This is a genomic window from Streptomyces sp. NPDC127129, assembly GCF_042671585.1.
Classification (GTDB): Bacteria; Actinomycetota; Actinomycetes; order Streptomycetales; family Streptomycetaceae; genus Streptomyces.
In genome coordinates, this window is the sequence record NZ_JBHXTV010000021.1 from 1 (window position 1) to 54,927 (window position 54,927).

Genomic DNA, 54,927 nt, shown 5'->3' on the forward strand with positions numbered 1-54,927 from the left:
CCGCGGGCCCGCGGCGGGGGGGGGGGGGGGGGGGGGGTTGGGGGGGGGCGGGGGTGGGGGGGGGGGCGGGGGGCGCGGGGGGGGGGGGCGGGGCGCGCGCCCCCCCACTCCCGTACGGCAGCCCGGCCCACCGCCCTTACGGGCTTCTAGCCCACCGCCTGGGCCGCCGCCCGGCCCGCCGCCCGGCCCGAGAAGATGCAGCCGCCGAGGAAGGTGCCCTCCAGGGAGCGGTAGCCGTGGACGCCTCCGCCGCCGAACCCGGCCGCCTCACCCGCCGCGTAGACCCCTTCCAGTGCCTCTCCGCTCTCGGTGAGCACCCTCGACGAGAGGTCGGTCTCCAGACCGCCGAGCGACTTGCGGGTCAGGATGTTCAGGCGTACGGCGATCAGCGGGCCGGCCTTGGGGTCCAGGATCCGGTGCGGGGGCGCCGTACGGATCAGCTTGTCGCCGAGGTATCTGCGGGCCCCCCTGATCGCCGTGACCTGGAGGTCCTTGGTGAAGGGGTTGGCGATCTCGCGGTCCCGCGCCGTGATCTCGCGGCGCAGCTCCGCCTCGTCGATCAGCGGCTCGTCCGTGAGGGCGTTCATCCCCCGGACCAGCGCGGACAGGTCCTTCTCGACGACGAAGTCGACGCCGTTGTCCATGAACGCCTTCACCGGGCCCGGCACGTCCGCGCGGGCCCGGCCGATGACGTCCCGGACCGACTTGCCGGTGAGGTCGGGGTTCTGCTCGGAGCCGGAGAGGGCGAACTCCTTGCCGATGATGCGCTGGTCGAGGACGAACCAGGTGTGGTCGTACCCGGTCCGCATGATGTGTTCGAGCGTGCCGAGGGTGTCGAAGCCCGGGAAGAGCGGAACGGGCAGCCGGCGGCCCGTCGCGTCGAGCCAGAGCGAGGACGGTCCGGGCAGGATGCGGATGCCGTGCTTGGCCCAGATCGGGTTCCAGTTCTCGATGCCCTCGGTGTAGTGCCACATCCGGTCACGGTTGATGTGGTGGGCGCCGGCCTCCTCGGTGATGCCGAGCATCAGCCCGTCGACATGGGCGGGGACGCCGGAGAGCAGCTTCGCGGGTGGGGTGCCGAGCCGGTCGGGCCACTGCTTGCGTACGAGATCGTGGTTGCCGCCGATGCCGCCCGAGGTGACGATCACCGCCTGCGCGCGGAGTTCGAACGTGCCGGAGACCTCCCGGCTGCTCGCGGCGCCACGCTCGGCGGCGGAGGGCTCCAGGACCTCGCCGCTGACGGTGTCCACGGCTCCGGCGGTGCGGCCGAGGCCGGTCACCCGGTGGCGGAAGCGGAGCTGGACCAGGCCGGCGGCGACGCCCTCGCGGACCCGGCGCTCGAAGGGGGCGACGAGGCCGGGGCCGGTGCCCCAGGTGATGTGGAAGCGGGGCACCGAGTTGCCGTGCCCGTTCGCGTCGTAGCCGCCGCGCTCGGCCCAGCCCACCACGGGGAAGAAGCGCACCCCGCGCGCGTGCAGCCAGGACCGCTTCTCGCCCGCGGCGAAGTCGACGTACGCCTCCGCCCACTTCCGCGGCCAGCGGTCCTCGGCGCGGTCGAAGCCCGCCGTGCCGAGCCAGTCCTGGAAGGCGAGGTCGCGGTTGTCCTTGATCCGCATCCGGCGCTGCTCGGGCGAGTCGACGAGGAACAGCCCGCCGAAGGACCAGTGGGCCTGACCGCCCATGGACTGTTCGGGCTCCTGGTCGAGCAGGATCACGCTCCGCCCGGCGTCCACGAGTTCGGCGGTTGCCACCAGGCCGGCGAGGCCGGCTCCGATCACGATCACATCAGCGTCGTACGACATGGACCGAATATTGGATACACCGATGTATCGAGTCAACAGTCCTGACCCTTTCCCACCCCTCCCGTTTTCTAATGTCGAGCATTAATATGGTCGGCATGGCGAGAACATCGGGGCCCGAGACCCGGGAGAAGCTGATCCGCGCGGCGGAGGAGGTCTTCGCGGCGCAGGGGGTCGACGGCGCCCAGCTGCGCGACGTCGTGGCCCTGGCGGGCCAGAGCAACCCCTCGGCCGTGCAGTACCACTTCGGCTCGCGCGCCGGACTGCTCGACGCGGTGATGGCAGGCCGCCAGAGACGTACGGAGCAGGTCCTGGAACCGCTCCTCGCCGAGACCGCCGACGAACCGCACGCGCTGATCCGGGCCCTGGTCACGGCCGAGGCGAGCGAGCTGGGCACCGAGCGCGGCCGCCGCTGTCTGCGGATCTCCGCCCAGCTCAGCCATGAGAGCGGGGTGCGCACCCGCACCCCTCATCCCACGCTCGACGGCACCGTGTACTGGCGGCTGATCGAGCGCGTCGAGGCCTGTCTGACCGGCCTGCCGGAGCCGCTGCGGCTGGAACGGCTCGACCTGGCGCTCACCGTCGTCGGCGCGGCCATGGCCGACCGGGCCCGGCAGTACCTCGACGGCACCGAGCCGCTCACCGGGCAGCCGCTCTTCCTCGCCGACCTCGTCCAGACCACGACGGCCCTGCTGCAGGCTCCGCCGCCCTCGATCCGAAAGGACCTCTCATGACCGAGAACACCCGCATCCACGACCTCACCGGCCGGACCGTCCTCATCACCGGGGGCGCGCGCGGCCTGGGCGCCGAGGCCGCGCGGCAGGCCGTGGCCGCCGGTGCGAACGTCGTCATTACGGACGTACTCGACGAGGACGGCGAGGCGACCGCGGCCGGACTGGGCGACCGGGCGCGCTTCCTCCACCACGACGTGACGTCCGAGGAGGCGTGGGCATCGGCCGTCGCGTACGCGGTCGCCGAGTTCGGCGGGCTGCACGGTCTGGTGAACAACGCGGGGATCTCCAGCGGCGCGTTCCTGGAGACGGAGTCCGTCGAGAACTTCCGGAAGGTGCTCGACATCAACCTGACCGGTGTCTTCATCGGCATGAAGGCCGCGATACCCGCGATGAAGGAGACGGGCGGCGGCTCGATCGTCAACATCTCGTCGGCCGCGGGGCTGATGGGACTGGCGCTGACCGCCGGCTACGGAGCCTCGAAGTGGGGTGTACGGGGGCTGACGAAGATCGGCGCGGTGGAGCTGGGCACGGCGGGGATCCGCGTCAACTCGGTCCACCCGGGCATGACCTACACCCCGATGACGGCGGTGGTCGGCATCGAGCGCGGCGAGGGCAAGTACCCCAACACCCCGATGGGGCGGGTCGGCGAGGCGCCCGAGATCGCGGGCGCGGTGGTGTTCCTGCTCTCGGACGCGGCCTCGTACGTGACGGGTGCGGAGCTGGCCGTGGACGGCGGCTGGACGACCGGTCCGACGGTGAAGTACGTGATGGGGCAGTGACGTCCTGGGCGGTACGCCGTGAGGCGGTGACGTCCTGACGCCGGACGGCGGTGCCGCCGGGCAGTGGTGACGCGGCCCGGCGTCCGCCGGTGCTTTCATGGCGGGATGACGAACCCCGCCGAAGAGATCCTGGACGTCGTCGACGAGAACGACGAGGTGGTCGGCCGGGCCCCGCGCGCCGAGGTGTACGCGCGGGGCCTCATCCACCGCTGCACCTTCATCCTGGTGCGGGACGCCGAGGACCGGATCTTCGTGCACCGGCGCACGCCGGTGAAGCTGGTCTATCCGTCGATGTACGACATGTTCGTCGGCGGTGTCGTCGGTGCCGGCGAGTCGTACGACGACGCGGCGCTGCGCGAGGCGGAGGAGGAGCTGGGCGTCGCCGGGCTGCCGCGCCCCGAGCCGCTGTTCCGGTTCCTGCACGACTCCGGGGGCGTCGCCGGGAAGTGGTGGTCCGCGGTCTACCAGGTGCGGTGCGAGCTGCCGGTGAACCCTCAGGTGGAGGAGGTCGCCTGGCACGCCTTCCTTCCGGAGGCGGAGGTCGTCTCGCGGCTCGGCGAGTGGGAGTGGGTCCCGGACGGGCTGGCGGCCTACGAACGCCTGCGCGCGCGCCGCGGTTAAGGTGCCCAGGTGAGTGACTTCGTACAGAGTCTGCGGCTGTGGTTCGCGCCGCAGCGGATCCGTGACGAGGGCGAGACCCCGGACTACCGGTTCTCGCTCGCCAACGAGCGCACCTTCCTCGCCTGGATCCGGACCGCGCTCGCGCTCGTCGGCGGTGGGTTCGCCGTCGACCAGTTCCTGCCGGATCTGCGGTGGGGCGTACGGGTCGGGCTCGCGCTCGCGCTGCTCGCCGGGGGCGTGCTGTGCGCGCTGCGGGCGGTGAACCACTGGGTGCGGTGCGAGCGGGCGATGCGGCGGGGGGACGACCTGCCGGTGTCGCGCTTCCCGACGGTGCTGAGTCTCGCGGTGGCCGTGGTCGCGCTGGCGATGGTGGTGGTCATCGTCTTCGGCTGGGCCGGACGGTGACCGGGGCGGCGAAGCCCGGCCGGGATCCGGGGCTGCAGCCGGAGCGGACCCGTCTCGCGTGGCGGCGTACGACGCTGACCTGCACGGTCGTGGCGGTGCTCGCGGCGAAGTCGGCGATCAGTGACGCGATCACGGCGGCGGCGGTGGCGGGGGCCGCGCTCACCGCCCTGGTCTGGATCGGCTTCCTGGCCGTCGCCCACCGCCGGATCCACGCCCTGGACGCGGCGCGCCCGCGGCCGCTCTCCCCCCGGGGCGCGCTGCTCGCGACGGCGTGCACGGTCGCGCTGGCGGCGTTCGCCGTGGCCGTCGTGCTCTAGGCGCCCCGGAGCCCTTCCCGCAGTCGCCCCGGAACCGCCCCGGGAGCCGTTCCCGCCCGCCGCCGTCCGTCGTGCGCCGTCTGCCGCCGGGGCTCGCTCGTCGCCGCCGGGGCTTCGTCGTCCGCCGTCGGGGCCCGCTCGTCGTCAGTCGGGGCCCGCTCGCCGTCAGTCGGGCCACTCCACCGTGACCACGACCTTGCCGTGCAGGCCGCCCTCCTGGTTGGCGCGCTGGGCGTCGGCGGCCTGTTCCAGCGGGAAGGACCGCGCCACCCGTACGGACAGGGCGCCCTCGTCGGCCAGGGCGGCCAGCGCGGCGAGGTCCCGGGCGTCGGGCCGCACCCAGAAGTAGCGGCCGCCCAGTCCGATCACCTCGCCGTCCGCGATCGAGGCGAGGCGGCCCTCGGGGGCGAGGACCCGCGGGGTGAGCTTGAGGAACGGTCCGCCGATGGTGTCGAAGGCCGCGTCCACTCCGTCCGGCGCCAGCTCACGGACCTGCTCGACGAAGGTGGCCTCGTCGTAGACCACCGGCTCGGCACCCAGCTCCCTGATCCGCTCCTGCCCGGCCTCGCGGGCGGCGCCGATGACCCGGCAGCCGAGGTGGCGGGCGATCTGGACGGCCATCGCGCCGACCCCGCCGGCCGCCGCGTGCACCAGGACCGTGTCGCCGGAGCGGACGGTGAGCGCCTGGTGGAGCACCTGGTAGGCCGTGAGTCCGACCAGCGGAAGCGCGGCGGACTCCTCGAAGCCGAGGGTGCGCGGCTTGCGGGCGAGGGTGCGGACCGGGGCGGCGACGTACTCCGCGAAGGTGCCGCGACAGAGGAAGTCCTCGCGGACGTAGCCCATGACCTCGTCACCGACGGTGAACTCGGTGACGGAGACACCGGGCTGGACGACCACCCCCGAGACGTCCCAGCCGGGTACGACCGGGAAGACGGCGTCGATCATCCCGTCGAGGTAGCCCGCCTGGGCCTTCCAGTCGACGGGGTTCACGGCCGCCGCGCGCACCTTCACGAGGACGTCGTCGGGGCCGACCTTGGGGTCGGGCCGCTCCCCGTACTCGAGCACCTCGGGTCCGCCGTACCGGCTGTAGCTGATCGCCTTCATACCCCGAACGATCACGGCGGCCCCAGGGCGCCGCAAGCCGGATACCCCCGGCGGAGTGCGGTGGAGTGCGGCGACGCGCACCCCGGGACCTCAGGAGATACAGGGACGAAAGCACCATTTCGGACTAGCCTGAGGCCATGACCCTTCTCCACCACGAGCACCCCACGCACGCGCACACGCACGGGCCCTCGTGCGGGCACACCGCCGTGACCCACCACGACCACGTGGACTACGCCCACGACGGGCACCTGCACCGTGAGCACTCAGGGCACTGGGACGAGTGCGAGCCCACCTCCCACGTCCCGCACACCCACCCCGACCACACGCACGGGCCGGACTGCGGGCACACGGCCGTCGAACACGGCGACCACGTGGACTACGAGCACGACGGGCACCGGCACGCGGCGCACGGCAACCACTGGGACGACCACTGAGCCTTCTGCGGAACGGGCCCGACTGACAGGCTCCCCCGAGGGGAAGTACTCGCCGGTCGGGCCGTTCTTCACATCCAGGGGGATTCCTTGTCCGTCACCGATCCGTACGTCGTCGCGCTCGCACCGCGCGTGCACGCCTTCGTCCAGCCCGACGGCGGCTGGTGTCTGAACAACGCCGGGTTCCTCGGGGATCGCGGCGAATCGCTGCTCGTGGACACCGCCGCGACCGAGCGGCGGGCGCGCCTGCTCCGCGAGGCGGTCCTCGCGGAGGGGCTGCCGCTCCCCCGCACGATCGTCTCCACACACCACCACGGCGACCACACCTACGGCAACGGGGTGTTCCTGCCGGAGGCGCGGATCGTCGGGCACGCGTCCTGCCGGGCCGAGCAGCTCGCCGCCGGGCGGCAGCTCCATCTGATCTGGCCGCAGACCGACTTCGGCGAGATCGAGGTGGCGCCGCCCTCGCTGACGTACAGCGAGCGGCTGACGTTGTACGTCGGTGAGCTGGAGGTGCGGGTGCTGCACCCCGGCCCCGCACACACGACCGGCGACTCGATCGTCCATCTCCCGGAAGAGGGCGTGGTGTTCACCGGGGACCTGGTCTTCCACGGCGGAACGCCGTTCCTTCCGATGGGGTCGCTCGCGGGCTCGCTGCGCGCGCTCGACCTGCTGCGCTCGCTGGACGCCCCGACGGTGGTGCCGGGGCACGGGCGGGTGACGGACCCGTCGGCGTACGACGCGACGGAGCGGTATCTGCGCTGGGTGGCCGAGCTGGCCCGCGAGGGGTACGCCAAGGGGGCGACACCGCTGGAGACGGCGCGCTCGGCGGACCTCGGAGAGTTCGCACAGTGGCGGGAGAGCGAGCGCCTGGTGGCCAACCTGCACCGCGCGTACGCGGAGTTGAACGGCCTCCCCGAAGGCTCACCGCTGGATCCGGGGACGGTCTTCGGTGACATGGCCGCGATGAACGGGGGCGTTCCGGTGGCCTGCCACGCGTGAGCCGGACGCCCCTCGCGACGGCCGGACGCTCGCCGCGACGGCCGGACGCTCGCCGCGAGGGGCGTTCGGGCCGTGGCGTGGGGCCCCAGGGGCCCGGGAAGTCTGCCCTGCCGTACCTGGCGGGAGGTCGGCCCGCCCGGCTATACCGGGAAGGCAGACGACCGGCGCCCGAAAGGACCTTCATGTACGACCGAGCGAGCAGCCGGGCAGCGAAGAAGCGGGACGCCTCGGCGGACCGCACCTCCGCGGCCCGGGCGGTGGCACCCGCGGAGTCCCTGCTCGACCTCCAGCGCTCGGCCGGGAACGCCGCCGTGGTCCAGATGCTGCGCCGTGCCGGTGCCGCGCAGGACGAGCACCGGCACGGCGCGGGGTGCGGGCACGAACAGGAGCCGGGTCCTTCGGTGCAGCGCTCCTCCGTACACAGCGTCCTGCGCCGTGGCGGCCGGCCGCTCGACGCCGAGAGCCGGTCGGACATGGAGGCCCGGTTCGGGGCCGACTTCTCCGACGTCCGCATCCACACGGACTCCGCCGCCCAGGCGTCCGCCACCGAGCTCGGCGCCTCCGCCTACACCTCCGGCAGCCACATCGTCGCCGGGCCCGGCGGCATGGACCGGCACACCCTCGCGCACGAGCTGACCCATGTCCTCCAGCAGCGCAAGGGGCCGGTGGCCGGCACCGACCGGGGGGACGGGCTGCGCGTCAGCGATCCGTCGGACCGGTTCGAGCGTGAGGCCGAGGCGACGGCCCACCGGGTGCTGCGCTCGTCGGCGACCGAGGCCGCCGGGGAGGCGACGGCCGACGCCGCGCCGGCCGCCGGGGGGACCGGCGACGTCCAGCGCATGCACCACCCGGGCAAGATCGACGGCGAGGTGGCGAGGCTGGTCGCCCAGGCCGAGCCCGGCCTGGACGAGTACCTCGCCGAGTACTCCACCTGGCTGGCCAAGAAGAACAACATGAACTGGGTCATGATGAACGCGGACCTCAACGACAACATCGCCTACCTGGAGAACCTGGTGGGCCCGCCCGCGGGGCGGAGCAGGGCGGAGCTGCTGGCGGCGCTGGAGTCGTCCATCCGCGCCGACCTGACCTCCGCCGCTTCGGACACCGTGTCGACGACGCAGGCGGCCGCCCTCGCCGCGAAGCGCAAGCTGGTCCTCGGCCGCACCGGCGACACGGGCCAGTGGGCCACGTACCAGCAGGGGAAGGCGCCGGGCGGTGACCGGCTCTCCGAGGGCGCCCGGATGGGCCGGCGGCTCAACACCGCGAAGTGGTCCGTCCCCGTCAACTACGCCTTCATGGACGGGGGCATCGCCGAGCGCGCCGTGTTCAAGATCCTCACCAGCCTCGGTGCCCAGATCGAAGGCATGCTGATCGCTGGGCAGTTGCACGCGGGCAACTTCTGGAACGAGGTCGAGGCCCTGGGCGACGGTGCGCTCTGGGACAGCAACAAGGCGGCCGACGAGGGTGGTCCGCAGGCGATGCTGGGCCACGAGATCCTGCAGCTCCTGGAGTCCGGCTACCAGTTCTTCGGCCGCGAGAGCACGTACGCGCAGGGCGCCCGGCTGGTGGCGATCCACCCGGACCGCCCGGCGCCCGCGCCCGGCGACAAGACGCAGCCGATCACACTCCCCTGACGTCGGTCACACTCCCCTGAGCACGTCGCGGAGTCCGTCCTCCCCGGCGGCGCGCAGCCTTCGCAGGGCCGCCGCGTCGTCGCGGTCGCGGTGGGTGCCGTCGTCCTCCAGCCAGCGGCGGTGCAGGGCGGCCAGGGCCTCGCGGTCCAGTTCGACGCCGAGGCCGGGGGCGTCGGAGACCGCGAGGCACCCGTCCCGGAACACGGGGCGGGTGGTGACGACGTCCTCGGTCTGCCAGGGGTAGTGGGTGTCGCAGGCGTGGTCCAGGTCGGGCAGGGTGGCGGCGACCTGAGTCATGGCCGCGAGGCTGATGCCGAGGTGGGTGTTGGAGTGCATGGAGAGCCCGACGCCGTACGTGCGGCAGAGCGCGGCCAGTTCGCGCGTACGGTACAGGCCGCCCCAGTAGTGGTGGTCGCAGAGCACGATCCGCACCGCCTCCCGGGCGAAGGCGTCGGGGATCTCCTCGAAGGTCGTCACGCACATGTTGGTCGCCAGCGGCACGTCCGTACGGGAGGCGACCTCGGCCATGGCCTCCGTGCCGGTCGTCGGGTCCTCCAGGTACTCCAGGACGCCCTTCAGCTCGCGCGCCACCTCCAGCGCGGTCTCCATGGACCACGCGCCGTTCGGGTCGAGGCGGAGCGGCCGGCCGGGGAACTCCTCGGCCAGGGCCCGGATCGCGGCGATCTCCTGCTCGGGCGGGAAGACACCGCCCTTGAGCTTGAAGGAGCGGAAGCCGTACGTCCGGTCGAAGCGGCGGGCCTGTTCGACGACGCCCGCCGGGTCCAGGGCCGGGCCCCAGTCGTCGGCCCCCGCGGCCTTGTAGAAGAGGTACGCGCTGTACTCGACGGAGTCGCGGACCTTGCCGCCGAGGAGGGCGTGGACGGGGAGGCCGAGGCTCTTGCCGAGCGCGTCGAGGCAGGCGACCTCGAAGGCCGAGACGACGGAGAGGCGGAGCTTGGCGGCGGTCTGGACCCCGCGCAGCCCGCCCGCGTCGACGCGCTCGTCGACGGCCCGTGAGTCGCCGCACACCTGCCCGGCCAGCGCGAACAGGCCGTTCACGTCCGTGACCGCATGGCCGGGCAGCGCCTCTGCCAGCGGCCGCGCGAGGTCCAGATACCTCCCGTCGCCGTACGTCTCCCCCAGGCCGGTGACCCCGCCCCGCGTCACCACTTCCACCACGAGGCGGGGCGTGAGGGGCTGATGGATGCCCTGCGTGTTGAGCAGGGGCGGGTCGGCGATCAGGATCGGGGTCAGCCGGACGTCCTCGACGAGCAGGTCTGGATTCATATGTGAACTGTATTCATGGTTCCGATCCTTCACCAGATCGCCCGCACCACTTTCCGGGCCGAACCCTGGACGACATACCGACTGGTCGGTCATCATGAACGCCGACCCGCCCCCCGTCCCCGGAGGTACGCACGATGAGCTCAGCCCCGCCGCCAGGTCTCGATCCCGAGCGGTTGCGCGGATTCCTCGACCGGGAACGGCCTGGACTCGTGCGCGGCCCCCTCGACGCCCGGCTGATCGAGGGCGGCCGGTCCAACCTGACGTACGTGGTCACCGACGGCACCGGCCGGTGGGTGGTGCGCAGGCCGCCGCTCGGCCATGTCCTCGCCACCGCGCACGACATGAAGCGCGAGCACCGGGTGATCAGCGCCCTGCACGCGACGGCCGTGCCCGTCCCGGAGACCGTCCTCCTCTGCGAGGACGACACCGTCCTCGGGGCGCCGTTCTACGTCATGGAGTTCGTCGCGGGCACCCCGTACCGTTCGGCGGAGCAGCTCGCGCCGCTCGGCCCCGAGCGCACCCGCGAGGCCGTCCTCGGCCTGGTCGACACGCTGGTCGACCTGCACGCCGTGGATCCCGCCGCGGTGGGTCTCGGCGACTTCGGGCGCCCCGACGGCTTCCTCGACCGGCAGCTGCGCCGCTGGGGCAAGCAGCTCGACGCCTCACGCAACCGCGACCTCGCGGGCATCGACGAGCTGCACGCCGCGCTCGGCCGCGCCCTCCCGGCCTCCCCCGCCCCGGCCGTCGTCCACGGCGACTACCGCCTGGACAACGTCCTGATCGGCGAGGACGACCGGATCAAGGCGGTCCTCGACTGGGAGATGTCCACGCTCGGCGACCCGCTGACCGACCTCGGCCTGCTCGCCATGTACAGCGCGCCGCTCGACGTCCCGCACTCCCCCGTCAGCACGACCGCCACCGCCGCCGGACACCCCACGCCCGCCGAGCTGATCGAGCGGTACGCCACCCGCTCGGGCCGCGACACCTCCGCCATCTCCTGGTACACGGCCTTCGCCTGGTTCAAGCTCGCCGTGATCCTGGAGGGCATCCACTACCGCTACACCCTCGGCCAGACCGTCGGCGCCGGCTTCGACCGCATCGGCGAGCTCGTCCCCGTCTTCATCGAGCACGGCCTCACCACCCTCCAGGAAGGCTGATCCGTCATGGACTTCGCATTCGACGCGCGCACCGAGGAGCTGCGGGCGAAGCTGCTCGCCTTCATGGACGAGCACGTCCACCCCGCCGAGCCGGTCGCCGAGGAGCAGCGGGCGCTGCTCGCCTCGCCGTGGGACACCCCGCAGGTCGTGGAGGACCTGAAGGCCGAGGCCCGCCGCCAGGGTCTGTGGAACCTCTTCCTGCCCGACGCCGAGCACGGAGCGGGTCTGACCAACCTCCAGTACGCCCCGCTCGCCGAGATCACCGGCCGCAGCCCGCACCTGGCCCCCACCGCCCTCAACTGCGCGGCGCCGGACACCGGGAACATGGAGGTGCTCGCCCAGTTCGGCGACGAGGCGCAGAAGAAGCAGTGGCTGCAGCCGCTGCTCGCCGGGGAGATCCGCTCGGCGTTCGCGATGACGGAGCCGGAGGTGGCCTCCTCGGACGCCACGAACATCGAGACGCGGATCATCCGCGACGGCGACGACTACGTGATCAACGGCCGCAAGTGGTACATCTCCGGGGCGATGAACCCCGACTGCGCGATCTTCATCGTGATGGGCAAGACCGACCCCGAGGGCGCGGACATCCGCCGCCAGCAGTCGATGATCCTCGTGCCCCGCGACACTCCCGGCCTCGAGGTGCGCCGGGCGATGCAGGTGTACGGCTACGAGGACCACTCCCACGGCGGTCACGCCGAGGTCGTCTTCCACGACGTCCGTGTCCCGGCCTCGAACCTCGTCGGCGAGGAGGGCGGTGGCTTCGCGATCGCCCAGGCCCGGCTCGGCCCCGGCCGGATCCACCACTGCATGCGGCTGATCGGCATGGCCGAGCGGGCGATCGAGCTGATGTGCCGGCGCGCCGTCTCCCGGACCGCCTTCGGCAAGCCGATCGCCCAGCAGGGCGTGGTCCAGAACTGGATCGCGGACGCCCGGGTGACCGTCGAGCAGCTGCGGCTGCTCGTCCTCAAGACGGCCTGGCTGATGGACACCGTCGGCAACCGGGGTGCCCACACGGAGATCCAGGCCATCAAGATCGCGACCCCGCGCGCGGTGGTCGACATCCTCGACAAGGCCGTGCAGGTGCACGGCGCGGGCGGGGTCTCGCAGGACTTCCCGCTGGCCGAACTCTGGGCGGCCGCGCGGACGCTGAAGCTGGCGGACGGCCCGGACGAGGTGCACCAGCGGTCGCTGGCGCGGCGGGAGCTGAAGAAGTACCTGTAGCCGTTCTCAGGGGCGGAGCGCGCGCAGCAGCAGGTCGGCGAGCTGATCGGCGACCTGCTGCGGCGTCAGCGGGCCGTCCGGGCGGTACCAGGTGGACAGGTGGTGGACGGAGCCGAAGTGGTAGTCCACCACCAGGTCCGCCGGGGTCGCGGACGAGAAGACCCCGGCCTGCTGGCCCTCCTCGATCAGCGCGCGGAACCGCTCGTGGTAGCGCCGCCGCTCGGCGCGCACCTGCTTGTTCTTCTCCGGGCTGAGGTGGTGCATCGAGCGGAAGAAGATCGAGGCGTCGTCGAGGTTGTCGATCGTGGTCACGACGACGTCGGCCGCGGCGTCGCGCAGGCGCTGCTCGACCGGGGCGTCGGCGTCCGCGAAGGCGTCGAGCCGTTCCTGCTGGAGCCGCAGGACCCGGGAGTAGACCTCCTGGAGGAGGTCCTCCTTGGAGCCGAAGTAGTGGTAGAGCGCGCCCTTGGTGACGCCCGCCGCCTCCACGATCTCCTGGACGGAGGTGCGGTCGTAGCCCTGCTCCGCGAAGAGCCGGGTGGCGGCGGCCAGCAGCCTCTGGGGGACGGGGGTACCGCTCCCGTCCGTCGTCCTGGCCATGCGCCGCCGCCTCTCTCTGGTGATCATCGGTGTGGGTCGTCCCGGGTGAGGGAACGCAGTTCCCTTCTGAGGATCTTCCCACTTGTCGTCTTGGGCAGCTCCGCCAGGATCTCGACCTGGCGCGGATACTCGTACGCGGCGAGCCGCTGCTCGCAGTAGGCGGACAGCTCCGCGGGCTCGACGGCGCCGCCCGGGCGCAGACTCACGTACGCCTTGACCGTCTCGCCCCGGTAGGCGTCGGGGACGCCGACGACGGCGGCCTCGCGGACGGCCGGGTGGGTGTAGAGGACGTCCTCCACCTCCCGTGGCCAGACCTTGAACCCCGAGGCGTTGATCATGTCCTTCTTGCGGTCGACGACGTAGAGCCAGCCGTCCGCGTCCATGAAGCCGATGTCCCCGGTCCGCAGCTCCCCGTCGGGGAAGGTGGCGGCGGTGGCCTCGGGGAGCCGCCAGTAGCCGGGGACGACCTGCGGGCCGCGTACGGCGATCTCGCCCTGCTCGCCGAACGGCACCTCCGCGCCGTTCTCGTCGAGGATCCGGACGACCGTGTCGGGCCCGGGGACGCCGACGGACAGGGTGCCGGAGGCGGGGTCGACCGGGGCCTCCTTCTCCGGCGGTACGGCGGCGCAGGGAGCGGTGCATTCGGTGAGCCCGTAGCCGTTGCGGATGTACGGGCCGAAGCCGGCGCGGAACTTCTCCACGAGGGCGGGCGGGACGGGGGCCCCGCCCGAGGAGATGACCTGGAAGGAGGAGAAGTGGTCCGGCGTGGCCCCGGGGTGCGCGGCGAGGGCCATGAAGGCCGTCGAGGGGCCGACCGTGTAGGCGGGGCGGTGCTCCACGAAGGTGTCGAGCACGACGCCGGCGTCGAAGCGGTAGGCGAGGACGAGGGTGCCGGCGTTGCCGAAGCAGGCGGCGAGTTCGCAGACCAGGCCGGTGATGTGGAACAGCGGGGCGAGCGCGAAGTAGCCGGCGCCCTCGGGGACGGGGTGTCCGGTGCGCTGGCGTTCGGCGTTGTAGGCGATGCCCCGGTGGAGGTTGAGAGCTCCCTTGGGGGTGCCGCTGGTGCCGGAGGTGTAGCTGATGAGGGCGACGTCCTCGCCGGTCGGCTCACGGCCCTCCGGGGCGGGGTGTCCGGCGCGGGCGACGGCGAGGAGGTCGTCGGTGCCGGTCTCCACCCGGTCGAAGGCGAGGACGCGCGGGTCGTCGCGGGTCTGGAGGTCGCGTTCGCAGGCGGTGAGCGCGATCCGTACGGGAGAGTCCGCTGCGGTCTCCCGCAGGTACCCGTCCCAGGCACGGTCGGAACAGATCAGGGCGACGGCCCCGGAGTCCCGGAGGGCGTGCCCCACTTCGGCCGACTTGTACATCGGGTTGAGCGGGACGACGGTCGCGCCCGCCTTCCAGGCGCCGAGCAGGGCGAGGACGAAGTGGGGGCTGTTCTGGAGCATGACCGCGACCCGGTCGCCGCGCTCCAGGCCCTGGGCGGCGAGGTGTCCGGCGACGGAGTCGGTGAGCGTGTCGGTCTCGCGGTACGTCAGACGGCCGTCGAAGTAGGCGAGGGCCGGGTGCTCGGGGGAACGGGAGGCGGAGGCCCGGAAGGCGTGCAGCGCGGTGGGCGGCGGGGCTATGGGAGCGCTCTGGACCTCGGTGAGCTGGGCGAGCCAGGGCCTGGCGGCGTAGAGCGACTCCGTCATCGGGCCTCGCCCTCCCACTTCCGCTGGATGTGGTTCATGTTGCCGAGCCACCGCTCGGGATCGTCCGCCCGGGCGCGGTAGTAGTCGGCGACCTCGGCGTGCGGGAGGACCAGGAAACGGTCCGCCTCGATGGCGTCGAAGAGGGAGTCGGCGACGTCCTCGGGCTCGATGGCCGTGGGGGCGAGGACGAGTTCGCCGGCCGATCCGGCGGCGGTGAGCATGTCCGTACGGACGCCCTGCGGGCAGATCGCGTGGACCTTGAGGCCGCGGTGGCGGTAGGTGAGGGAGAGCCACTCGGCGAAGGCGTACGCGCCGTGCTTGGAGACGCTGTACGGGGCGGCGCCCACCATGGTCAGCAGGCCGGCGGCGGAGACGGTGGAGACGAAGCGGCCGCTGCCGCGCTCCAGCCAGTCGGGGAGCAGTGCGCGGGCCGCGCGGACATGGGCCATCACGTTGACGTCCCAGGCGGCGGCCCAGACGGCCTCGTCGGCGAAGGCGTCGCCCGGCGAGGCGAGTCCGGCGTTGGCGCACCACACGTCGACGGTGCCGCCGAGGGCCTCCCGGGCCTCTTCGACGATCTCCGAGGCGTCACCCGGGACGGCCGTGCCGCCGATCTCCTCGGCGACGGCCTTGGTGCGGCCGGGGTCGAGGTCGTTGACGACGACCCGGGCACCCTCGGCGGCGAACCGGCGGGCCAGAGCGGCGCCGATCCCCCCGCCCGCGCCGGTGACGACCACTCCGGAACCCTGCACCGTACTCATCGAGACCCGCCTCTCCGTTACGACAGTACCGGCAGACTAACCAGTCGGTATGTCGTGGCGGAAGTCCCGTGTGCACGCCTCGTTCCCTGGGGCCGTCAGGAGCGCTAGCGTGCGTGGCCATGTCAGGGAAGGCGATCAAGGAGGTTTCCGCATGAACCTGTCGAGCCTGTCGAGCCCTTCCAGACGCCGCCTGCTGGCCGCCGGCGGCGCACTGGGGGTGGGCGCGGTGACCGCCCCCGCGGCGGTGGCGCACGGGGGCGGCAGACGGGTGCGCACCGGCTTCGAGCGGCTGGCCGCCGACGGCTACGCGCCGCTCGCCGGGCAGCGGGTCGGCGTCGTCACCAATCCGACCGGGATCACCTCCGACGTACGCCACGTCGTCGACGTGATGCACGCCGACGACCGGGTGGACCTGGTGGCGGTCTTCGGGCCCGAGCACGGCTTCCGGGGCACGGCGCAGGCCGGCGGCTCCGAGGGCCGCCACGACGACCCGGCGACCGGGCTCCCCGTCTACGACACGTACCTGAAGAGCGGGCAGCCGCTGGCGGACGTCTTCACCGCCTCGGGCGTGGACACCGTGGTCTTCGACATCCAGGACGCGGGTGCCCGCTTCTACACGTACATCTGGACGCTGTACGACTGCATGGTGGCGGCCGCGCTGGCGGGGAAACGGTTCGTCGTCCTCGACCGGCCCAACCCGGTCACCGGGCGGGCGGCGCTCGGCCCGGTCCTCGACCGCGCCTTCGCCACCTTCGTGGGGCGTGAACCGATCGCGCAGGCCCACGGGATGACGGTGTCGGAGCTGGCACGGCTCTTCAACGGGGAGTTCCTGGCGAGGCCGGTGGAGCTGGAGACCGTCCAGATGTCGGGCTGGAGGCGGCGCGACTTCTTCGACGCGACCGGGCTGCCGTGGGTGCCGCCGAGCCCCAACATGCCGACGCCCGACACCGCGCTCGTCTACTCCGGCACGTGCCTCTTCGAGGGCACCAACCTCTCGGAGGGGCGTGGCACCACGCGCCCGTTCGAACTGCTGGGCGCGGAGGGCGTGGACCGGCGGTGGGCCGGGGCCGCGAACGCTCTGGAGCTGCCCGGGGTGCGGTTCCGGGAGGCGTACTTCGCCCCGACCTTCTCCAAGTTCCAGGGGAAGACCGTCGGCGGGGTCCAGGTGCAGGTGCACGACCGGGACGCCTTCGACCCCGTACGGACCGGGATCGGGCTGCTCGTCACCGCCAGACGCTCGTGGAGCGGCTTCGCCTGGCGGGCGGACAACTGGATCGACAAGCTGACGGGCTCGACGCGCGTGCGGACCCTGATCGACGCGGGCGCGGACACGGACGAGGTCGTGGGGGCGTGGGGCGCCGACCTGGCCGCGTTCCGTGCGGTGCGGAAGGAGTACCTGCTGTACCGGTGACGGCGGCGGGACCGGTGACGGCGGTGGGGAAACCCCCGGATGATCACTGGTGCGGGCGGGCTGGCCGCCCGGACCCCGCCGCCGACAGGCTTGATCCATGAAGACGTTGACACGACATCGGTTACCGCTGATGGGGGCGGTCGTGGCGCTCTGCCTCGCCGCGCTCGCCCCCGCCGCGAACGCCGACGCCCGGCCCACCGCCCCCGACCCGGCGCGTGAACTCGCCCGCACCGCGGTCGCTCTGGACGACCTGCGGCCGCTGGACCGGATGATCGGCTCGGCGAAGGTTCTCGGGATCGGCGAGGCGACGCACAGCTCGGCCGAGTTCTTCGAGACCAAGCACCGGATCTTCGAGCATCTGGTGGAACGCAAGGGCTTCACCACCTTCGCCCTGGAGGCCAACTGGTCGACGGGGCTGCTGATCGACGACTACGTACGCTTCGGCAAGGGCGACCCGCGCCGGATCCTGGAGGACGAGTTCGAGAACGCCTACCGCTTCTGGAACACCGAGGAGTACCTCGACCTGATCACCTGGATGCGGCAGCACAATCTGCGCCACCCCGGCCACCAGGTGCGGTTCATGGGCAACGACCTCGGCTACGCGGGGCCGAACCTCTTCGACGCGGTCACGGGCCATGTGGCCCGCACCCACCCGCGGCTGCTGCCGCGCTTCAAGGAGCTCTACCGGGCCTCACGCCCGACCGGGTCCGTCGACTCCTGGATGAACGGCTACCTCGCCAGGCCACTGGAGGAGCGCCGGCGGATGGCCGCGGACGTGAACCGCGCCCTGGCGCTCCTGGAGCGCCAGGAGCCCGGCCGGGACCGCGAGGCGCACCTGTGGACGGTCCAGCACGCCCGGGCGATCGCCCAGGTCGGTACGGAGATGGCGCACGACGTGGAGAGCCCCGCGGGCGTCGCCGACGCGATGCTCTACCGCGACCGGATCATGGCCGAGAACACCGTGTGGTGGCAGCGGAAGACCGGCGACCGGATCGTGCTGTCCGCGCACAACGGGCACGTCGGCTACGAGACGACCAAGCCGGACCAGTACCCGCGCCTCCAGGGCGCCTTCCTGCGCGACGCGCTCGGCCGCGACTACGTGAGCATGGGGGCGTCGTTCGGGCGGGGGTCGTTCAACGCCCATGACACCGAGGCACCGGGAGAGCCGGTCCGGGTGTTCACGGTCGGCCGGCCGGGGGCGGACAGCAGCGCCGAGACCCTGGACCGGGTGTCGCCGCGCCCCTTCTACCTGGACCTGCGCGCGACGACGCCCGCCGCCCGCGACTGGCTGGGCGCGCACCGTCCGGCGTGGCTGATCGGGACCGCGTTCCCGTGGGAGGGCAGCCGGGCGCCGGTCCGGCTGACCACGGCGTACGACCTGCTCGTGCACTTTCCCGAGGTCTCCGCGGCGCGTCTGCGCTGAAAACCTGGCCGTCCCCGGGTGCGCGCAGGATGCTGGCGCGGGAAGAACATCCTCAGCAGCTTCCTCAGGAGACTTCCTCAGCACTTCCCCGACGCGGAGGGACGGGCAGAGCATGGCGGGAACGAGTGTGGAGCCGTACCGGGAGATCACCTTCGACAAGGACGGCGACGGGGCCGCCCGGCAGCACGAGGCGCTCGCGGCGCTGGCCGCCCAAGGGGTCACGGATCTGGTGATGTTCGCCCACGGGTGGAACAACACCCGGTCCGTGGCCTCCCGCCTGTACGCGGCGTTCTTCGCCCCGTTCCCGCAGACCGTGGAGCGGGGCGTGCACCTGGGATACGTGGGGGTGGTGTGGCCGTCGATGATGTTCTCGGACGAGCCGATCCCCGACTTCGAGTCCGTGGCGGCCGTGCATCCGGGCAAGGAGGCGGTGGTGGAGCGGCTCGCCGCACTGCTCGCCGAACAGCCGGACGACGAGGCGGCGTTCGTCGAATTCGGATCTCTGCTAAGGGAGTTGACGGACACCGACGGATCGCGCGGCCTCACGGAGACCGGACCGGACGTCCCGGACTTCCTGCTCGCGGACCCGGTCGCCGTGTGCGCGATGTTCGCCGACGCGCTGGAGGAGGCCGAGGGGCCCGGGAGCGTGCCGACTCCGCGCGAGGCGTTCGGGGGCAGGCTGACGCGGTTCTGGAAGGGTGCCAAGGAGGCCCTGCGCCAGGCCACGTACTACACGATGAAGCGCCGTTCCGGGACCGTCGGCGAGCGGGGCCTCGGCCCTCTGCTCGGCGAACTCGCCCGCAGCTCCCCCCGGCTGCGGATCCATCTCGTCGGTCACAGCATGGGTGCCCGGCTCGTCTCGTACGCCCTGCGCGGCCTGCCCGCGCAGGCGCGCAACGTGGCCTCGGTGACGCTGCTCCAAGGGGCCTTCTCGCACTACGCGTTCGCGGCCGCCCTGCCGCACGAACCGGGCCGGGGCGGCGCGCTGCGCGATCTGCAGCGGCGGGTCGACGGGCCGGTGGTCGCCTGCTACTCGCGCCACGACACGGCCCTGCGGGTGTTCTACCCGCTGGCCTCCCGGCTGGCCAGGGACGCCGACTCGCTGCTCGCGAGCGACAGACGCTGGGGCGCGATCGGCCACGACGGCGTCCAGGCGGTCCCGGACACGCGCTCGACGACCCTGGCGGCGGCGCTGCGCGACGGCCTCCCGGCGTCCGGCTGCGTGAGCGTCGACGCGGCCGCCGTGGTCGGCGAGCACAGCGACATCTGCCACACGGACCTGGCCCGCCTGGTGGCGTCGGCTGGACGGTTCGGGGGGCGGTAGGTCAGTTCGCCCGGCGCCGGGCGGTGGGTCGGTTCCCCCGGCGGCGGGCGGTGGGTCGGTTCCCCCGGCGCCGGACGGCGGCCCGGGCGGTCGATCAGCTCGCCCTGCGCCGGGCGGCGGCCCGGGCGATGAGACGTTCCATCGTCCCCACCGGCAGCGAGGGGTGGGCGGCGGCCGCGCCGGCCACTCTCCGGTCCGGATCCGCGAGCAGTTCCTCGACGACGTCCGGCGGCAGGGCCGGGTGCACGGCGATCACTCGGAGCGCCTTGCGGACGGAGTCCGCGTCCCGCGCCATCCGGCGGAGCAGCGCGGCGGGGCAGCCGGGGTTACCGGCCACGGCGCCGTAGACCGGTGGCCCGTGCCGCTCGACGAGGTCGGCGAGCCGCTCCTCGCCGAGACCCGGGTGGGGCGCGATCCGCCGTGCCACCCCGATGTCCGGGTCGGCGGCGAGCCGGACGGCCTGCGCGGCGGGGAGGTCGGGCCGGGCGGCGACGAGCGCGCGCACCTGGGCCACGCGGCTCGCGGCCAGCTCGGACAGCTCCGCGTCCGTCGCGGCGAGGATCCGGGGCAGCGGCTCGTGCGGCAGCCGCTCGTGTTCCACGAGCGCGGTGAGCAGGGCGAGCGGTACGGCCGGGTTCTCCGCGACGGCCCGGCGGATGCCGGGATCCGGGTCGTCCGCGAGCAGCCGGAGCAGGGGCTCGCCCACGCGCGGGTTTCGCGCGACGGTCCTGCGGACGTACGCGTCGGGATGGGCGGCCAGGCGCGGGTGGAAGTGGTCCGGCAGGTCGGTCCTTTCCGCGAACTCACCCGCGGCCCAGGACTCCTCGGCGTCCAGGAACTCCTCAAGACCGCCCGGGGGCGTCGCGGGATTGGCCGCGGCCGCGAGCCGTACCCGCCGGACGCCGGGCGCGTGGTCGGCGCAGGGCTCGGGGCGACGGTGACATGCGTCACATCGACTGGGTGCCGGGTGGCCGCCGTCGGCGAGGAGGGCGGCCAGCAGGGCAGGCGGTGCGTACGCGTTCCGGGCCAACTCCACCCGTACGACGACATGGGGATGGCGGGCGAGTTCCTCGGCGAGGGCGGCGGAGAGCTCGGCGGACTGGGCGGCGCACTCGGCGACGTACGGCTCCGGGTCGCGCGCGAGGGCGGCGAGGACACCGGACGGCAGCCCCGTGACGTACAGGGCCAGCTCACCGCGGACCTGCGGGTCGGGGTGAGCGGCGAGCTCGCGCACCGCCGCCTCGGGTGCGATCCCGGCCTGGGCGGCGGCCACCAGAAGGTCGGGGTCGTCGCGGGGCACCTCGGCCCAGGGGATCCTGCCGTTGCCGACGAGCGTCCAGAGGTCCACGTCGTCGTGGTCGCGGAGGGCCCGGGCCCGGGTCTCGGTGAGGTCGTCGCGGCGCGCCAGAAGAAGGCGGACGTCCTCGTCACCGGCCTCCGCCAACGGCTGCACGAGCCTCTCCGGCAGCGCCGGATTGTCCGCGAGACCCGCCAGAACGTTCTGCAACAGAGCTCCCCCGCGCGCCTCTGATGGCCCCCATCGAATTTTCGATGGAACACGAAGGGGTACTCGTTCGTCCATTCCATAACGTCCTTGACGCCGAAGTACCAGCGACGGAGGTGCGGAGCGATGGCGGGTTTCCGGAGTCTTGCGAGACAGGTGCGCGATCCCGGGAGTGACATGGCGCTGCGGAGATATTCGCTGCGCAAGTGCCTGGAGCGGTTCGCCCCCTACGGGCACCGCGCGACCTGGGACCACCTGTGCCGCAGGCACGGGTTCGGGCCCGAGGACAGGGAGCTCGATCCGGGGCGGCTGGTGGCCGCGCTGGAGGAGCTGGAGGAGGCGCGGGCGGTCTGGCTCGCGTACGAGAAGGAGTTCGCGGCGCGTCGGCGGCGCGAGAAGCACGAGGGCCTGCGCCGGCCGGGCGCGCTGGACGACTGGCACCGGCGGACGTGGGGCGGCAACGGAGTGGCGCGGTGTGACGATCCGGCCGTGCACCCGACGGAGCCGCTGGCCGAGGTGTTGCGGCGGTTGATCGCCGCGCTGGAATCCGCGCCCGGGGAGCACTGCCCGGTGTGTGCGGGGGGCCGGATCGAATGGCGGCCGGATCTGGCGGACGAGCCGTGGTTCGGCCCGGTGTGCGCGGACTGCGGCGTGGTCGTGCCGCGGGCGGTACTGACGGCGGGCGCGTTGGCGCGAGCCCGGGGGGAGTCTCTGCTCGCTCTGGCGTCGGTGGCCTAGTCACGGTGGAAGACGAGACGCGGGGACAACGGGGGCAACGGGGGCAACGGGGGATTCGCGGGCGACGGGGACAACGGGGGCCCGCGTGGATCCAGGTGTGTCTGAACGGGACCCGGGGGCCGGGGGACTCCGCGGCGGTGCCGATGTCACCGGGCGCCATGGCGGAATCGGCGGCGCGGGCCGTCGCGGCGGGGGCGCGTGACGTCCATGTGCACCCCAGGACGCCGTGCGGCGGCGACACGCTGTCGCCCCGGGTCCTCTCGGTGACGCTGGCGGCGCTGCGGGCGGCGGTCGGCGTCCCGGTGGGTGTGACGACGGGAGCGTGGGCCGAGCCCGATCCCGTACGACGGGTGGAGCGCGTCCTGGCCTGGACGGACCTGCCCGACCACGCGTCGGTGAACTGGCACGAGCCCGGCGCGGAGGAGCTCGCGGCCGTGCTCCTGGAGCGCGGGGTGGGTGTGGAGGCGGGGCTCTGGTCGGGCACGGACGGACCGGAGCGGTTCCTCTGCTCGCCGCTGGCACCGCGGGTGTCGCGGGTGCTCGCGGAGGTCACCGACCCCGACCCCACGACCGCGGAGTCCACGGCCCGTTCGCTCCTCGCGGTCCTGGGAACGGCCCACGGCCGTCCGGTCCTCCTCCACGGCGAGGACGGCGGCGCGTGGCCGGTCCTGCGGCTGGCCCGCGGCCTCGGCCTGGCCACCCGCATCGGTCTGGAGGACACGCTCGCCCTGCCGGACGGCTCCCGCGCGGAGTCCAACGCCCAACTGGTCGCGGCCGCACTGGCGATGACCGGTTCCGGGTCCGGTACCGCAGCCTGTTCCGGGGCCGACTCCGCGTAGGCGAAGCGCGCGACGCTACCAGAGCGGAAATCCGGTGGCCCACCCCCTTTCCCTTCCCGCACAGTGTCCGGCGTGAGAACGAAACCCGAGTCCCCGGAGAACTGACATGTCGACGCTGCGCGTCACCGCCGAAACCCTGGCCGTCCACGTCCACCCCAACGCCGACGCCCTCGAACTCGCCCAGGTGGGTCTCTACCGGGCCGTCGTCGCGAAGGGCGCGTACCGCAGCGGTGATGTCGCCGTCTACATTCCGGAGCAGGCCGTGCTGCCCACCGCTCTCGTCGACGAGCTGGGACTGACCGGTCGGCTCGCCGGGAAGGCGTCCGACCGGGTCAAGGCGGTGCGTCTGCGGGGCGAGTTGTCGCAGGGGATCGTGTGCCGCCCGAAGGCGCTGGCCGACGTCGACCTGGCCGCGGCGGCCGCCGAGGGGACCGACTTCGCCGAGCTGCTCGGCATCACGAAGTGGGTGCCGCCGATCCCGCCGACGATGAGCGGGGACGTGGAGGTGGCACCCGGCCTGCTGCCCTGGGTCGACATCGAGAACCTCCAGCGGTATCCGGACATCTTCGAGCCCGGCGAGCCGGTGGTCCTGACCGAGAAGCTGCACGGCACCGCCTGCCTCACCACGTACTCCGCCGAGGACGGCCGCGTCCAGGTCTCCTCCAAGGGCTTCGGCGCCAAGGGGCTCGCGCTCCAGGAGGACCCGCGGAACCTGTACTGGCGGGCCGTCCACGGCCACGGCGTACCGGCCGTCGCGGCGCGGCTCGCCGCCCGCCTCGGGGCGCGCCGGGTCGGTCTGTTCGGTGAGGTGTACGGGGCCGGGGTGCAGGACCTCGGCTACGGCGCGAACGCCCGTGGCGAGCAGGTCGGTTACGCGGTCTTCGACGTGTCGGCCGAGATCGACGGCCAGGTCCGCTGGCTGGACCCGGCCGAGGTCCTGGAGGCCGGCGAGCTTCCGCTCGTACCGCGGCTGTACACGGGGCCGTACGACCTGGACGTCGTCGTCGGGCTGGCGAGCGGCAGGGAGACCGTGTCGGGGAGTGAGCTCCATCTGCGGGAGGGGGTCGTGATCCGCCCGGTGACGGAGCGGTACAGCCCGGTCGTGGGCGGCCGGGCGATCGCCAAGGCGGTCAGCCCGGCGTATCTGACCCGCAAGGGCGGCACCGAGTACGAGTGACCGCCACGAAGGACCGAGGGGCCCGTCCACGGGGGTGGCGGGCCCCTCTTCGTTCGTCAGACGCCGCTACGCCTCCCCGGCGCTGCCCCGTCAGCCGTTCCTACGCCTCCCGGCGCTCTCCCATCAGCCGCGATCCGGTGAGGCGCTCGCCGATCGCGTCGTCCGGGTTGGACAGGACGCAGTTCTGCAGCGACAGACAGCCGCAGCCGATGCAGTCGGTCAGATGGTCCCGCAACCGTCCGAGCTGCTGGATCCGCTCGTCCAGCTCCGTGCGCCAGGCCGCCGAGAGCCGCGCCCAGTCCTCGTTGGTGGGCGTGCGCTCCTCGGGGAGTTCGGAGAGGGCGACGCGGATGGTCGCCAGGGGGATGCCGACGCGCTGGGCGGCCCGGATGAAGGCGACCCGCCGGAGGGTGTCACGGCCGTAGCGGCGCTGGTTGCCACTGGTACGGCGGCTGTTGATCAGGCCCTTGGACTCGTAGAAGTGCAGGGCCGACACCGCGGCACCGCTTCGCGCGGACACCTGGCCGACGGTGAGTTCATGGATCTTCTCTGGAATCTGCGGCACCCCTCGAACCCTACTGTCCGTTGACAGCGGGCCCACCACCCCACATGCTGAGCAAGCGCTTAGAAACAGGAGTCACAGGTTCACGAAGGGACGAGCGAAACATGGCTGAGCCGAGGATCTTCACCTCTGCCGAGGAGCTGCGCGCCGCGGTCGGCGAACCGCTGGGTCACAGCGACTGGCTGGAGATCGAGCAGAAGCGGATCGATCTGTTCGCCGACGCCACCGGTGACCACCAGTGGATCCACGTGGACCCGGAGCGGGCGGCCTCCGGGCCGTTCGGGAAGACCATCGCGCACGGCTATCTGACGCTGTCGCTGCTGCCGACGCTGGTGCCGCAGATCATGCGGGTCGAGGGCATGAAGATGGGCCTCAACTACGGCACCAACAAGGTCCGCTTCCCCTCCCCCGTACCGGTCGGCTCGCGCCTGCGCGCGGGCGCCGTGCTGACCGAGGTGACGGATGCGGGCGGCGGGGTGCAGGTGACGGCGACCGTGACGGTGGAGCGCGAGGGCGGCGACAAGCCGGTCTGCGTCGCCGAGTCGGTCTCCCGCTACTACTTCTGAGCGCCGACCATCCGCAGCACGAGGTCGGCGTAGAGCGCGCCGACCTCGTCCGGCGTCCGGCGGCCCTGGACGTTGAACCACCGCGACACGTCGATGCAGAGGGAGAGCACGGCGACGGTCGTGCCCGGCACGTCCGGCACGTCGAACTCGCCCGCCGCCACGCCCTCGTCGATGATCCTGCGCACGGTCGCGTCGGACTCGCGGCGCAGGGCGACGATCTCGGTGCGGTGCTCGGGCCCGAGGGCGTCGAGCTCGTACTGGACGACCCGCGCGGTGGTGTGGCGCTCGGCGTGCCAGCGCACGAAGGACCGTACGGCGTCGGCCAGCCGCTCGCCGGCCGTCCCCTCGCCGTCGGCGGCGGCCCGGAGGATCTCCAGGGCCTTGTCGTGACCGATGCGGCTGATCCGGTGGAGCAGCTCTTCCTTGGTCTTGTAGTGGATGTAGAGCGCGGCCGGGCTCATGCCGGCGCGGCCGGCGATGTCCCGGGTCGTGGTGGCGTGGTACCCGCGCTCGGCGAACGCCTCGACGGCCGCGACGAGCAGCCGCCTGGCAGCCTCGGGCGTGACCTCGCCCCACGACGCGTCCGTGCCGCCGGGCGTCTCCTCAGCGACGCTCATCGTTCGCCCCTTCTCCAACCGTCAGGACGAACACCATACAACGAAGCTGAGCAAGCGCTTAGGCTCAGAGCTTCTGGAAGGGGTCGTGCTCGGCGAGGAGCTTCTCCAGCCGGGCCTGGTCGACCCGGCTGACGATCTGCCCCGCCTCCTGCCGGTCGCGGACGACCTTGGCGAGGGTGAAGGCGGAGGTCGTGAGGTAGAGGACGGCGATGGCGAGGAAGGCGCGGACCCAGGCGTCGGCGTCCAGCTGGTAGACGCCGATCGCCACGGCCGCGAGGGCGAGGCCGAAGGAGATGACGGCCTGCAGGTGGTAGGCGCCCGTATTCTGCTGCTTGACCGGTGTGTCGCTCATGGGAGCAGGATCGGGCGGATGTGGTGCCCACCACATCCGCCCGGATACTCAGCCGCGTCCGGCAAGGTACTCAGAACGCGGACACGCCCGTGAGCGCCCGCCCGATGATCAGCTTCTGGATCTGGCTCGTGCCCTCGTACAGGGTCATCACGCGCGCGTCGCGGAGCAGCTTCCCGACCGGGTACTCGTCGATGTAGCCGTACCCGCCGAAGACCTGCAGGGCGTTGTTGGCGGCGCGGACGGCCGCTTCGGAGGCGAACAGCTTGGCCTGGGAGGCGGCAGTGGCGAAGTCCAGGCCGCGGTCGACGAGATCGGCGACGCGCCAGGTCAGAAGCCGGGCGGCGTCGACGTCGACGGCGATGTCACTGATCAGCTCCTGCACCAGCTGGTACGAGGCGATGGACTTGCCGAACTGCTCCCGCTCCCCCGCGTAGCGCACGGCCGCGTCGAGGGCCGCCTGGGCGATGCCGACACAGCCGGCCGCGACCGACATCCGCCCCTTGGCGAGGGCGGACATGGCGACGGAGAAGCCCTTGCCCTCGGGGCCCAGCATCGCGGCGGCGGGGACGCGGACGTCCTCCAGGACCAGCTCGGCGGTGGCCTGGCCGCGCAGGCCGAGCTTGCCGTGGATGGTGCGACGGGTGAGGCCGGGGGTGTCGGTGGGGACGAGGAAGGCCGAGACACCCTTGTGGCCGGGGGCGTCACCGGTGCGGGCGAAGAGCAGGACGACGTCGGCCCAGGTTCCGTTGGTGATGAACATCTTCGAGCCGTTGACGACGTAGGAGTCGCCGTCGCGCACGGCCCTGGTGGAGAGGTTGCCCGCGTCCGAACCGGTGCCCGGCTCGGTCAGCCCGAAGCAGCCGAGGGAGTCGCCGGAGGTGAGCCGGGGCAGCCAGGCGCGCTTCTGCTCCTCGGTGCCCCAGGCGGCGATGGTCTTGGTGACGAGGCCCAGCGAGACGGAGACGATGCCGCGTACGGAGGAGTCCCCGCGGCCGAGCTCCTCGGTGACGAGGCAGTAGGAGAGATGGTCGCCGCCCGAGCCGCCGTACTCCTCCGGGACGGTCAGGCCGAGGAAGCCGACGGCCCCGAGCTTCTTCACGATCGACCGGTCGACGTTCTCGCTCCGGTCCCATGCGACGACGTGCGGGGCGACCTCGCGCGCGACGAACTCCTCGGCGAGCCGCCGAACGGCTTCCTGCTCCTCGCTGAGCTCCAGGTTCACTGCGCCACCGACCTTCGGGAAGACTTTAATTAGCACTGCTAGTTTCTGCTGCGCAGGCCTACTATGTGCGCCATGGCCCGACCGCGCAAGCCCCTTCTGAGCAGAGAACGCATCGTCGAGACGGCGAGCGCGCTCGTGGACGCGGAGGGCCTCGCGGCCGTCTCGACGCGACGGCTCGCGGCCGAACTGGGGGTGAGCGGGCCGTCCCTCTACAACCACTTCCGCACGAAGGACGAGATCCTCGACGCGGTCGCCGACGCCGTCAGCGCCAAAGTCGACCTGTCGATGTTCACGGAGGGCGACGGCCGCGACTGGCGTACGGCCCTGCACGACTGGGCGGTCTCCTACCGCGCCGCCCTCGCCGACCACCCCCACATCGTCCCGGTCCTGGCCCAGGGTCCGGGCCGCCGCCCGGCGGGCCTGAAGGTCGCCGACGCGGTCTTCGGCGCGATGGTCCGGGCGGGCTGGCCGCCGGCCCAGGCGACGTACATCGGGGCACTGATGCGGTATTTCGTCACGGGCTCGGCCCTCGGCTCCTTCGCCCGCGGCTTCGTCGACGACGAGACGGCCTACGACCCCGCGGACTACCCTCACCTCGGCCAGGCCCACCTCCTCGCGGAACACCGCCAGAAGGTCGACGAGGGCGCCTTCGAGACGGGCCTGAGGGCGCTGCTCGACGGGCTGGCGATGCAGTACGAGACGGGGGTACGGGGAGCATGGGCCAGGCAGGAGACACCGAGCGGCTCGTAGCGGCGGCACGGGGCGGGGACACGGACGCGGTCCGCGCCCTGGTGGAGGCGGGTGCGGATCCCGACGCCAGGACCGAGGACGGACTGCCCCTGCTGTGCGCGGCGGTGGCGGCCTACGACGCCGGGACCGCCCGCGCGCTCGTCGAGGCCGGCGCCGACCCGGACCGGGAGCTGCCGGACGGGACGACGCCGCTGTCCCGTGCGGTCGCGGGCGGCTCTCCGGCCGTCGTCGACGCCGTCCTGGGACCCGAGCCCCGGCTGCGGCTCCCGGAGCCGGCGCGGGAGCGGCTCCTGGCGCTCGCCCGACGCCGGTACGAGGTGGGCGTGGAGGCCGAACTCCGGAGCACAACGGGCGCGTCGGGCCCCGAGCGGAGTGTCCTGATCGAGGACTCCGAGGACTCGCTCGTGCGACAGGTGACGCTCGGCGGGCGGACCGTACGGGAGGGGCACGGTGCGATCCTGACCTCGCTGGAGTGGGCGTTCCGCGTCCTGACGCCCGTGGACGAGCTGATCGCGCGAGCGGTGGCGCCCTCCGACGCGGGCCCCGAGCACGTCGCCTGGTCGGCGGCGCGTGGGGTGCTGAGCGAGCGGCGCAGCCGCGCGACCTGGTCGGCGCTGGCAGCCCACCGCCGTCACCCGGACCCGGCCCACCGCCTGTTCACGGTCGACGTCCTGTGGAGCGCCTCCGTCTTCGGCAGCAACGGCCCCCATTCCTACGAGAAGGACACCGCCGGACTCCTCGCCTCCTGGGCCCCGGAGGAGCCGGACCACGGCGTCCTCACGCTGATCCTCCGCACCTTCAACCTCCTGGAGCACCCCGCCCACGAGGAGCTCGGTCTGCGGTTCGCGGGCCACGCGCACCCGCTCGTCCGGGTGGAGGCGGCATGCGCCCTGGCGGACGAGAACGCGCCCCTCACGCCCGCGGCCCGGGCGGCGCTGCTCGGCCTGGCGGGCGACCCCGACGCCCTGGTGCGCGCCGCGGCCGGCGAGATGCTGGCCGCCGGGCACGATCCCTCCGGCGAGGTCACCGGCGCCCTGCTCGCTCTCCTCGCGGACCGGGACGCCGACGTGCGCCGGAAGGCCGCGGCAGCGCTCGCGACCGGCCGGGACCGGTCCCCCGCGGCCGCCGCGGCCCTGTGGGCACTCCTCGACGAGGACGATGCGTCGCTGCGCCTGGAGGGCGCCTTCGGCCTGGCCCGGCGCGACGACCCGCGGACCGAGGAGGCCTACCGGAGGATGGGGCCGCTGGTGGGACCGGAGTTCGAGCACGATCACCGGCCCACGGAGCTGCTCCGTCACCGGTGGCGCCTGGAGGACCGTTCGGCGGCTGCCGAAAGGTGAGTGCGGGACCCTTGGGGCATGGCCGCCAAAGACCTCGCCGCCCTCGCGGCGCTCCTCGCCGACGAGACCCGTGCCGCGTTCGTCCTCGCCCTGCTCGACGGGCGGGCCTGGACCGCCGGGGAACTCGCCCGGCACGCGCGCGTGGCGGCGTCCACCGCCAGTGAGCACCTGGGGAAGCTCGTCGCGGGCGGGGTGCTCGCCGAGGAGCGGCAGGGGCGGCACCGGTACGTGCGGCTCGCCGACGCCGGGATCGCCCACCTCGTCGAGGACCTGGCCGCCCGCTCCGAGCCCGCCCGGAAGGACCCGCCGCACTCGCTGCGGGCGGCGAGCGCCGGGCACGCGATGGCGCGGGGGCGCACCTGTTACGACCACCTCGCGGGGAGGCTCGGGATCGCGATCACCGAGGCCATGACCGTGCGCGGACTGCTGCGGCAGGACACCGGGTTCGCCCTCACCGACGCGGGCGTGGCGTGGTTCGGGGAGCAGGACATCGCACTCGTCCCCACGGGACGGCGACCGGTCGCCCGCGGCTGTCTCGACCGGACCGAGCGCAGGCCGCATCTGGCGGGGGTCGCGGGCGCCGCGCTCTGCCGGCACGCGCTCGACGCCGGCTGGTGCGTACGGATCGGGTCGGAGCGTGCCGTGAAGGTGACCTCCGAGGGGGAGCGGGCCCTCCAGCGGGTGCTCGGCATCGAGCCCGCGATATTGCGGTGAACGCCGAAGTGTCCAGGGCCTACGGTCGCCCCATGACCGACTCCCCCGCCACCTCGCGCCTGGCGCTCGCCGCCGCCGGTGTCACCGTCGTCCTGTGGGCCTCCGCCTTCGTCTCGATCCGCAGCGCCGGAGAGGCCTACTCCCCCGGCGCACTCGCCCTCGGCCGGCTGCTCTCCGGTGCGCTCGTCCTCGGGGCCGTCCTGCTGTTCCGGCGGGAAGGGCTGCCGCCCCGGGCGGCCTGGCCGGGCATCGCGGTGTCCGGACTCCTCTGGTTCGGCGCCTACATGGTGGCCCTCAACTGGGGCGAGCAGGAGGTCGACGCGGGCACGGCCGCGATGGTCGTGAACATCGGGCCCCTCCTCATCGCCCTGCTCGGCGCCCGGTTCCTCGGCGAGAAGCTGCCACCCCGGCTGCTCGCGGGCATGGCGGTCTCCTTCGCCGGAGCGGTCGCCGTGGGGCTCTCCATGTCGGGCGAGGGCCACGCCTCGGTGCTCGGCGTCGGGCTCTGCCTCCTCGCGGCGGTCGCGTACGCGGGTGGCGTCGTCGCGCAGAAGCCGGCCCTGGCGCACGGGAGCGCCCTTCAGGTCACCACCTTCGGGTGCCTGGTGGGCGCGGTGGCGTGCCTGCCGTTCGCCGGACAGCTGGTCGACCAGGCGGCGAGCGCACCGGTCCCGGCGACCCTGAACATGATCTACCTCGGGGTGTTCCCGACCGCCCTGGCCTTCACGACCTGGGCCTACGCCCTCGCCCGCACGACCGCCGGCCGGATGGGCGCGACGACGTACGCCGTGCCCGCGCTGGTCGTCCTCATGGCCTGGGTGTTCCTCGGCGAGCTGCCGGGCCTGCTCACGCTCGCGGGCGGCGCGCTGTGCCTCGCGGGCGTCGCGGTCTCGCGCTCCCGGCCGAAGCCCCCCTCCGGGACTCCGGCCGACGGCGTCGGGACCACGACGACGCACGGTGAGAAGACGCCCGGCTAGAAGACGACCAGCGCCCGGCCGCCCTTGCCCGCGATCATGTTCTCGAAGGCGCCCGGGATGCCGTCGAGCGTGATGCGTTCGGTGACCAGCGCGCTCAGGTCGAGCCGGCCGGCCCGGACGTGTTCGGCGAGGACGGGCAGGTCCACGGCCGGGTCGGAGTTCCCGTACACGCAGCCGGACAGGGTCCGGCCCCAGTGGAAGAGCTCCAGGGCGTTGAAGGTGACCTGCTGGTCCTTGCCCCCGATGCCGACGACCGTGGTGCGGCCCCCGCGCCGGGTGGAGTCCCAGGCGGTACGGATCGTGGTGGCGCGGCCCACGCACTCGACGGCCACGTCGGCGCCGTGGCCGCCGGTCAGCTTCCGGACCTCCCGGGCGGTGGTCGCGGACGCGACGACGTACTCGGTCGCTCCCGCGGCCCGCGCCAGGGCCTCCTTCTCGGGCGAGACGTCGACCGCGACGATCGGCGAGGCGCCCGCGATCCGGGCGGCCTGGAGGGTGGCGAGGCCCACGCCTCCGACGCCGTACACGACGACGGACTCGCCCCGCCGTACCCGCGCCGCGTGGTGGACCGCGCCCCAGCCGGTGAGGACGGCGCAGCCGAGGAGGGCCGCGTCGGTCAGCGGGACCCCGTCCGGGACGGGCAGGACGCAGTTCGCCGCGACCACGGTCTCCTCGGCGAAGGCAGCCACGTTGAGACCGGGGTGGAGCCCGGTCCCGTCCTCGGTCTCGGCGTACACGCTCCCCGCGCCGGTCAGCGCGTCGGCGCAGAGCCAGACCTCGCCGAGCGAGCAGGCGTGGCAGGCGCCGCAGGACGGCGCCCAGTTGAGGACTACACCGTCGCCGGGGGCGACGTGCGTGACGCCCTCGCCGACGGAGACGACCGTGCCCGCGCCCTCGTGCCCGAGGACGGCCGGGACGGGCACCTTCATGGTGCCGTTGGTGAGGGACAGGTCGGAGTGGCAGACCCCCGCGGCGGCGAGGCGGACCCGGACCTGGCCCGGACCTGGTTCGGGCAGTCGGATGCCGGCTATCTCCAGCGGAGAGCCGACGGCGGGCAGGAAGGCGGCGCGGACCACGCTCATGACGCGTCTTGCTCCTCAAGGAATCGGAACAGGCTCGGAACGGCGCCCCGAAGGGCTGGGACCGGCTCGGAAGGAACCCGATGGCCGGGAACGGCTCGGAAGGGACCCGATGGGCCAGGACCGGCTCGGAAGGCTGGGAAACGGCTGGAAAGGCCTCAGAACTGGAGGGACTTGGTCTGGAGGTACTCGGAGAGGCCGTGCGCGCCGAGTTCACGCCCCACACCGGACTGCTTGTAGCCGCCGAACGGCGCCAGCGGGTTGAAGCGGCCTCCGTTGATGTCGACCTGGCCCCGTCTCCATCCGGCGGGCGAAGGCGACGGCCGCCTCCGGTTCGCCCCAGACGGCGCCCGCGAGCCCGTACACGGTCCCGTTGGCGATGGCGAGGGCCTCGTCCTCGTCCTCGTACCGCAGGATCGAGACGACCGGGCCGAAGATCTCCTCCTGCGCGATGGTCATGTCCGGGGTGACGTCGGCGAAGACGGTCGGGGAGACGTAGTAGCCGGTCTCGCGCGGAGCCTCCGGGCCGCCCGCGACGAGCCGGGCGCCCTCCTCGATCCCCTTCTCGATGTAGCCGCGCACCCGCTGCTGCTGCTTCGCGCTGACGAGCGGGCCGAGGCGCTCGCCGGGGACGTACTTGGCGACGGCCTCGGCGGCCAGTGCCACCGCCTCCTCGTACCGGTCGGCGGGAACGAGCATCCGGGTCCACGCGCTGCACGTCTGGCCGGAGTTGGCCATGACGTTGGCGATGCCGACGGCGACGGCCCTGCCGAGGTCGGCGCTCGGCAGGATGACGTTGGCGGACTTGCCGCCGAGCTCCAGGGCGACCCGCTTGACCGCGCCGCCCGCGAGCGCGCCGATCCGACGGCCGACGGCCGTGGAGCCGGTGAAGGAGACGAGGTCGACGTCCTCGTGCTCGGCGAGCGCCTGGCCGGCGACCGGGCCGAGGCCGGTGACGAGGTTGAAGACACCGGCCGGGATGCCGGCCGCGTGGACGGTCTCGGCGAAGAGCTGGGCGGTCAGCGGGGTGTCCTCGGCGGGCTTGAGGACGACCGTGCAGCCGGCGGCGAGCGCGGGGGCGACCTTGGCGACGATCTGGTGGAGCGGGTAGTTCCACGGAGTGATCGCGCCGACCACGCCGACCGGCTCGGAGTAGACCGTGGAGTTGCCGACCTTCTCCTCGAACGCGTGAGTGGCGGCGAGATCGGCGTACGTACCGGCGACGGCGATGGGCAGACCTGCGTGGACGGCGGCGGCGAACTGCGGCGGCGCGCCGAGTTCGGCCGTGACCGTGGCGGCGATCTCCTCGGCGCGGGCGGCGAGACCGTCGCGGAGCGCGCCGATCAGCTTGGCGCGCTCCGCGGGCGGGGTGGCGGCCCAGCCGGGGAAGGCGGTACGGGCGGCGCGCACGGCGGCGTCGACGTCCTCGGCGGTCCCGGCCGGGACATGGCCGAGGATCCGCTCGTCCGCCGGACCGACCACCGGGATCGTGTCCGTGGAGGCGGCGGGACGCCACTCCCCGCCGATGTACATCGCGTCGTGGCTCTTCATCCGCTACTCCCTCGGTCCTTCGTGCCTGCGGTCCTGCAGAGGGCACCCAAACTAGCGCTGATAGTTTTTTGACGCCAGAGCCGCCGTGCGCACCGGGCCGCTCCGACCGCCGCCGTGGCCGGTTTCAGAAGTCGGCCCGGGTCGGCTCGTCGAGCCGGGCGACGGACTCCTGCCCGTACGCCTTCCGGTACGCCTCCCTGACCTCCTCGATCCGCGGATCGTGGAGCCGCGCCTCCGACGCCGGGTAGAGCAGGATCAGCTCGTACGAACGCTCACGCTCGATGGTGCCGTTGGCGTCGCGCCACTGTCCACGCCCGTTCTGGACCGTCAGGCCCGCCGGGAACCGGGGCGTCACCGCCTGGTCGACGAAGGCCGTGAACTGCTCGTCGGTGACGGCGGGGCCGCCGTCGGGGCGTTCGGTCCCGAAGAAGAGTCTGGTCTCCACGTACGCCTTGCCCCGGGCCTGCGCCGTGAGGGCGGTCCGCGCGGGCGCGCTCTCGCCGAGGGTGGCGTACGCGGCGGGGGCACCGATCGCGACCAGCAGTCCGGCGGTGGCGACGGCGACACGGGTACGCGTGGCCGGGGCAAGGGTCCGGGGGCGGGGCAGCGGGCGAGCAGGAGGGCGGGGCAGCGGGCGGATCGTCATGGGAGCGTCCTTGTGGTGCGGGGCGGTACGGACGAACAGAGGGACGCGCCGGGGGGGCGCGGGCGGCCCGTGGGACGTCGGGCGGCGCGCGCCTCAGAACTCCCGTGCGACGTCCGTGAGATGGGCGAAGACGACGACGTTCGACTCGTAACCCTTCTTCGGGTCGAAGGAACCGCCGCAGGTGAGCAGCCGCAGTTCGGCGCGGTCCGTGGAGGCGTACACCTCGCGGTCGGGGAACTCCTTCTTGGTGTACGTGCGGACCTTGTCGACCGTGAAGACGGCGACCTTGCCGTCGGCCCGCGCGATGCGGACGGTGTTGCCGCGGTCGAGCGAGTCGAGGTTGAGGAAGATGGCCGGCCCGGTGCGGGTGTCGCGATGGCCGACCACGATCGCCGTCCCGCGCTCGCCGGGGGCGGGGCCGCCCGCGTACCAGCCGACGATCCGCGGGTTCTCGATCGGCGGCGTGGTGAGCTTCCCCGACCGGTCGAGCCCGAGGTCGATCACCGGCGCCTCGATCGTGATCGACGGGACGGAGATGCTGGTCGCGCGTGACCGGGTCAAGGGCGCGAGCGACGGCGCGCGCGGCCGTACGGGTCTGGGCGCGGCCTTGGGCGGCGGCTTGGGCGCGGCCTGGGGACGGGACTGCGCCTTCGGCTTCTCGTCCGGGTGCCGCCCGGGCGCGGGCCGGGCGGACTGTGCGGGCGCTCCGTGCGCGGCAGCCTCTTCCGAGGCCGTCCGGTCCGCGGCGGCGGACGGCGGGCCGGACGGTTCGTCGCCCTGGACCCACCAGATGCCGCCGCCGACCAGGGACAGGGCCACCACCAGGGTCCGGGCGAGCCGGAGGAGGCGCCGCTGCCTGCGCGTGGAGCGGAACCTACGAAGCGCCATGCGTACGGCGGCGCGCCCGGCGGACGAGGATCAGACCCGCCGTGCCCGCGAGGCCGGCGGCGAGGGCGGAGGCGACGCCGAAGACGGAGCCGTCGTCGGAGGACTCGGTCCCGGTCGTGGTGGCGCTGCCGCCGCCGCCCGCGCCGACCGGGCCCTGCGGGGGCTTTCCGCCGTCGCCACCGCTCCACCCGCCCTCGCTGCCGTTCTCCCTGCCGTCACCGCCTCCGCCCCCTCCGCTCCCCCCGCTGCCGCCGTTGCCTCCGCCCCCTCCGCTGCCGCCGTCGCCGCCACTGCCGCTCCAGCTGCTGCCCGCGTTGCTGTCACCGGAGCCGCCGGCGCCGGAGCTGCCGCTTCCGCCGCCGCCGTTCGCATTGCCGTTCGTGGCGCCGGCACGGTCGGAGGTGACGCTGCTTCCGTCGGCACTGCTTCCGTCGGCACTGCTGCCGCTGTTACCGCTGGCGCCGTTACTGCTGGTGTCGTTGGCGCCGGCACCGCTCGCCGAGGTGCCGGCGGTCTCGTCGCAGTCGACCCGGAAGTCCCTGGTCTTCCTGGTGCCGGCCTGGCCCTCCCAGGTCCACTCGACCCGGTACGCGCCGTCGACGAGCGTCAGGTCCGGGGTGATCCCCCGGCCCGTGGAGTCGATGGTGATCGTGCCGTTGGTGGTCACGCTGTCCACCGGTCGCTGCGGGGAGATCGTCCAGCTGAGTTGCTCCAACCCCTCGAAGTCGAAGGCGGCGAGATAGAACGTGCAGACCCGGGGCTCGGTGGTCTCGCTGTTCACGGCGGTGCGGCGGGGCTCGTCACGGCCTCCGGCGTGGTGGATCTTGATGTCGCCGTTGTCGCCGGGCGCGGCGTAGGCGGTGGGCGCACCGGCCAGGCCGGCACTGCCGAGGGCGAGCGACGCGGCGGCGATGGACAGCAGGGGACGGACTGCGAGAGCGGTCATGCGGGGGTTCCTCCAGTCACGAAGACGTCGGACGATTAGCCGATCATGTGACTATCTGTCATGACAGCAGTACGGAGGGTGCCACCGGCGCGGTGACACCCTCCGCATTCACTCCCCCGGCCGACGAGCCGGCGCTAGACGATTCCGAAGAGGATGCCCGCCGCGAGGACCACCAGCGAGGTGAGCGCCGCCCACTTCACGGTGAAGCGGGTGTGGTCGCCGAACTCGACCTTCGCCATGCCGACCAGGACGTACACGGCCGGGACCAGCGGGCTCGACATGTGCAGCGCCTGGCCGGCGATCGAGGCGAGGGCGATCTCCAGCGGCGAGACCCCGTGGGCCGCGCCCGCCTCCGCGAGGACCGGCAGGACGCCGAAGTAGAAACCGTCGTTCGACATGAAGTACGTGAGGGGCAGGCTGAGCAGTCCGGTGACCAGCGCCATGTGCGGACCCATGCCTTCGGGGATCGCGCCCACGAGCCAGTCGGCCATGTGCTTGACCATGCCCGTGCCGGTGAGGACACCGGTGAAGACGGCGGCGGCGAAGACCATGCCGGCCACGTTCAGGACGTTGTCGGCGTGGGCGGCGAGCCGGGCCTTCTGGTCCGCCATGTTCGGAAAGTTGACCGTGAGCGCGAGCGCGGCGCCCAGGAGGAAGAGGACCGGGATCGGCAGCAGTTCGAGGATCATCGCGGTGAGCAGGGCGACGGTGAGGCCCGCGTTGAACCAGTACAGCCTCGGCCGCAGTGTCGGGCGGTTCGGGTCGAGGCCCTGGAAGCCCTCATCGGCCCCGGCCCCGGCCCCGCCCGGTCCGGTGGCACCCGGGCCGGTGGCACCGGTGCCGGTGGAGTCCGGGCCGTCGGCGGAACGCTTCGTACCGCCGCCCGCCGCGACCAGGACGGTCTCGCTCTGCGGCTCCAGGACCTCGTCCAGGGTGAGATAGCCGATACGCCTGCGCTCGCGGCGGCCGAGGACGTACGCGAGGGCGAAGACGAAGAGCAGGCCCATGGCGAGCGCCGGGATCATCGGGACGAAGATGTCCGCCGCGTCCACCTTGAGCGCGGTGGCGGCACGGGCCGTGGGGCCGCCCCAGGGCAGGGTGTTCATGACACCGTTGGCGGTCGCGGCCACACCCGTCATCACGACCAGGCTCATCCCGAGCCGCTTGTAGAGCGGATACATCGCCGAGACGGTGATCATGAACGTGGTCGAGCCGTCGCCGTCGAGCGAGACGATCGCCGCCAGCACCGCCGTACCGACCACCACCCGCACCGGGTCGGCCTTGCAGAAGCGCAGGATGCCCCGGACGATCGGGTCGAACAGGCCGACGTCGATCATCACCCCGAAGTAGACGATGGCGAACATCAGCATCGCCGCGGTGGGGGCGAGCTTCTCCACGCCCTCGATGACGTAGTCGCCGAGTTGCGCGCCCTGCCCGACGGCGACGCAGAACAGGGCGGGGATCAGCACGAGCGCCGCGATCGGCGACATCTTCTTCATCATGATCAGGACCAGGAAGGTCGCGATCATGGCGAAGCCGAGGACGGTCAGCATGGAGGACACCTCACGTTCACCTTTGAACTCCCACCGGGGCGGCTCCCACCGGTGCGGCGTTCGGATGACGTTAGGTGCCCTCTTCCGGCGTCAGCAAGACGTCGACCCGTGAGCAATACGAGCAAAACCCCAGGTCACAGCAGGTGCTGCCGAAGGCTCACGGCAGGGGTGCCAGCTCCACAGGGAAGCCGTTGAGCACGGCGGTCCCCGAGAGCGGGTCGAGGCGCGAGCCGTCGAGGAGCTGGTTCACGTTGACCCCGGGGCGGGCCTCGGCGACCGCGAGGCGGGTCCCGGGCCGGTCGTGGCCCCAGCCGTGCGGCAGGCTCACCACCCCGCTCCGTACGGCGTCGGTGATCTCCACCTCGACCTCCAGCGCACCGCCCTCGGCCGCGATCCTGGCGGGTTTGCCGTCGGCGAGGCCGAGCCGGTCCGCGTCGGCGGGGTGGACGTGGAGCGTGCACCGGTTCGAACCGCTGTTGAGGGACGGCGCGTTGTGCAGCCAGCTGTTGTTGGACCGCAGATGACGGCGGCCGACGAGGACGAGGCCGCCGGGCGGGGCGTCGAGGGCGGCGCGCAGCCGGGGCAGGTCGGCGGCGATCGGCTCCGGGAGCAGTTCGACGCGTCCGCTGCGGGTCCTGAGGAGACCGGGAAGGCGGGGTTCGAGGGGGCCGAGGTCGATGCCGTGCGGTGCCCGGAGGAGGTCGTCGAGGGTGAGGTCGTACGGTCCGAGGCGGAGCATCAGGTCGAGGCGCCGCTCGGCCCCGCCGGCGCCGCTCAGCCCGGCGGCGACGGCCTCGGGGTCGGCGCCGTACAGGGGTGAGTGCTCCTGGGTGACCGCCTTGGCGAGGGTCGTGCCGATGGCGAGGTCGTCGACGGCCGAGGGCGGGGCGCCGTGCATCCCGCTCACGGCGAGGATCAGCCGTGCGTGGATCTCGCACTCGTCCATCCGCCCGTCCTCCAGCGGAACCACGGCCGGGGTGAAGCGGACCTGGTTGCGGACGGCGAGGCCGTTGAAGGAGAAGTCGAAGTGAGGGCTCCGTGAGGGCGGCGGCGGGGGCAGGACGACGTCGGCGTGGCGGGTGGTCTCGTTGAGGTACGGGTCGATGGCCACCATCAGGTCGAGGGAGCCGAGCGCCCGGTCGAGGCGCAGCCCGTCGGGCGCTGAGAGGACGGGGTTGGCGGCGATGGTGATCACCGCGCGGATACGTTCCTCCCCTTCCGTCTCGATCTCCTCGGCGAGCGCGGCCATGGGGAGTTCGCCCTTGGCCTCGGGGTGGCCGGAGACCCTGCTGCTCCAGCGGCCGAGCGCGAAGCCCCTGCCGGGGCCCGCCGGCCGGGGCGCGGGAGCGGTCGCGGAGAGCGGGAAGAGCGCGCCGCCGGGGCGGTCGAGGTTGCCGGTGAGGACGTTCAGGACGTCGACGAGCCAGTTGGCGAGCGTGCCGTGGGTGACGGTGGAGCTGCCCATCCGGCCGTAGACGGCGGCGGTGGGCGCGGCCGCGAGTTCCCGGGCGACGGTACGGATGGTGGCCGCGTCCAGGTCGCAGGCGGCGGCGACGGCCTCGGGGGTGAACTCCCGTACCGCCTCTCGCACGTCGTCCACGCCCTCGACCCGGTCGGCGAGCGGGATGCCCAGGTCGGCGAGGCCCTCCGCGAAGAGGGTGTGGACGAGCGCGGCGAGGAAGAGCGCGTCGGTGCCGGGGCGGATGGCGACATGGCGGTCGGCGAGCCGGGCGGTACGGGTACGGCGCGGGTCGACGACGGTGAGGGTGCCGCCGCGCCTGCGCAGTGCTTTGAGCTTGCCGGGGAAGTCGGGGGCGGTGCAGAGGCTGCCGTTGGAGTCCAGGGGGTTGGCGCCGAGCATCAGCAGATGGCCGGTGCGGTCCAGGTCCGGGACGGGGATGGCGAAGGGGTCACCGAAAAGCAGCCCGCTGGAGACGTGCTTGGGCATCTGGTCGAGGGTGGAGGCCGTGAAGAGGTTGCGGGTCCGCAGGGCGCCGATCAGCAGGGGCGGGTAGAGGCCACCGGCCATGGTGTGGACGTTCGGGTTGCCGAGCACGAGACCCACCGCGTTCGGTCCGTACGTCTCGGTCAGCGGCCGGATCCGCTCGGCGATCGTGTCGAACGCCTCCTCCCAGGTGGCCTCCTGGAGGATGCCGTCCTTGCGGACGAGGGGCCCGGTGAGCCGGTCGGGGTCGGCGTCGACCTCGCCGAACGAGGCGCCCTTGGGGCATATGAAGCCCTGGCTGAAGACGTCGTCGCGGTCTCCGCGGGCGCCGGTGACCCGGGTGCCGTCGAGGGTGAGGGTCAGCCCGCAGGTGGCTTCGCAGAGCGGGCAGATGCGCAGGGCGGTGGACATGAGGGCTCCCTGGGGCGACGGCGGTGACGCGCGGGCACCAGCGAGCATACCGACCGGTACGCACGGTGGGGAGGGGTCAGCTCAGCGAGGGTGCGAGGTAGGCGTAGAGGAGCTCGCGGGTCTCGGCGATGAGCGCGGGGTCGCCGGACGGGGCGGTACGGAACGCGAGCTGGAGCAGCGCGTCGGCGGCCTCGACGCCGACCAGGACCTTGCGGCGCAGGGCGTCGTCGGCGGTGCGGCCGAGGTGGGTGGCGAGGAGGCCGCAGAGGCGGTCGGCGACGAGGTCGTTTGCGTCCTCGACCGGGACCGCGTCACCACCCTCACCCATGGTCCCGCCGCCTTCGCCCGTGGTCCCGCCGCCTTCGCCCGCGTCCGTGTCCGTGGCGCCGGCGGCCGGCGCAGGGACGCCGAAGTCGACGAGCGCGAAGCCGGGGACGGTGCGCTTCATCGCGATGTACTCGTCCAGGACGCTGTCGATCGCGCTGTACGCGTCGGCCTTGCCCGCCGCGGCGAGGCGCACGCCGATCCGCTCGGCGTAGCGGTCGAGGTTGCGGTGGGCGAGGGCGTCGGCCATCGCCCGCTTGTTGCCGAAGAAGCGGTAGACGGACCCGATGGGGACACCCGCGCGGGCGGCGACGGCACGCGTACTCAGCTGCTCGTAGCCGGTCTCGTCGAGGAGTTCGGCGCAGGCGTCGAGGATCCGGGCGAGGCGCTCGGCGCTGCGCTGCTGGACGGGGGTGCGGCGGAGGGAAGGCTGGGGCACGGGGTCCATGATGCCGCTCCGTTCCTGTCGGGTCAGGCGATGAGCAGTCCGATGCCTCCGAGGGTGTACGCGATCATCAGCGCGAACAGGGGCAGTTGCCCGGCCACGGCGCGGGCGGGCGGGAAGAGGCGCACGGAGCGGTCGTGCGCGGCGACGACGCCGAGGACGTGTCCGGTGACGATCGCGGTGACCTGGAGGGTGGCGAGGGCGCCGGGGGCCAGGGGTGGGGCGGGCGCGGGGGCGGTGTCAGTACCCACTGCCATCATGACGGTACGTGGCCCTTCCGTCACGAAGAGTGTGAAGTAGTGGGCGACGAGATAGCCGAGGGCGATGGGGAGGAGGGAGTGGGCGAAGGAGGTGAGAGGTGTGGCGAGTTCTCGGGACATCAGGCGCAGGGTGCCCGCGCAGAGGGCGTAGAGGGCGGCGACGAGGGTGACGGCGGCGAGAAGACCGAGGGTGGCGGTGACGGTCGGGCCGAGGGGTGAGGTCTGGAGGGTGGTGATCCAGCGGGGGTTGTCCGAGAAACCGTCGTAGGCGGTGGAGCCGAGCAGGACGCAGACGGTGGCGACGAGTCCGGGGGTCTGCGGTGTGGAGTCGAGGCTGTCGAAGGGCGAGCGCAGGACGAGCCGGCCGTCGGCACGGCGGCCGAGCGGGGAGAGCCGGGCGAGGAGGGAGGAGTAGACCTCGAAGGGGTCGGCGTGGGCGAACCAGTCGGGGCCGTGGCGGGCGGCGCCGAGGAGCCCGAGCGCCGTGAGGGCGGCGAGGAGGACGAGGAGGGAGGTGGAGGAGGCGGGGTCGGGGGCGACGAGTTCGAGCCAGGCGAAGAGGAGGAGTCCGGCGGCGGCGGGCCGGATCCCGAGGCCGGGAGGCAGGGGGCGGGGGTTGCGTGCGGCCGGGAGCACGGCGTGGAGGGCGCGCAGGGGGTTGAGGAGGCGCCAGACGGGCCCGAGGAGGAGGGAGGCGGGGACGAGCCCGACCCAGAGGAGGACGTAGACCGCGCCGGGCGCGGGGTTGCGGTCGGGGTCGTCGGGGCCGAGGAGGAGGTGGAGCAGGACGGTCAGGGCCGCGGCCGCGCCGGCCGCGCGCAGGGCGGTGCGGGTGGCCGGGGCGTCGGCGAGGCGCTGGACGGCGGCGGGCAGCGGGCGGCCCGCCCGGTCGCCGCGGAAGCGGGAGGTGGGCCAGAGCAGGCCCAGGGCGAGGAAGGAGACGAAGAGCGCGGCGAAGGCGCCCGCGTAGGCGTAGAAGGGCGCGAGCGGGAGGTCGTGCCGGGATCCGGTGCCGTGGGCGAGAACGCGGGCGGGAGTGGTCATCGGACGACGAGTTGGGTCAGGAGGAGCCCCGAGTCGTGGGTCTCGACCTCGAAGAGGCCGGTGCGGTCGGCGGTGAGGGTGAGGGAGCCGGGAGTGCCGGGGGCGAGGGGCAGTTCGCGGTCGTAGCCGTGGACGTGGAGGGTGTCGGCGCGGTCGCTGGTGACACGGAGGGTGATCCGCTCGCCCTTCTTCAGCTCGATGCGGGAGGGGGGTGGCTGGACGGACGATCCGTCGACGGCGATCTCGACGGTCCGGCCGGACGCGGCCGCCGTCGGGGCGGGGGACTCGGGGGCGGTCGAGGCGGAGGCGGAGGAGAGGACGACGGTGGACTCGACCGGTCTGCCCGCGACCGCCCAGGCGGTGTGGTCGTCGGCATGGAGGCGGACGGTCAGGGTGCGGGCGCCGGGCGGGACGTGGTGCCAGGGGCCGTAGACGCGGTCGGTCTCCTTGCCGTCGACGAGGAGACGGGCGTACCCGCGACCGGGGATGGCCCCGCCGCCGACGCTCTCCGGGGTGAAGCGGAACCTCTCCACGGCGAGGTGGATGTTCCAGCCGCCCTCGGTGTCGGGCCGCGTCGCGACCCGGACGGAGGGCGCCCCCTCGGCCGGCACCTCCCGGAGCCGGTGCCCGCCCTCGTCCCTGGCCGCGAGCAGCGTGCCGCTGCCCGCGGTGGCCTCCTGATGGCCGGTGCCGGGCTTGTGGTGGGTGGTGGCGCGCCCTCCGCACCCGGCGGTGGCCAGGGCCACGGTGAGGACGACGCCCGCGAGGGCGGCGGCGGCCCGGCGGCCCGGGGCGGGCGCCGTGACAGGCGGGCGCCGCCTCACGACGCACCCCCGTCACGGCCGTCACGGCCCTCACGGCCCTCGTGGCCCTCACGGCCCTCGTGGCCCTCGCAGCCCTCGTGGCCCTCGTGGCCGCCGCGGCCCTCGTGGCCGCCGCGGCCCTCGCGGCCGCCGCGGCCCTCGCGGCCCTCGTGGCCGCCGTGGCTCTCGTGACCGTCACGGCCCGCGCGCGCGGTCGCGGTGACCGGCGGCGGTCCGGCGTCCGGGACGGGTTCCCGGTCGCCCGCTCGCCCGGGGGCGCGCCGGCCCGCGACCACCACCGCCCACAGCACCCACACCACCGCGAGCAGGCCGCGCAGCCAGGCGGGGCTGAGCGGGATCCAGGGGATCATCAGGACGGCCTTGTCGAAGGCGTCGAGGAGCGTGAGGGCGCCCAGGGCGAGGGTGGTCCAGGCGAAGGCGGGGCGGGTGGGGCGCAGGGTGAGGCCCACCACGGTCCACCAGACGCCGGTCAGCAGGAGCGCCACGGCCGGGAGGGGTCCGGGGGCGAGGCCGAGCGTGGAGCCGGCCACGTCCAGGACCAGGCCCGCGAGGCCGAGGGCGGTCGCCACGCCCGCCGCTCGGCTGCCGCGGAGCCTGCGCCACCACAGGGCGCCGCCGACGAGGGCGAGCACGACGGCGATGCCCAGGGCGAGCTGCGTCTCGACGCGCTGGATGCCCCGCGCGCCGTACCAGTCGCATCCCGCGGGCAGCCGGCGCGCCTGCACGTTGTAGTCCGCGCACACCAGGAGGTGGGCCAGCTTGGCCGGTTCGCCGAGGAGCCGGTCCGTGTTGCCGGAGACCTCGCCCCGGCGCTCTCCGCACTCGGGCAGGGCGCCGGGGGTCGACGCCCCGGAGGCCTCGCCCTCGGACTGCCAGCAGTTGCCGCCGCCCTGGCCGTCCCACCACACGTCCGTGCGGTTGGGGCGGGAGACGCCCGCCTTGTCCACGCCCAGGTGGTTGCCCGCGTACCGGTTGCGGTGGGACGTGTCGGTCTGCTTGCCCCAGGCGGACTCGCCCCGGATGAAGGCGGGGACGGCGCTGAGGAAGAAGGCGGCGCGCTGGTGTCCGTACACCCAGTTGTTCTCGTACAGGTTCCAGTTGCCGCCGGCCGTGATGATGCCGGTCCCCGGCGGCATCGAGATCTGCGGGCAGACGACGCCCTGCTCGTAGCCGCGCTCGACGGGCGGCTTGGCGCAGGTGCCGTCGGCGACGTGGCGGTAGTAGTTCTGGTTGTTGTCGTGGATCAGGTTCCGATCGAAGCGGGCGTGGTTCTGCGGGAGTCCGGGGTGGCCGGGGAAGGCGGAGTCCATCGAGGCGCCGCCCATGTTGTGGTCGAACTCGTTGTCGTGGACGTAGACCGAGTCCCCGGCCGTGCCCGAGTAGCCGACCATGTTGTGGTGGCTGCGGCAGCCGGTGATCTCGATGGAGTAGCGCGGGACGTCGTAGCCGCGGCCGTCGTTGATGTCGGAGGCCGAGCCGGGGTAGATGCCGGAGTCCCCGTTGCCGTACGACTCGCAGTTCTTGTAGAGGCCGTGGTCGGAGGCGAAGGTGAGGAAGCCGTACTCGTCGTTCCACCGGGTGAGCACGTCGTCGATGACGAAGCCGTCGGCCGCCAGCACGTACAGGGAGTTGAAGGTGGTCCGCTGTGCGGTGAAGTTGCGGAAGTAGACGCCGTCGGAGCCGTCGGCTCGCAGGGCGTTGAGCTTCGTGTACTTCGCGTCGATGACCACGTCCAGGCGGGAGGCGCCGGTGCCCTCGATCTGGAGGTTCTTCTTGCCGAGGACGGCGACCAGGTTCTGGTTGTGCGGGCACTGCTTCTGCTGCTCGTACGACAGGATCTGGTAGCCGAGCGCCGACTGGGGAGCCTTCAGCTCGGCGCACGCACCGGTCGGCGCGGGCTGTGAGGGCTCCTCCTCGTAGAGGCCGGGCAGGACGGCGATGGTCATCCCGGGCCGGTCGACGGCGTCGACGGCCTGCTGGAGATGGCGGAAGCCGCTCCGCGTGCACCGCTCGAACAGGGCCAGGTTCCGGCCCTTCAGTTCCGCCGGGAAAGCGGAGACCCGGCGGGTGAAGTCGGCCCGGTCGGTCTTGCAGACCAGGAGATCGGGCTCCCCGGTGCGGAGCACCGGCACGCTGCCGGAGCCGTCGGGGAAGGTGACGGGCCGCTCTTCGTGGGCCTGGGCCCCAGGGGCGGTGACGAGGGCGGCGGCGAGCGCCGCGAGAACGACCGAGAGCGCGACAAGGAGCCTGCGGGTCCACGACATGGGCGTGAGAGTAGAGCAATGTTCATCTTTTGGAACCCCTCGTGCACGCATCACGTCGAACCGAGACCTCGCCGGACCCCGTTGACGCGAGCGGGCGCGGAATCCTACGGTCATGCATAGGATTGTTTTGGGCGTCAGGACAGGAGCGTGCGATGACCACGGAGAACACCGAGCGGGCGAGAAAGACGGCCGACGGACTCCAGTACTCCACCGGCTTCGGCAACGAGCACGGTTCGGAGGCCGTACCGGGAGCACTGCCGCACGGACGCAACTCGCCGCAGCGCGCACCCCTCGGCCTCTACGCGGAGCAGCTGAGCGGCAGTGCCTTCACCGAGCCGCGCGCCCACAACCGGCGCTCGTGGCTCTACCGCGTCCGCCCCTCGGCCGCGCACCCCCCGTTCACCCGGATCGACAACGGCGCCGTCCGCTCCGCCCCGTTCACCGAGTCCGTACCCGACCCCAACCGGCTGCGCTGGAACCCGCTCCCCGACCCGGCGCCGGGCACGGACTGGCTGGCCGGCCTCTGGACGCTCGGCGGCAACGGCGACGCGGCCCAGCGCATCGGCATGGCCGTGCACCTCTACCACGCGAACGCCCCGATGGAGCGGGTCTTCAGCGACGCCGACGGCGAGCTGCTGATCGTCCCCGAGCGCGGCGGCCTGCTCCTGCGTACCGAACTCGGCCTGCTCGCCGTCCACCCCGGCGAGATCGCGCTGATCCCGCGCGGTGTCCGCTTCCGCGTCGAGCTCCTGGACGACAGCGCCCGCGGCTACGTCTGCGAGAACTACGGGGCGCCGTTCCAGCTCCCCGACCTCGGCCCGATCGGCGCCAACGGCCTCGCCAACGCCCGCGACTTCCGCGCGCCCGTCGCCGCCTACGAGGACGTCGAGGGCCCGGTCGAGGTCGTCAACAAGTACTGCGGCAACCTCTGGTCCGCGACCTACGGCCACTCGCCGCTCGATGTCGTCGCCTGGCACGGCAACCACACCCCGTACGTCTACGACCTGCACCGCTTCAACGTCATCGGGACGATCTCGTACGACCACCCGGACCCGTCGATCTTCACGGTCCTCACCTCCCCGACCGACACCCCCGGGCTCGCGGGCGTCGACTTCGTCGTCTTCGCCCCGCGCTGGCTGGTCGGCGAGGACACCTTCCGGCCGCCGTACTTCCACCGGAACGTGATGAGCGAGTACATGGGCCTCATCGAGGGCGCGTACGACGCCAAGGCCGAGGGCTTCGTCCCCGGAGGCGGCTCGCTGCACAACATGATGTCCGCGCACGGCCCGGACCGGGAGACCTTCGACAAGGCCAGCGCCGCCGAGCTGAAGCCGCAGAAGATCGACGACGGCCTGGCGTTCATGTTCGAGACCCGCTGGCCGGTCACCGCCACCGAGCAGGCGGCCTCGGCCGACCACCTGCAGAAGGGCTACGACGACGTATGGCAGGGTCTTGAGCGCCACTTCCGGCCGTAGAGTCTCGTCGTCCCCGAGCCTCGCCGCCCCGGGTCTCGTTGTCGTCGTACGGAGAACGCCGTGACCGCCTTCGCCCCCGACTCGCTGGTCCTGAACCGCAAGCTGCCGCTCTGGTATCAGGTCTCGCAGTCGCTGCGCGCCTCCATACTGGGCCGCACGCCCGACGCCTCGCTGCGGCTGCCCACCGAGGAGCAGCTCGCCGCCCACTACGGCGTGAGCGTGCTGACGATGCGCCAGGCCCTCAAGGAGCTGGAGGAGGAGGGCCTAATCAGCAGACACCGGCGGCGGGGCACGTTCATCGAGCCCGGCGCGCGGCGCTCCACCCCTCGCCGGCTGCTCGGCTCGATCGACGCGATCGTGGCCCAGCAGTCCGGCGAGCGGACCACCGTCCTCGACCACGGCACCGAGCCGGTGCCGGGCGAGCTCGCCGAGTTCTTCCCCGATGTCACGGAGGTGGTCGCCTACAAGCGGCTGCGGCGCGACGGGGAGAGCGGCGAGCCCACCAACTGGGCGGAGAACGCGGTACGGCCGGAGGTCGCGGCCGGTCTCGACCCGGCCGACCTGGAGCGCTGGCCGATGACGAAGGTGCTGCGGGACGTGATGGGGGTCCGGATCAGCCGGATCACGGACACCGTCGAGGCCCGGCTCGCGGACCCGGAGACGGCGGCACTGCTCCAGGTGCCGCTGCTCTCGCCGATCCTGCACTACACGGGCGTCACCTACGACGAGGACGGCCGGGTGGTGGACGTGGCCCGGATCCGGTACCGGGGCGACCGGTTCTCCTTCACGGTGACGGTGGAGGCGCACTGAGCCCGCTCGCTAGCATCCGGGGCGTGACCGAAGACGTACCGCTGGGCGACGCGCCCCTTCTGGACGAGCTGATGCCGTGGTCCGTCGCACCGTTGCGGCTCGGCCGGTCCTGGATCGTGGCACCCGACGCCCGGACCCTGCGGGCGCGCTGGGACCGGCTGGTGCGGACGGAGGGCGCCGAGCGCGAGGAGCTGTTCCGGCCCAGCCGGGCGCGGACGCCGTCGAGCTCCGTGGCCGCGCTGCCCGGGCAGCGGACCGGCACCGTCCGGTTCGCCCGCGAGTCCGGCCCCTGCCCGGAACCGGTACGGCTCGCCCACGGCCCGTTCGACGAGCAGTGGCTGCTCCCCGACCACCGTCTCATCGACACCGCCCGCCCCGAGCTGTGGCGGGTCGCCGACGAGCGGCAGCTCTTCGCCGTCGAGCAGGGGTACGTACCGGGCGCGGCCGGTCCCGCGCTGCTGGTGACGGCGGCGCTGCCCGCGGGACGCTCCCCGGCCGGGCGCCCGGGCCGGATCCGCCCGCTGTACCGCCGCCCCGGGGCCGAGGAGCCGAACCTCGCGCCCGGTCTGCTGCCTCTGCTGAGCGAGCGGTACGGCTGTCCGGTCACCGCCGAGGACGTCCTGGCCTGGGCCGTGGCGGCCGCCGGCCCGTCCTCCGCCGGCTGTCGCGTGCCGCTCCCGGCCCGCCCGGACGTCTGGTCCACGGGCGTGGAACTGGGCCGGAGGCTCAACGACATCCAGCTTCGGGGCGCCCGGGGCGGCGAGCGGCCCCGTCTGCCGGGAGGCCGGCGCCCCTATGTGCGCGCGCCGATCCCGGCGCGGCCGGCCACGCTCGCGTACGAGCCCGGGGAGGAGACCCTGAGCCTCGGCGACGGCCGGATCTCACCCGTACCGGCCGAGGCGTGGGAGTTCCAGGTCGGTGGCGTACGGATGCTGGAGCAGTGGTTCTCGCACCGGACCGCACCCGCCGAACCCGGCGGCCTGGAAGCCATCGGTCCGGCGGCCTGGCCGCAGGAGTGGACCTCGGAGCTGCTGGAGCTCGTCACCGTCCTCGCGCTGCTCGCCGGGCGCGACCGGGCGCGCGCCGCGCTCCTGACAGAGGGGCCGTGGCTGTCCGGTGCGGCGCTCCGGGACGCGGGCGTCCTGCCCGTACCGGACGCGGCCCGCCGCCCCGCCTCCGTACTGGACCATCAGGAGGAGGGCCCGGAGGGCCAGTTCGCGCTGCTCTAGGGGTACGTGGGTCACCCCTGGGCGAAGGAGTCGAGGACCCGGGCCAGCGTCCGGTCGAAGATCTCCTCGGGGTCGGGACGTTCGACACCGGCGGCACCGAACACGGCGGCGAGCCGCGGATAGCCGCCGCCCGCGAGCCGCCCCATGAGGTAGGCCCCGCGCACCGCCTGCTCCTGCTCCTCGGACCAGGGCAGTCCGCGGGCGCGCTCGGCGATCGCGAGTTCGTTGGCGACGATCGTCATCACGGTGCCGTTGACCGTCGCGATCAGCTCCATCTTCGTGCCGCCGGGCAGGTCGAGGCCGTCCAGGCAGGCCAGGCACCCTTCGAGGAAGCGCAGCGCGTTGGGACCGAAGGCGTACCCGGTCGTCATCAGCCGGATCACCCAGGGGTGGCGGCGCAGGATGCCCCGGGCCTCGCGTGCCACCTGGAGCATGTCCGCGCGCCAGTCGCCGCTCGGGGGCTCCGGAAGGTCGTACTCACCGCTGACGGCGTCGACCATCAGCTCGTACAGATCCTCCTTGCGCGGCACGTAGTTGTAGAGCGACATCGTGCCGCAGCCGATGTCGGCCGCGATCCGCCGCATGGAGAGTGCGTCGATGCCGTCCGCGTCGGCGATGCGCACCGCCGCGGCCACGATGTCGGCCCTGGTGTAGGCCGGTTTCGGGCCACGGCCCGTGCGCTCGGGGCGCGCCCAGATCACTTCCGGTTCGGCCGCTCGGCCCGCCATCGATCATCACCTCGCCACCATCGTAGTTACGTACAGCGTACGTAGTGGGGTATGGTCGGGCCATGACTACTACGTACGCTGTACTTAGTGAGGGGCTGGCGAAGCGTTACGGCGAGGTCCACGCGCTGCGCGGACTCGATCTGGCCGTCCCCGAAGGCACGGTCTGCGGGGTCCTCGGCCCCAACGGAGCGGGCAAGACGACCGCCGTCCGCCTCCTGACGACGCTGGCCTCACCCGACGCGGGGAGCGCACGGGTCGCGGGGTGCGACGTGGTGCGGGACCCGGCGGGCGTGCGGAGGCACATCGCGGTCACCGGCCAGTACGCCTCGGTCGACGGCGACCTCTCCGGTGCCGAGAACCTGCAGCTGTTCGCGCGACTGCTGCGCGCCCCGCGCGCCCGGGCCTACGAACTCCTGGAGCGGTTCGGCCTCACGGAGGCCGCCGGGCGGCCGGCCCGCACCTACTCGGGCGGGATGCGGCGCCGGCTCGACCTCGCGGCGAGCCTGCTCGTCCCGCCGCGGGTGCTCTTCCTCGACGAACCGACGACCGGGCTCGACCCGCACAGCCGGAACGGGATCCGGGACGCCGTACGGGGGTTGGCGTCCCAGGGCACGACCGTGCTGCTCACCACGCAGTACCTGGAGGAGGCCGACCGGCTCGCCGACGACATCGTGCTGATCGACCGGGGCCGGGCCGCGCACCGCGGCGCCCCGGCCGAACTCAAGGCGATGATCGGCAGCCGGGCGGAGGTGGTGGTCGCCGACCCCGCGCAGCTGGACGCGGCGGCGGCCGTGCTCGGCCGGCTGACCGGCTCCGCACCGGTCCTCGACGCCGAGCGCCGCACGGTCGGCGCGCTCACCGCGGACACCGCGCTGACGCTCCCCCGGATCGTCCGCGAGATCGACGCGGCCGGGGTCCTGATCGTCGACGCGTCCCTGCGTCCGCCCACCCTCGACGAGGTGTTCCTGCGCCTCACCGACCGGAAGGAGCTCGCGGCATGAGCGCGCTGGTCCACGACGGAACGGCCGTTCCGGGCCGCCACCTGCAGAAAGTGCCGGCCGGTGGCGCATCCGGGGGCCATCCGGTGGCCGGTTCGCTGCTCTGGTCGCTCGCTCTGATCGCCGTCTTCGCCCCGGCGGCCGTGCGCCGGTACGCCCGCGGGTGACACGGGCGGGCGACGGGTGACGAGGGTGACGGTGACAACGGCGGTGACCAGAGGGTAGGGAGGGCTGATGAGCATGCAGCCACTCCCCCTGGAGGGGATCACGGTCGTCGCCGTCGAGCAGGCCGTCGCCGCCCCCTTCGCCACCCGCCAGCTCGCCGATCTGGGCGCCCGCGTCATCAAGATCGAGCGCCCGGACGGCGGTGACTTCGCGCGCGGGTACGACACGGCGGCGCGCGGGCTCGCCTCGCACTTCGTCTGGTGCAACCGCGGCAAGGAGTCGGTGGCGGTCGACCTCAAGGACGGGCGGGGGCTCGGCCTGGTCCGCCGGCTGGTCGCCGGTGCCGACGTCTTCGTACAGAACCTGGCGCAGGGGGCGGCGGCCCGGCTGGGCCTGGACGCGGCCACGCTCTGCGCCGCGCACCCGCGGCTGATCGCGGTCGACGTCTCGGGGTACGGCCCGGGCGGGCCGTACGCGCACAAGCGGGCGTACGACATGCTCGTGCAGTGCGAGGCGGGGCTGGTCTCGGTGACCGGGACCGAGGAGCAGCCGGTCAAGTCGGGGATCCCCGCGGCGGACATCGCGGCGGGGATGTACGCGTACGCGGGCGTCCTCGCCGCGCTGGTGCGCCGTGGGACGACCGGTCGGGGCGGGCCGGTGGAGGTGTCGCTGCTCGACTCGCTGGCCGAGTGGATGGGGCATCCGCTGCACCACGGGATGCACGGGGGCACGGCACCGGCGCGCACCGGCCTGGCGCACGCCGTCATCGCGCCCTACGACGCCTATCCGACGGCCGACGGGAGCCTGGTGCTGCTGTCGGTCCAGAACGACCGGGAGTGGCGCCGGCTGGCCGAACAGGTGCTGGGGCGGCCGGACCTGGCGGACGATCCGGAGTTCGCGACCAACACCGCCCGGGTGGCCGGGCGGGCCCGTACGGACGCGGTGGTGGCGGGGGCGCTGGCGCCGCTGACGGCGGCGGAGGCCCTGGCCCGCCTGGAGGCGGCCGGGATCGCGTGCGCACGGCTGAACACCGTCGCGGATCTGGCGGAGCATCCGCAGTTGGCGGCGCGGGACCGCTGGCGGACCGTCGGCTCGGCGGTGGGACCCCTGCGGACCCTGCTGCCGCCCGTCACCTTCCCGGACGGCCCCGAAGCCCGGACGGGCCGCATCCCGGCTTTGGGGGAGGACACGGATGCGGTACTCGGTGAGCTCGGGGTGGGTCCGGCGGAGCGGGAGGCGCTGCGGAAGGACGGCGTCGTGGCCTGAGGGTCGCGGGGTGCGGGGGTGGGCGGACGCCGTCGCCGGGGTGTGTCCATCCTCCCGCAGAGCTTCTCCCGGGTGACCCCAGCTCTGCGGATCAGATGCCCACGACCCCGAAGGGGCGCCGCCTAGCCGCGGCTGCCGAAGAGGCTGCGGCGCAGGCGACGCAGGGGGGCGAAGAGCGAGACGCGCGCGCTCTTGCTGCGGTGGCTCTGAGCGACGTCACGGGACGTCAGCTCGCGCATCAGCAGCGTCGCCTCGGCCGCCTCACGATGGGGCACGACGGGGCCGCCGAGCACCGCGAGATGTCGGTCGAGCCGCGAACTCGTCGCGCTGCTCCCGCATGTGATGGCAGGCACTCGCGGCCTGCTGCGCATTGCTATCTGTTCCATGTCACTCCCCACCCTGACGAGGGCACCCGGCCCGGGCAGGTTAACCCTATCGCCCCGCTGTGACACCCGTGTATCCCGACGGCAGGATTCACCGCACTCGTACGGGGGTTGACGATTACTGTCCGAATCCATCTGATTCCAGGGCGAGTTGGACAGCGCTCGAACACCTGCCGAACCGCCACGAACCATCCTGCACTCAAGGGTGTCACGGGGGTGATCTGACGGTGTGTGATCTCCACCACCAAGATCACCCCACACTTTCCCCGTGGTGTTCGAAGTACCCGGCCGAGGGGCAGGAATGCACCACCGGGGCCGTCGACGGATGGGGACACGCCATGACCGTGATCGCGGGGCGGTACCGGCTCCTGGACGTCCTGGGACAGGGCGGCATGGGCACCGTCTGGCGCGCCAGGGACGAGGTCCTCGGCCGTGACGTGGCGGTGAAGGAGGTCCGCGCCCCGGCCGGCCTCACCGGGGACGACGAGCGCCGGCTGTACGCCCGCCTGGAGCGGGAGGCCTGGGCGGCCGCCCGGATCTCGCACCGCAACGTGGTGACGGTCTACGACGTGGCCACCGAGGACGGCCGCCCCTGGATCGTGATGGAGCTGATCCCCGGGCTCACCCTGTCCGAGGTCCTGGACGCGGAGGGCCCGATGCCCCCGCGCCGCGCCGCGCTCATCGGCGCCGAGGTGCTGGCGGCCCTGGGGGCGGCGCACGAGGCGGGCGTGCTGCACCGGGACGTGAAGCCGGGCAACGTCCTGCTGGGCAACGACGGCCGGGTCGTGCTGACCGACTTCGGCATCGCGGCGGTGCAGGGGACGTCTCCCCTCACGATGACGGGAGAGCTGATCGGCTCGCCCGAATTCCTGGCTCCCGAGCGGGCGTTGGGCCGGACCCCCGGCCCCGCCTCGGACCTGTGGTCGCTCGGCGTCCTGCTCTACGCGGCGGTGGAGGGCCACTCGCCGTTCCGTCAGGACACTCCGCTGAGCACGCTGCGCGCCGTGGTGGACGAGGAGCTGCCGCCGCCGCGCCGGGCCGGGGAGCTCGCGCCGGTGATCGAGGGCCTGTTGCGCAAGGATCCTCGCGAGCGCCTTGGAGCCGCCGACGCGGAACGGCAGTTGCGCATCGTCGGAGCGGGCGGCAGCGCCGGGCCTGCGGCGTCGGGCGCGGGGCTCGCGGCGGCGGGGCCGGGACCTGCGCGGCCGGCACCCTCGGAGCCGTACGAGCAGGACCGTCGGGGCGTGACCGGGGACCGCACACCGCCGCTGCCCCTGCCCGTTCCGCCGCCCGCCCCGGACCCGGGGCCCCCGGACCGCTCCGGACGGGCCGTCGCCGTCCTCGCGGCGGGGATCATCCTTCTCCTGCTGGCCGTCGGCGGGCTCACGTACGCGCTGCTGCGGAACCAGGGGGACCGCGACCCCGGGCCCGGCGGAGGGCCGACGAGCAGCGCCCCGGCGACGAGTCCACCGCCGACGGGGACGCCCTCGACCGAGCCCCCCGGCACCACACCCGCCCCGACCCGCACGACGGCCACGCCGACCACCGCACCACCCGCCGCGACGGTCCTGGTCCATGTGCGGGCCGTACGCGACAGCTACAGCGGCTCCTGCCCGCCGTCCGAGGAGCGGGCGCCCGCCTTCGCCGCGACGCTCACGGTGAGCCGCACGCCGGCCTCGGTGGAGTACCGCTGGGTCACGGAGAGCGGCGAGAGTTCGGCGGAGGCGGGCTGGCGCCGGCTGGAGTTCCCGTCCGGCGGACCGGCGGAACGGAGTGTCGAGCACACGGAGCTGACGCACCGGGAGAACGACACCCGCCAGGACCGGATCCGGATGGAGGTGCGCTCCCCGGCCGAGAAGAGCTCGGACTGGGTGGCGTTCTCGGTGACCTGTGAGCAGGCGACCCCGACGGGCGGGGTCACCTACCCGGGGGACAGCCCTACGCCACAGCCCTGAAGCTGGGCAGGTAGCCCCCGGACTGACCGGAGGCGGTGGGGTGGTACGACTCCCCGATGTTGAGCCAGTTGACGCTGTGCAGCCATGCCGAGCCGGAGCAGATCTCGTGTCCGGTGAAGGCGGGGACGACACTCGCGAAGGTGTAGCCGTGGTCGGCCGCGCGCTTGGCGGTGGCCGCGTTGAGGATGTCGGACCCTTCGTTGATGGCGCGGCGCTCGTTCTCGCTCAGACCGGCGATGCAACCGCCGCCGATCTTGTAGAAGCGCGGATAGCCGAGGACGACGACCCGGGCGTTCGGAGCCTTGGATCTGATGGCCGAATACACCGCGTCGAGCTTCCCCGGGAGGGTGCTGTCGACGTAGGCCTTGGCTTGATTCACGCGGTTGATACAGGAGGCCTCGGACTGGAGGACACAGGTGGTCATGACGTCCGCGAAGCCGGCGTCGTTGCCTCCGATCGTGATGGAGACCAGGTCGGTGGCGGTGGAGAGGGGTCCGAGCTGTCCGCTCGTCACATCACCCGTTCGGGCTCCCGAGCAAGCGGTGAACGCGAAGGACGAGGGTGAGTTCGCGTTCTTCCAGAGGACGGGGAAGGCCTTGGTGGAGCGCTTGCAGTCGCCGCTGGCGCTGTCGTAGCTCCCGGCGCCGACGCCGGAGGAGTAGGAGTCACCGAGCGCCAC

52 protein-coding genes and 1 pseudogene (1 of these 53 only partly in view) are annotated in these 54,927 nt (G+C 73.1%); 28 read left to right on the plus strand and 25 right to left on the minus strand.

The annotated features are described in order from the left end of the window. Positions 1-146: 146 nt before the first annotated feature. Positions 147-1,802, minus strand: a complete 1,656-nt coding sequence (locus ACFVGW_RS31680) for an FAD-binding dehydrogenase (RefSeq protein WP_385854357.1) — start codon at positions 1,800-1,802, stop codon at positions 147-149. A gap of 95 nt (positions 1,803-1,897) precedes the next feature. On the opposite strand from ACFVGW_RS31680, the gene ACFVGW_RS31685 reads away from it, so the two are divergent. The 5 genes from ACFVGW_RS31685 to ACFVGW_RS31705 all read left to right on the plus strand — a co-directional run bounded on the left by ACFVGW_RS31685 (position 1,898) and on the right by ACFVGW_RS31705 (position 4,655). Then, positions 1,898-2,533 carry a TetR/AcrR family transcriptional regulator gene (locus ACFVGW_RS31685; RefSeq protein ID WP_383226176.1) on the plus strand — a complete coding sequence of 212 codons (636 nt, stop codon included), beginning with the start codon at positions 1,898-1,900 and terminating at the stop codon, positions 2,531-2,533. A gap of 14 nt (positions 2,534-2,547) precedes the next feature. After that, positions 2,548-3,312 carry a glucose 1-dehydrogenase gene (locus ACFVGW_RS31690; protein ID WP_385854443.1) on the plus strand — a complete coding sequence of 255 codons (765 nt, stop codon included), beginning with the start codon at positions 2,548-2,550 and terminating at the stop codon, positions 3,310-3,312. A gap of 105 nt (positions 3,313-3,417) precedes the next feature. After that, positions 3,418-3,933, plus strand: coding sequence for an NUDIX hydrolase (locus tag ACFVGW_RS31695; protein ID WP_385854358.1), 516 nt, complete (start codon positions 3,418-3,420; stop codon positions 3,931-3,933). Between the two features lie 9 nt (positions 3,934-3,942). Next, positions 3,943-4,338, plus strand: a complete 396-nt coding sequence (locus ACFVGW_RS31700; RefSeq protein ID WP_383226182.1) for a YidH family protein — start codon at positions 3,943-3,945, stop codon at positions 4,336-4,338. Then, positions 4,335-4,655, plus strand: a complete 321-nt coding sequence (locus ACFVGW_RS31705; protein ID WP_383226184.1) for a DUF202 domain-containing protein — start codon at positions 4,335-4,337, stop codon at positions 4,653-4,655. Before ACFVGW_RS31700 ends, ACFVGW_RS31705 begins: the two co-directional genes overlap by 4 nt. A gap of 165 nt (positions 4,656-4,820) precedes the next feature. Here ACFVGW_RS31705 and ACFVGW_RS31710 read toward each other — a convergent pair whose 3' ends face one another. Next, positions 4,821-5,759, minus strand: coding sequence for an NADP-dependent oxidoreductase (locus tag ACFVGW_RS31710; protein WP_385854359.1), 939 nt, complete (start codon positions 5,757-5,759; stop codon positions 4,821-4,823). Between the two features lie 137 nt (positions 5,760-5,896). Between ACFVGW_RS31710 and ACFVGW_RS31715 the strand changes: the two genes are divergently transcribed. The 3 genes from ACFVGW_RS31715 (at position 5,897) to ACFVGW_RS31725 (ending at position 8,826) form a co-directional block, all read left to right on the plus strand. Then, on the plus strand, positions 5,897-6,193 hold the full coding sequence (locus ACFVGW_RS31715) for a hypothetical protein (RefSeq protein ID WP_383226187.1): 297 nt from the start codon (positions 5,897-5,899) through the stop codon (positions 6,191-6,193). An 87-nt stretch (positions 6,194-6,280) separates the two neighbouring features. Next, entirely contained in the window at positions 6,281-7,192 is a 912-nt protein-coding gene (locus ACFVGW_RS31720; protein ID WP_385854360.1) for an MBL fold metallo-hydrolase, read from the plus strand. A gap of 182 nt (positions 7,193-7,374) precedes the next feature. Beyond that, positions 7,375-8,826 (plus strand): DUF4157 domain-containing protein, encoded by a 1,452-nt coding sequence (locus ACFVGW_RS31725; protein WP_385854361.1) that lies wholly within the window; start codon positions 7,375-7,377, stop codon positions 8,824-8,826. 6 nt (positions 8,827-8,832) lie between these two features. Here ACFVGW_RS31725 and ACFVGW_RS31730 read toward each other — a convergent pair whose 3' ends face one another. Continuing rightward, positions 8,833-10,113 carry a glucarate dehydratase family protein gene (locus ACFVGW_RS31730; RefSeq protein WP_385854362.1) on the minus strand — a complete coding sequence of 427 codons (1,281 nt, stop codon included), beginning with the start codon at positions 10,111-10,113 and terminating at the stop codon, positions 8,833-8,835. Between the two features lie 134 nt (positions 10,114-10,247). Between ACFVGW_RS31730 and ACFVGW_RS31735 the strand changes: the two genes are divergently transcribed. Both ACFVGW_RS31735 and ACFVGW_RS31740 read left to right on the plus strand, forming a co-directional pair. Beyond that, positions 10,248-11,270, plus strand: coding sequence for a phosphotransferase family protein (locus ACFVGW_RS31735; protein ID WP_385854363.1), 1,023 nt, complete (start codon positions 10,248-10,250; stop codon positions 11,268-11,270). A 6-nt stretch (positions 11,271-11,276) separates the two neighbouring features. Further along, positions 11,277-12,491, plus strand: coding sequence for an acyl-CoA dehydrogenase family protein (locus tag ACFVGW_RS31740; protein ID WP_383226196.1), 1,215 nt, complete (start codon positions 11,277-11,279; stop codon positions 12,489-12,491). Positions 12,492-12,497: 6 nt separating this feature from the next. Here ACFVGW_RS31740 and ACFVGW_RS31745 read toward each other — a convergent pair whose 3' ends face one another. The 3 genes from ACFVGW_RS31745 to ACFVGW_RS31755 are packed head-to-tail and all read right to left on the minus strand — an operon-like array spanning position 12,498 to position 15,543. Then, on the minus strand, positions 12,498-13,091 hold the full coding sequence (locus tag ACFVGW_RS31745) for a TetR/AcrR family transcriptional regulator (RefSeq protein ID WP_361601442.1): 594 nt from the start codon (positions 13,089-13,091) through the stop codon (positions 12,498-12,500). Positions 13,092-13,114: 23 nt separating this feature from the next. Next, a complete protein-coding gene (locus tag ACFVGW_RS31750; RefSeq protein ID WP_385854364.1) occupies positions 13,115-14,782 on the minus strand; it encodes an AMP-binding protein in 1,668 nt (555 codons plus the stop codon). Then, positions 14,779-15,543: an SDR family oxidoreductase gene (locus tag ACFVGW_RS31755; RefSeq protein ID WP_385854365.1), complete on the minus strand. Its 765-nt coding sequence runs from the start codon at positions 15,541-15,543 to the stop codon at positions 14,779-14,781. Before ACFVGW_RS31755 ends, ACFVGW_RS31750 begins: the two co-directional genes overlap by 4 nt. A 151-nt stretch (positions 15,544-15,694) precedes the next feature. On the opposite strand from ACFVGW_RS31755, the gene ACFVGW_RS31760 reads away from it, so the two are divergent. The 3 genes from ACFVGW_RS31760 (at position 15,695) to ACFVGW_RS31770 (ending at position 19,701) form a co-directional block, all read left to right on the plus strand. Next, entirely contained in the window at positions 15,695-16,954 is a 1,260-nt protein-coding gene (locus ACFVGW_RS31760) for an exo-beta-N-acetylmuramidase NamZ domain-containing protein (RefSeq protein ID WP_385854366.1), read from the plus strand. A gap of 97 nt (positions 16,955-17,051) precedes the next feature. Further along, a complete protein-coding gene (locus ACFVGW_RS31765) occupies positions 17,052-18,377 on the plus strand; it encodes an erythromycin esterase family protein (RefSeq protein WP_385854367.1) in 1,326 nt (441 codons plus the stop codon). A 112-nt stretch (positions 18,378-18,489) separates the two neighbouring features. Continuing rightward, positions 18,490-19,701, plus strand: a complete 1,212-nt coding sequence (locus ACFVGW_RS31770; RefSeq protein WP_385854368.1) for an alpha/beta hydrolase — start codon at positions 18,490-18,492, stop codon at positions 19,699-19,701. Between the two features lie 94 nt (positions 19,702-19,795). On the opposite strand, the gene ACFVGW_RS31775 is transcribed toward ACFVGW_RS31770, so the two are convergent. After that, entirely contained in the window at positions 19,796-21,208 is a 1,413-nt protein-coding gene (locus ACFVGW_RS31775; RefSeq protein ID WP_385854369.1) for a hypothetical protein, read from the minus strand. Positions 21,209-21,331: 123 nt separating this feature from the next. On the opposite strand from ACFVGW_RS31775, the gene ACFVGW_RS31780 reads away from it, so the two are divergent. The 3 genes from ACFVGW_RS31780 (at position 21,332) to ACFVGW_RS31790 (ending at position 23,959) form a co-directional block, all read left to right on the plus strand. Next, positions 21,332-21,943: a hypothetical protein gene (locus ACFVGW_RS31780; protein WP_352189890.1), complete on the plus strand. Its 612-nt coding sequence runs from the start codon at positions 21,332-21,334 to the stop codon at positions 21,941-21,943. Between the two features lie 89 nt (positions 21,944-22,032). Continuing rightward, positions 22,033-22,782 (plus strand): 3-keto-5-aminohexanoate cleavage protein, encoded by a 750-nt coding sequence (locus ACFVGW_RS31785; RefSeq protein ID WP_385854444.1) that lies wholly within the window; start codon positions 22,033-22,035, stop codon positions 22,780-22,782. Between the two features lie 106 nt (positions 22,783-22,888). After that, positions 22,889-23,959 (plus strand): RNA ligase (ATP), encoded by a 1,071-nt coding sequence (locus tag ACFVGW_RS31790; protein WP_385854370.1) that lies wholly within the window; start codon positions 22,889-22,891, stop codon positions 23,957-23,959. 100 nt (positions 23,960-24,059) lie between these two features. Here the strand turns inward: ACFVGW_RS31790 and soxR are convergent, their stop codons facing one another. Continuing rightward, positions 24,060-24,524 carry a redox-sensitive transcriptional activator SoxR gene (gene soxR, locus ACFVGW_RS31795; RefSeq protein WP_352189892.1) on the minus strand — a complete coding sequence of 155 codons (465 nt, stop codon included), beginning with the start codon at positions 24,522-24,524 and terminating at the stop codon, positions 24,060-24,062. Positions 24,525-24,625: 101 nt separating this feature from the next. Here soxR and ACFVGW_RS31800 point away from each other — a divergent pair, with 101 nt between their 5' ends. After that, on the plus strand, positions 24,626-25,087 hold the full coding sequence (locus ACFVGW_RS31800) for a MaoC family dehydratase (RefSeq protein ID WP_352189893.1): 462 nt from the start codon (positions 24,626-24,628) through the stop codon (positions 25,085-25,087). Here the strand turns inward: ACFVGW_RS31800 and ACFVGW_RS31805 are convergent. From ACFVGW_RS31805 to ACFVGW_RS31815, 3 genes are all read right to left on the minus strand, one after another. Further along, positions 25,078-25,704 carry a TetR/AcrR family transcriptional regulator gene (locus ACFVGW_RS31805; RefSeq protein WP_352189894.1) on the minus strand — a complete coding sequence of 209 codons (627 nt, stop codon included), beginning with the start codon at positions 25,702-25,704 and terminating at the stop codon, positions 25,078-25,080. The two genes, ACFVGW_RS31800 and ACFVGW_RS31805, sit on opposite strands and share 10 nt — an antisense overlap. A gap of 64 nt (positions 25,705-25,768) precedes the next feature. After that, the gene (locus ACFVGW_RS31810; protein ID WP_383294814.1) at positions 25,769-26,056 is read right to left on the minus strand and encodes a YiaA/YiaB family inner membrane protein; all 288 of its coding nucleotides are present in this window, start codon (positions 26,054-26,056) and stop codon (positions 25,769-25,771) included. 70 nt (positions 26,057-26,126) lie between these two features. Beyond that, the gene (locus ACFVGW_RS31815) at positions 26,127-27,278 is read right to left on the minus strand and encodes an acyl-CoA dehydrogenase family protein (protein WP_385854371.1); all 1,152 of its coding nucleotides are present in this window, start codon (positions 27,276-27,278) and stop codon (positions 26,127-26,129) included. Between the two features lie 72 nt (positions 27,279-27,350). On the opposite strand from ACFVGW_RS31815, the gene ACFVGW_RS31820 reads away from it, so the two are divergent. From ACFVGW_RS31820 to ACFVGW_RS31835, 4 genes are read left to right on the plus strand one after another with little or no spacing between them, the layout of a single operon-like run. After that, the gene (locus tag ACFVGW_RS31820; RefSeq protein WP_385854372.1) at positions 27,351-28,028 is read left to right on the plus strand and encodes a TetR/AcrR family transcriptional regulator; all 678 of its coding nucleotides are present in this window, start codon (positions 27,351-27,353) and stop codon (positions 28,026-28,028) included. After that, the gene (locus ACFVGW_RS31825; RefSeq protein ID WP_385854373.1) at positions 27,995-29,368 is read left to right on the plus strand and encodes a HEAT repeat domain-containing protein; all 1,374 of its coding nucleotides are present in this window, start codon (positions 27,995-27,997) and stop codon (positions 29,366-29,368) included. The genes ACFVGW_RS31820 and ACFVGW_RS31825 overlap by 34 nt, the downstream gene beginning before the upstream one ends. Positions 29,369-29,386: 18 nt before the next feature. After that, positions 29,387-30,082 (plus strand): ArsR/SmtB family transcription factor, encoded by a 696-nt coding sequence (locus tag ACFVGW_RS31830; RefSeq protein ID WP_385854374.1) that lies wholly within the window; start codon positions 29,387-29,389, stop codon positions 30,080-30,082. Between the two features lie 32 nt (positions 30,083-30,114). After that, a complete protein-coding gene (locus ACFVGW_RS31835; protein ID WP_385854375.1) occupies positions 30,115-31,059 on the plus strand; it encodes a DMT family transporter in 945 nt (314 codons plus the stop codon). Here the strand turns inward: ACFVGW_RS31835 and ACFVGW_RS31840 are convergent. The 11 genes and pseudogenes from ACFVGW_RS31840 to ACFVGW_RS31890 form a co-directional block, all read right to left on the minus strand. After that, positions 31,056-32,141, minus strand: a complete 1,086-nt coding sequence (locus ACFVGW_RS31840; RefSeq protein ID WP_385854376.1) for a zinc-binding dehydrogenase — start codon at positions 32,139-32,141, stop codon at positions 31,056-31,058. The genes ACFVGW_RS31835 and ACFVGW_RS31840 overlap by 4 nt on opposite strands. Positions 32,142-32,296: 155 nt before the next feature. Continuing rightward, positions 32,297-33,689: pseudogene (locus ACFVGW_RS31845) on the minus strand (aldehyde dehydrogenase family protein). Between the two features lie 124 nt (positions 33,690-33,813). Further along, positions 33,814-34,335, minus strand: coding sequence for a DUF3574 domain-containing protein (locus tag ACFVGW_RS31850; RefSeq protein ID WP_385854377.1), 522 nt, complete (start codon positions 34,333-34,335; stop codon positions 33,814-33,816). Positions 34,336-34,428: 93 nt separating this feature from the next. Continuing rightward, positions 34,429-35,223 carry a class F sortase gene (locus ACFVGW_RS31855; RefSeq protein WP_385854378.1) on the minus strand — a complete coding sequence of 265 codons (795 nt, stop codon included), beginning with the start codon at positions 35,221-35,223 and terminating at the stop codon, positions 34,429-34,431. After that, positions 35,210-36,169 carry a hypothetical protein gene (locus ACFVGW_RS31860; protein WP_385854379.1) on the minus strand — a complete coding sequence of 320 codons (960 nt, stop codon included), beginning with the start codon at positions 36,167-36,169 and terminating at the stop codon, positions 35,210-35,212. Before ACFVGW_RS31860 ends, ACFVGW_RS31855 begins: the two co-directional genes overlap by 14 nt. A 134-nt stretch (positions 36,170-36,303) precedes the next feature. Next, a complete protein-coding gene (locus ACFVGW_RS31865) occupies positions 36,304-37,722 on the minus strand; it encodes a CitMHS family transporter (RefSeq protein WP_385854445.1) in 1,419 nt (472 codons plus the stop codon). 157 nt (positions 37,723-37,879) lie between these two features. Then, a complete protein-coding gene (locus tag ACFVGW_RS31870; protein ID WP_385854380.1) occupies positions 37,880-40,078 on the minus strand; it encodes a molybdopterin oxidoreductase family protein in 2,199 nt (732 codons plus the stop codon). 76 nt (positions 40,079-40,154) lie between these two features. After that, the gene (locus ACFVGW_RS31875) at positions 40,155-40,850 is read right to left on the minus strand and encodes a TetR family transcriptional regulator (RefSeq protein ID WP_385854381.1); all 696 of its coding nucleotides are present in this window, start codon (positions 40,848-40,850) and stop codon (positions 40,155-40,157) included. Positions 40,851-40,873: 23 nt separating this feature from the next. Beyond that, positions 40,874-42,151: a hypothetical protein gene (locus ACFVGW_RS31880; protein WP_385854382.1), complete on the minus strand. Its 1,278-nt coding sequence runs from the start codon at positions 42,149-42,151 to the stop codon at positions 40,874-40,876. Continuing rightward, on the minus strand, positions 42,148-42,975 hold the full coding sequence (locus tag ACFVGW_RS31885) for a hypothetical protein (protein ID WP_385854383.1): 828 nt from the start codon (positions 42,973-42,975) through the stop codon (positions 42,148-42,150). Before ACFVGW_RS31885 ends, ACFVGW_RS31880 begins: the two co-directional genes overlap by 4 nt. Next, a complete protein-coding gene (locus ACFVGW_RS31890; RefSeq protein WP_385854384.1) occupies positions 42,972-45,239 on the minus strand; it encodes a right-handed parallel beta-helix repeat-containing protein in 2,268 nt (755 codons plus the stop codon). The genes ACFVGW_RS31885 and ACFVGW_RS31890 overlap by 4 nt, the downstream gene beginning before the upstream one ends. A 152-nt stretch (positions 45,240-45,391) precedes the next feature. Here ACFVGW_RS31890 and hmgA point away from each other — a divergent pair, with 152 nt between their 5' ends. The 3 genes from hmgA (at position 45,392) to ACFVGW_RS31905 (ending at position 48,753) form a co-directional block, all read left to right on the plus strand. Further along, positions 45,392-46,714 carry a homogentisate 1,2-dioxygenase gene (hmgA, locus tag ACFVGW_RS31895; protein ID WP_385854385.1) on the plus strand — a complete coding sequence of 441 codons (1,323 nt, stop codon included), beginning with the start codon at positions 45,392-45,394 and terminating at the stop codon, positions 46,712-46,714. A 60-nt stretch (positions 46,715-46,774) separates the two neighbouring features. Further along, the gene (locus ACFVGW_RS31900; RefSeq protein WP_352189910.1) at positions 46,775-47,524 is read left to right on the plus strand and encodes a GntR family transcriptional regulator; all 750 of its coding nucleotides are present in this window, start codon (positions 46,775-46,777) and stop codon (positions 47,522-47,524) included. Positions 47,525-47,595: 71 nt separating this feature from the next. Then, complete coding sequence (locus tag ACFVGW_RS31905; RefSeq protein ID WP_385854446.1) at positions 47,596-48,753, plus strand: type ISP restriction/modification enzyme; 1,158 nt, start codon at positions 47,596-47,598, stop codon at positions 48,751-48,753. An 11-nt stretch (positions 48,754-48,764) separates the two neighbouring features. Here the strand turns inward: ACFVGW_RS31905 and ACFVGW_RS31910 are convergent, their stop codons facing one another. Beyond that, positions 48,765-49,481, minus strand: coding sequence for a TetR/AcrR family transcriptional regulator (locus tag ACFVGW_RS31910; protein WP_383226243.1), 717 nt, complete (start codon positions 49,479-49,481; stop codon positions 48,765-48,767). Positions 49,482-49,543: 62 nt separating this feature from the next. Here ACFVGW_RS31910 and ACFVGW_RS31915 point away from each other — a divergent pair, with 62 nt between their 5' ends. The 3 genes from ACFVGW_RS31915 to ACFVGW_RS31925 all read left to right on the plus strand — a co-directional run bounded on the left by ACFVGW_RS31915 (position 49,544) and on the right by ACFVGW_RS31925 (position 51,910). Beyond that, entirely contained in the window at positions 49,544-50,482 is a 939-nt protein-coding gene (locus ACFVGW_RS31915) for an ATP-binding cassette domain-containing protein (RefSeq protein ID WP_385854386.1), read from the plus strand. Further along, positions 50,479-50,646 carry a hypothetical protein gene (locus tag ACFVGW_RS31920; RefSeq protein ID WP_385854387.1) on the plus strand — a complete coding sequence of 56 codons (168 nt, stop codon included), beginning with the start codon at positions 50,479-50,481 and terminating at the stop codon, positions 50,644-50,646. Before ACFVGW_RS31915 ends, ACFVGW_RS31920 begins: the two co-directional genes overlap by 4 nt. A 67-nt stretch (positions 50,647-50,713) precedes the next feature. Next, positions 50,714-51,910, plus strand: coding sequence for a CaiB/BaiF CoA transferase family protein (locus tag ACFVGW_RS31925; RefSeq protein ID WP_383293969.1), 1,197 nt, complete (start codon positions 50,714-50,716; stop codon positions 51,908-51,910). 122 nt (positions 51,911-52,032) lie between these two features. On the opposite strand, the gene ACFVGW_RS31930 is transcribed toward ACFVGW_RS31925, so the two are convergent. After that, complete coding sequence (locus tag ACFVGW_RS31930) at positions 52,033-52,296, minus strand: hypothetical protein (protein ID WP_352189915.1); 264 nt, start codon at positions 52,294-52,296, stop codon at positions 52,033-52,035. A gap of 335 nt (positions 52,297-52,631) precedes the next feature. Here ACFVGW_RS31930 and ACFVGW_RS31935 point away from each other — a divergent pair, with 335 nt between their 5' ends. Then, on the plus strand, positions 52,632-54,248 hold the full coding sequence (locus ACFVGW_RS31935) for a serine/threonine-protein kinase (RefSeq protein ID WP_385854388.1): 1,617 nt from the start codon (positions 52,632-52,634) through the stop codon (positions 54,246-54,248). Here ACFVGW_RS31935 and ACFVGW_RS31940 read toward each other — a convergent pair. Continuing rightward, positions 54,232-54,927, minus strand: the 3' portion of a protein-coding gene (locus ACFVGW_RS31940; protein ID WP_385854389.1) for an SGNH/GDSL hydrolase family protein. 111 nt of this gene lie beyond the right edge of the window; the window shows 696 of its 807 coding nt (coding positions 112-807); its start codon lies off the right edge, out of view; its stop codon occupies positions 54,232-54,234. The two genes, ACFVGW_RS31935 and ACFVGW_RS31940, sit on opposite strands and share 17 nt — an antisense overlap.

Excerpts from the sequence above, each read along its gene's own strand:
- ACFVGW_RS31745 (WP_361601442.1), bottom strand. The coding sequence starts at position 13,091 with ATGGCCAGGACGACGGACGGGAGCGGTACCCCCGTCCCCCAGAGGCTG.
- ACFVGW_RS31915 (WP_385854386.1), top strand. The coding sequence starts at position 49,544 with ATGACTACTACGTACGCTGTACTTAGTGAGGGGCTGGCGAAGCGTTAC.
- ACFVGW_RS31875 (WP_385854381.1), bottom strand. The coding sequence starts at position 40,850 with ATGGACCCCGTGCCCCAGCCTTCCCTCCGCCGCACCCCCGTCCAGCAG.
- ACFVGW_RS31685 (WP_383226176.1), top strand. The coding sequence starts at position 1,898 with ATGGCGAGAACATCGGGGCCCGAGACCCGGGAGAAGCTGATCCGCGCG.
- ACFVGW_RS31695 (WP_385854358.1), top strand. The coding sequence starts at position 3,418 with ATGACGAACCCCGCCGAAGAGATCCTGGACGTCGTCGACGAGAACGAC.
- ACFVGW_RS31925 (WP_383293969.1), top strand. The coding sequence starts at position 50,714 with ATGAGCATGCAGCCACTCCCCCTGGAGGGGATCACGGTCGTCGCCGTC.
- ACFVGW_RS31715 (WP_383226187.1), top strand. The coding sequence starts at position 5,897 with ATGACCCTTCTCCACCACGAGCACCCCACGCACGCGCACACGCACGGG.
- ACFVGW_RS31710 (WP_385854359.1), bottom strand. The coding sequence starts at position 5,759 with ATGAAGGCGATCAGCTACAGCCGGTACGGCGGACCCGAGGTGCTCGAG.
- ACFVGW_RS31825 (WP_385854373.1), top strand. The coding sequence starts at position 27,995 with ATGGGCCAGGCAGGAGACACCGAGCGGCTCGTAGCGGCGGCACGGGGC.
- ACFVGW_RS31750 (WP_385854364.1), bottom strand. The coding sequence starts at position 14,782 with ATGACGGAGTCGCTCTACGCCGCCAGGCCCTGGCTCGCCCAGCTCACC.
- ACFVGW_RS31930 (WP_352189915.1), bottom strand. The coding sequence starts at position 52,296 with ATGGAACAGATAGCAATGCGCAGCAGGCCGCGAGTGCCTGCCATCACA.
- ACFVGW_RS31920 (WP_385854387.1), top strand. The coding sequence starts at position 50,479 with ATGAGCGCGCTGGTCCACGACGGAACGGCCGTTCCGGGCCGCCACCTG.
- ACFVGW_RS31860 (WP_385854379.1), bottom strand. The coding sequence starts at position 36,169 with ATGACCGCTCTCGCAGTCCGTCCCCTGCTGTCCATCGCCGCCGCGTCG.
- ACFVGW_RS31840 (WP_385854376.1), bottom strand. The coding sequence starts at position 32,141 with ATGAGCGTGGTCCGCGCCGCCTTCCTGCCCGCCGTCGGCTCTCCGCTG.
- ACFVGW_RS31820 (WP_385854372.1), top strand. The coding sequence starts at position 27,351 with ATGGCCCGACCGCGCAAGCCCCTTCTGAGCAGAGAACGCATCGTCGAG.
- ACFVGW_RS31755 (WP_385854365.1), bottom strand. The coding sequence starts at position 15,543 with ATGAGTACGGTGCAGGGTTCCGGAGTGGTCGTCACCGGCGCGGGCGGG.
- hmgA (WP_385854385.1), top strand. The coding sequence starts at position 45,392 with ATGACCACGGAGAACACCGAGCGGGCGAGAAAGACGGCCGACGGACTC.
- ACFVGW_RS31760 (WP_385854366.1), top strand. The coding sequence starts at position 15,695 with ATGAACCTGTCGAGCCTGTCGAGCCCTTCCAGACGCCGCCTGCTGGCC.
- ACFVGW_RS31905 (WP_385854446.1), top strand. The coding sequence starts at position 47,596 with ATGCCGTGGTCCGTCGCACCGTTGCGGCTCGGCCGGTCCTGGATCGTG.
- ACFVGW_RS31855 (WP_385854378.1), bottom strand. The coding sequence starts at position 35,223 with ATGGCGCTTCGTAGGTTCCGCTCCACGCGCAGGCAGCGGCGCCTCCTC.
- ACFVGW_RS31800 (WP_352189893.1), top strand. The coding sequence starts at position 24,626 with ATGGCTGAGCCGAGGATCTTCACCTCTGCCGAGGAGCTGCGCGCCGCG.
- ACFVGW_RS31725 (WP_385854361.1), top strand. The coding sequence starts at position 7,375 with ATGTACGACCGAGCGAGCAGCCGGGCAGCGAAGAAGCGGGACGCCTCG.
- ACFVGW_RS31910 (WP_383226243.1), bottom strand. The coding sequence starts at position 49,481 with ATGGCGGGCCGAGCGGCCGAACCGGAAGTGATCTGGGCGCGCCCCGAG.
- ACFVGW_RS31740 (WP_383226196.1), top strand. The coding sequence starts at position 11,277 with ATGGACTTCGCATTCGACGCGCGCACCGAGGAGCTGCGGGCGAAGCTG.
- ACFVGW_RS31765 (WP_385854367.1), top strand. The coding sequence starts at position 17,052 with ATGAAGACGTTGACACGACATCGGTTACCGCTGATGGGGGCGGTCGTG.
- ACFVGW_RS31805 (WP_352189894.1), bottom strand. The coding sequence starts at position 25,704 with ATGAGCGTCGCTGAGGAGACGCCCGGCGGCACGGACGCGTCGTGGGGC.
- ACFVGW_RS31870 (WP_385854380.1), bottom strand. The coding sequence starts at position 40,078 with ATGTCCACCGCCCTGCGCATCTGCCCGCTCTGCGAAGCCACCTGCGGG.
- ACFVGW_RS31680 (WP_385854357.1), bottom strand. The coding sequence starts at position 1,802 with ATGTCGTACGACGCTGATGTGATCGTGATCGGAGCCGGCCTCGCCGGC.
- ACFVGW_RS31790 (WP_385854370.1), top strand. The coding sequence starts at position 22,889 with ATGTCGACGCTGCGCGTCACCGCCGAAACCCTGGCCGTCCACGTCCAC.
- ACFVGW_RS31735 (WP_385854363.1), top strand. The coding sequence starts at position 10,248 with ATGAGCTCAGCCCCGCCGCCAGGTCTCGATCCCGAGCGGTTGCGCGGA.
- ACFVGW_RS31890 (WP_385854384.1), bottom strand. The coding sequence starts at position 45,239 with ATGTCGTGGACCCGCAGGCTCCTTGTCGCGCTCTCGGTCGTTCTCGCG.
- ACFVGW_RS31880 (WP_385854382.1), bottom strand. The coding sequence starts at position 42,151 with ATGACCACTCCCGCCCGCGTTCTCGCCCACGGCACCGGATCCCGGCAC.
- ACFVGW_RS31865 (WP_385854445.1), bottom strand. The coding sequence starts at position 37,722 with ATGCTGACCGTCCTCGGCTTCGCCATGATCGCGACCTTCCTGGTCCTG.
- ACFVGW_RS31835 (WP_385854375.1), top strand. The coding sequence starts at position 30,115 with ATGACCGACTCCCCCGCCACCTCGCGCCTGGCGCTCGCCGCCGCCGGT.
- ACFVGW_RS31780 (WP_352189890.1), top strand. The coding sequence starts at position 21,332 with ATGGCGGGTTTCCGGAGTCTTGCGAGACAGGTGCGCGATCCCGGGAGT.
- ACFVGW_RS31850 (WP_385854377.1), bottom strand. The coding sequence starts at position 34,335 with ATGACGATCCGCCCGCTGCCCCGCCCTCCTGCTCGCCCGCTGCCCCGC.
- ACFVGW_RS31830 (WP_385854374.1), top strand. The coding sequence starts at position 29,387 with ATGGCCGCCAAAGACCTCGCCGCCCTCGCGGCGCTCCTCGCCGACGAG.
- ACFVGW_RS31810 (WP_383294814.1), bottom strand. The coding sequence starts at position 26,056 with ATGAGCGACACACCGGTCAAGCAGCAGAATACGGGCGCCTACCACCTG.
- ACFVGW_RS31730 (WP_385854362.1), bottom strand. The coding sequence starts at position 10,113 with ATGAATCCAGACCTGCTCGTCGAGGACGTCCGGCTGACCCCGATCCTG.
- ACFVGW_RS31770 (WP_385854368.1), top strand. The coding sequence starts at position 18,490 with ATGGCGGGAACGAGTGTGGAGCCGTACCGGGAGATCACCTTCGACAAG.
- ACFVGW_RS31935 (WP_385854388.1), top strand. The coding sequence starts at position 52,632 with ATGACCGTGATCGCGGGGCGGTACCGGCTCCTGGACGTCCTGGGACAG.